The organism is Collinsella aerofaciens, assembly GCF_002736145.1.
In the GTDB taxonomy this organism is placed as follows: Bacteria; Actinomycetota; Coriobacteriia; order Coriobacteriales; family Coriobacteriaceae; genus Collinsella; species Collinsella aerofaciens_A.
Genome location: NZ_CP024160.1, coordinates 1,325,591 through 1,383,261 on the forward strand (window position 1 = coordinate 1,325,591; position 57,671 = coordinate 1,383,261).

Below are 57,671 nucleotides of genomic sequence, written 5' to 3' on the forward strand. Positions count from 1 at the left end.
ATGATCGACCCTACGACCCCACCCTCTGCTGCGAGATCCGCGATAGTTTTGAGTTTAAGCTGGTCGACGAGGTACTCCGCGTCAAAAAGCCGCTCTTTACCACCTGCCGCGGCACGCAGCTGCTCAACGTCGCTACCGGCGGCACCCTGTGCATGGACGTGCCGAGCCTGGGCGCGCGCGAGGGCCGCACGCAGTGGCGCCACACCCACGTGCTCAACGACCCCGTGCACCCTGTCGAGGTCATGCCGGGCTCGCTGCTGGAGCGCGCGGTTGGCGGGCACAGGCTGATCCAGACCAACTCGGCACATCACTGCTGCGTCGACCGTCTGGGTAAAAGCACGCGCTTGGTCGCCAAGGCAACCGACGGCGTTCCCGAGTGCATCGAAGTCGAAGGCCAGCCGTTCTGCCTGGGCGTGCAATGGCACCCTGAGTATACGTGGAAGACGCTCGAGACCGACTTTAACCTGTGGAAGTCGTTTGTCGAGGCGGCGGCCAAGGTAAAGCAGGCCCGCTAGCTCGCGAACCGCACAGGCTTAAACCTTCCATGTCAGGGGGGGCGGACACCAGCCACGGTGCCCGCCCCCCTGTATTTGGTATGCTCGGTATGATCATCCCTCACAAACAATCAAAGAAATCTCGACCGCAATCGGTCTACGGTAAAGCAGATGGTAAAGACGCTTGCTACGTTTATTAGGCAGTCAATTAAAATCGAAACGCATTGACCGTCCCTCAACGGGGTCACGCCGCAAATCCACATGAGCATCGAGGACGGAAGCGGAAGCATGGAATTGGCCCCGAGCTGTATGTAAATCGCTACGACGTTGACAAGCAGCAGCATGCCAATCGGACCGAAGCCGGACTCAAAATAGGAAACAACGATTACGCAAGAGACCACGTATGCAAGGCAGACAGCGGCGGCAAGAACAAGTCGATAGCAAAAAATATTCAGGTTGAAATACTGCTGAGCATCCAAAACGATCGCGCAGTTAAGACAGTACAAAACGACACTCGTCAGGATAAACGCGCCCAAAAGGACAAAAGAAGACAGCACCACTCGCGCAACGATAGCGCACACACGCTTCCCTCCCCGAGCCTCCGACAACCCCCACGGTTCCTCGACAAAGCCTGAGCTGACAAAGCGCGGCACGATACAAGCCGCGATGAACGGAAAGAACAATGCATGAGCCAACGGGGCTACGTTGAACAGCAGACCGCGAAAAACCTCTGCATTACGAAATAGAAGGACATCCTCCGCCGATAACCGAAGCGTCGGATCTGGGAAAAAGCCCAAGAAACTGTTCTCACGGAGGCTACAGAACCACATCGGGAAAGAATTAAGCTGCAATACCACCATGCACGTATAAATTATCAGGATTAAGGCATACGTCCATTTACTCACATGCTTCCATTCTGAATGGAGGAATCTTTTAGTCTGACGAGCCATTGAGCACACCCCCAGCGCGAAAGCTCAAGAGAGCGTAAATCAATACCGATAGACAGCTGGCTGCCACGCCATATCCCAGAAGCGTCAGCTGCCCCATATCGCTATACCCAAGGGCACATCCGACTCCAAGGTACGGCCCCGGAAGAAAGAAGATCCATTGCAAGGACGGTATGGGCGTCTGAAGGTAAGTTCCGTAGAGCGTCAAGCTCATGACAAATCCGATTATTACCACAGCCCCGCTAAATACGGCGCTGCTTGTAATCCGATAGATGCTCACCGTCTCCAGCGCAATCGATATCACCAATACGGCGTTAATCATCATTGCGGGCAAAAATGCAGTCAGCATGCTATGCGCATAGTTTTGCCCTCCACGTGTTATCGCTATTGCAAAAAGAAGAAGGCAAAGCGCGCTATATGCTGCGCCAATTATCGAAGCAGACGAAAATGCATGGGCTAGAGCCCCATAAAAGCGGTTGAGACCTCTTGCCAAAGAAATTCGGCAGCCCTCTTCATAGCCACGCTCCTGTAGAATTACCAGGCAAACGATGAGCGGCACAAACAGAGATGTGCCGGCAAAGGCGCTACGCACAAGGGACTCATCAGGCGCAGTAGGATCGATTACATTCCAGATGAAACCAATATCCTCCCCGCAAACGCTATTGCCAAAGGCGAGCAACGTTGTTCCGCTTTTTAGAAAGACACCGAAGAGAAGGCCGAACGCCAGCATAAGCGCAAGACCAAACTTCGCCGGAAACATCCTGTGCAAACGCATCATATCTGCCTTTATGGGATGAATCGCCCGCTTCATAGCGAGACCGCCTTCATCAAGCGCCTGTAATACTCTTTTAGGGATGGCGCCTCATCCCTTATGACGTCCATCGATTCCTTTTTCAGCAGTTCGCCGTCATGAATAAACACGCAACTTGTTGCAACCGATGCCAGCTCATCCAAATCATGACTAGAGATGAGCATGGTCTTACCCTGCTCTCGATTCAATCGGCCGATAAGGGTCCATATGCTCTCAATGCCCAACGGATCCAATCCATTTGCCGGCTCATCGAAAATCAGCAAGTCGGTGTCGCCCAACAAAGCCGTAGCTATATCCAATCGCCGTTTCATTCCCAGAGAAAAACTGCTCACGCTCTTTTTCTCATCGGCATCCAGCCCGACTAGGCTCAAAACGCGAGGAATCTCACGCTTCTCATCGAGCCCCCATTCCGCACATCGGATTTGAAGATTCTCAACCGCACTGAGAGATTGATATGCTCCACTGGAATCTGGTACATAGCCGACACGCGTCCGCATCAGGCTCAGCTCTCTTTTTGACTTGCCTCCGAAGAGTTCCACGCTTCCCGACGATGGCTCACAGATGCCCAAGACGATTTTAATTAGCGTGCTTTTGCCCGCACCGTTTGCACCGACAAGGGCACAGAGCTCAGACTGATGCACCTCGAAGGAAACGTCATGCAAAACGCGCCGTTTCCCGTAGCGCTTTGATACTTTTGATAGCTTTATCGCTGATGTGTTCATTGGCCTCCCGTTCTGCTTGATAGCAAAACCGCTCATATCGCTCCTTCTTTCCTTTATCGTTTTCCATAGTTGTTATTGTTTTTCGATAACTCGTATTTGTCAAGATAATCTAAAAGAAAGAACACGTGTTAGACACGAGTCCCTTCACGCTGATATTTCGTTTTAGTTGTTCGCCTTAAGCTACTCGTCACTCAAATCGACAGCAAAGACTGATGTCGGAAGCGACGCCTCGTTGCCTCCGCCATCCCGCATCTGTCTCACAACATTTTTTGCGCGCTCAACAATAAGCTCCTCAAGCTCTTTCTCGCTCACGCGCTGAATAATATCTCCCGGTTGACAATCAAGCTCATCACAGATATCGAGGAGCGTCTTTAGGCGAATAGCTTTTATCTTTCCGTTTCTAAGCTTTGAAATATTAGCCGGAGTATGCCCCGTCGCCCGAATCAGATCAGCGCTGGTCTTTCCGGTCTTAAGCAGCTGCGTCTCAAGCTCGATGATGAGATAGCTCATGTTTCCTCCTACACAAGCTCGTCAGACTGCTCTTGGAGCAGCGAGGCATAACTCCAGATCGCCGAGATAAACAAACAGACAACTGCGCCGATAAACGACCCCGCATCAAAGGTAGCGCCTTGGCAAATCTCAATAACGAAGGAATGAGGCACGATGTAAAGCTCCAGTCCGCCAATGGTGAGATTGACCGATCCATAGGCACCAACAAGCGAAACCGCGGCGTTAACAGCAAAGGCAAGCGCGAGAACACGGATAAGCCGCACATGCGTCTTGGTAAAGGGCGAGACGCCCCGAGAGATATTACGGCTGATCCCGCACAAAACGACAAGCGAAATACCCACGACGAGTGCCAGGCACAGTCCGCTTGGGATAACGACGCACCCGCCATTGAGAAACGTCACGACACCGAAAGAATCGACAGAAGCAACGTTTGTAACCGCATACCAGATCACGTAAACAACCAACGCGGCAAAAGCGACGAGCATCCCTGCAAAAACGGCTGCCATGCAAAAACCAAGCTTCCTGATATTTTCGCCCGCCTTGGCCATACGCTGAACGCTGTTGGACATACACTCACCCTCATCGACTCTATCGTTATTCGAACAGTTTATCGAACAACGATATGGATTGCATGCGGAAAGCCCCGCCAGTGCGCATAGGCCATTCACTAATCAGAAGGGGTGAGAGTGGATTTTTGGACACGTATCGAACGAGAGTGGATAATCTCCCACTTTGAGGCCGCCACCGGGCCTAAAACGGGAGATTATCCACTCTCATAGTCATCAAAGCTCGCAAGCTCTTATTCGGCCGCCTCGCGCAGAGCCGACATCGTTGCCGCATATTGCTGCTGCAGCGCATGCATTCCCTCGCGGGCGCCGTCAACGGCATCGGCGCCGCGCAACGTTTCGGTCACCACGACCGCCGGCTTGTACAGGTTATCAAATCCCAGGTTCTGGCTCACGCCCTTGAGCGTATGCACCGCCATAAACGCTTCCTCGGCGTCTCCTGCCGCCATGGCAGCCTCCAGCTTGTCCATGCTCTCGTCATCCAAAAACTTGAGGGCAAAGCGGGCAAGCATTTCCTCGCCCATCAGCCGAGCGCACGCGTCATCATAATTAGCGCCGATCTTCTCATACGCCTCACGCATGGAAATCATGGGTTAAAAACTCCTTTGTTCAAACTAAATCGTGGGAAACGCGACGACGTCAGCGGGGCGTGCCAACGTCTCGGCAATTTGGTCTTGCACCTCGAGCAGGCAATCAAGCAGCAGCGGGTTAAAGGTGCCGCACTTACCGTCCAGGATCATCTGGATCGCCTCCTCGTGCGGGATAGCGTCCTTGTACACGCGCACGCTCGTCAGTGCATCGTACACGTCAGCCACCGAAACCACCTGCGCGGCGATGGGAATTTCGTCGCCCTTAAGGCCATCGGGATAACCCTTGCCATCCCAGCGCTCGTGGTGCCAACGCGCAATCTGGTACGCATATTCCATAAGCGCATTGCCGGCGTGATGGCTACCCAGCTCAAGCAGCATGTCGGCGCCGATCGTGGTATGCGTCTTCATAATCTCGAACTCCTCGGGCGTAAGGCGTCCGGGCTTGTTGAGGATCGCATCGTCAATCGACATCTTGCCGATATCGTGCAGCGCCGAAGCCAGGGCGATCGTGGAGCGTTCCTCATTGTCGAGGGAGATCGTGCCGCTACGCTGGACCAGACAGCCAAGCAGCAGCTCGGTCAGCTTTTCGATGTTCGTAACGTGCCTGCCGCTCTCGCCGTTGCGAAGCTCCATGACGCCGGCCATGATGTCGATGAGCATGCGACTGTTCTTGACGCGCTCGTTGTACTGCTGGGACAGCAGGTTCGTCAGGCGGCGCTGTTTGGCGTATAGGCGGATGGTGTTGCTTACACGGCGGCGCACGACACGGGAGTCAAACGGGCGGTTGATATAGTCCGAGGCTCCCAACTCGTACGTGCGCAGAACCATATCATCGGAATCTTCGCTCGAGATCATGATGACAGGCAGATTGTCGATACCCGTTCGGCGCGACAGATCGGCCAGCACCCCAAAGCCGCTCATGCCCGACATGACAATGTCCAGCAGCACGAGCGACAACTCATCGCCATAGCGGTCGACCATGTCGAGCGCCGCACGACCGTTATCGGCCTCGAGGATGCAATACTCGTCCTTGAGCATCTCGTTGAGAATGACTCGGTTCATCTCGGAGTCATCGACAATAAGCACCAAAGGCTTTTCGCTTTGGAAGGCCTCGATGGAATCGGCATCGGTCACGACCGTACCGGCTTTTGCCTTAGCACGGCTCAGTAACTGGACAGCGCGGCCAACGCCCTCATCGACCGTCTCGCCATGAATGCGAACGCCACCAACACATGCCGTCAAGCTCACGTACTCATGGCCCGGAATAATCGTGGAACGAACGGCATCGGACACCTGATGCAGGCGACGGGTGAAGTCATCGGAGGGAATATTGGGCATGACGACCACGAACTTGTCGCAGCCATAGCGTACAAGCTCGTCAGTCGAACGAATTCCGCTGCGTATGGCCGTCGCCACAGCACCGAGCGCAAGGTCGCCGGCATGACGGCCACACGTATCGTTGAAGACCCTAAAATCATCAAGGTCGATCATCGCAACGCCGGCATTCATACGGGCGCCACGAAGCTTTTCCTCGTAATATCGGCGATTGTGCACACTCGTCAGCACGTCGGTGTAGACAAGGTCCTCTTCTGCAGCCTCTTGCTCATCGATCGGACGCACCATCAGTAAGACATGAGGCTCGCCCTCGACCTTTAGAGGGCGCAGAAGGGCGCGGTACTCAACGCCATCGTTGAGCAGTTGCTCCGACACCTCATCGGAATCTGTCAAGGCCTCAAGACTCGACTGACGCAGACAAGGGCAGCGATCGCCGGCGAGCAAGCAGTTAGGCTCGCTCTTAATCTGATCGGCCGACAGCAAACGCACCACGGGGTAGGTCTTCGCGACGCGGGCGACCTCGGCGGCAGCCTCCTCGTCGGTTAGATTGGCCTCGTGATTATTGAGCATATGGGGCCCTTTCGATAGTTTCGCATGGTAGCGGTGGGTTCCAAATGCTACAAGGGTAACACCTTGTCGATGCAGGTAAGTACGTGAATGCTGCTACATTTTTATGAGTTGGCAGACGGCGCGATTGAAGCCGCAGACGTGAGGTTTTGAGCACATTTGTTAACACGGCCGAAACGTTTGCGGATGGAGCTTGCTTTGGCTATTGCGGGTGCTAGAACCCCAGGATGCCACGGACAGTCTGGGCAGCCGCTACCGGGCGATCGCGCAGGCCGTTGTGCGCGCCCGGGATCGTCACGAGCGGACAGTCCAAAAGCTCAGCCGCCATCCTCGTGCCCACCTCGCGGGGCGTGCCAATCGAAAGCTCGCCCAGGAGCACAGCGGCCACCGTTTTCGACGCGCGAACGCTATTCCAATCGGGAACGCAGGTCATAGTAATCCCGTATTCGTTTGCCATGAAACTGCGGCCGTTGCGCAGGGCATGCCTGGCTTCTGCCTCGGTTAACTTGGGGGCCTCGGGGTCCGAATCGCCGATGGCGCCCAGGAAGGCCCGTAATGCCCTGGAAACCTTTCCCGCGGCGATCATCTCGAGCAAAACCGGGGCCGCGCCCAGGCCGGTACCCTCATCCGTCACGGCGGGTTCATGCAGAATCGCACGCGAGATTATGGCGGGGTTTGCACGGAGAAGCTCCAGGGTCACCAGCGTACCGGCACTGTGCGCGAGCACGTTTGCCGGAGCGCCAATATGCTCGATAACGGCCTGCAGGTCGGCGGCCTGGGCGGCGAGGTCGTAGCGTCCGTCTACAGCGTCGCCGCTCTCGCCGCAACCGCGTCGGTCGTAGGCAATGACGCGGTAGTTACAGGCGAGCTCGCGGGCGATGGCGTCAAAAAAGACGCCGTCGACGCAGGCGCCGTGCACGCACACCAAGGCAGGAGCATCAGGCGACACATCCGGGCCGGCATATTCGCGACAGGCGATCGTGGTGCCCGCATTCTCGACCGTAAAATCCATACTGTGTTCCCATCGTCAATGCCCATCCAGTTGCACGTCAGTACGGTTGGATAGACCCGCATTGCCTTACGCCTTGTTAACAGATTAACTGTACCCGACCTGAGGCTTTTCATGGCACGGCATAATAAGCGACGTGAAAAAACGAAACTTGTAAAGCAAGAGCCCGCACCTTGCTTTGGAGCCGATGCTATGCTTAGGCACAATTGTCTTGAGGAGCATTTGCCTATGTCTACGTTTTTGAATGCCAGCCCCATCTTTGGGCCCGTTCGCAGCCGTCGCCTTGGTCTCTCGCTCGGCGTCAACATGATGCCGGCCAGCGGCAAAATCTGCACGTTCGACTGCATCTACTGCGAGAACGGCCTCAACGCCGAGCGCCCCTGCCATGAGCCGTATAACACGGCTGCCGTGGTACTCGACGCGCTCGAGGCAAAGCTGCGCGAGATGGCAGCCGAGGGCGAGCTCCCCGATGTGATCACGTTTGCCGGCAACGGCGAGCCCACCGCCGCGCCGGAGTTTCCGCAGGCCATCGCCGGTGCCGTCGCGCTGCGCGACGAGCTTGCCCCAAACACCAAGATTGCTGTGCTCTCCAACGGCACACGCGCCGACCGCCCCCAGGTACACGATGCGCTCATGATGGTCGACGACAACATTCTTAAGCTCGATACGGTCGACCCGGCGTTTATCCAGCTGCTCGACCAGCCTGTTGGCCCCTACGACGTCGAGCGCCAGATCGAGACGTTCGCAAGCTTTGACGGTCACGTTATTATCCAGACGATCTTTTTGACCGGCGAGTATCAGGGCAGGCCCATCGACAACACCGGCGAGGAGTACGTTGCCCCTTGGCTCGCGGCGCTCAAGCGCATTCGTCCGCAGGAAGCGACCATCTACACGGTGGCGCGCGAGACACCGGTCGCCGGCCTTGCTAAAGCGGCGCCCGAGGTGCTCGACGCCATTGCCGCGCGCGTCCAAGCCCTCGGCATTCCCTGCCAGGTGAGTTACTAGCAAAACCACGCAGCAGCTAGTGTCAGCCATCCCGCTCCATCAGTTGCGGTGATATAGTTCCTATTTGTGCTGTTAAACCGCTTAAATCGGAACTATATCACCGCAACTTTTATGGACACGTGGGTGGGCTATACTAGCTGCAAATGAAAGGAAGTTAGCCATGTTTGACAAAGGACCCGTGCCGGGCCGCAACGACGCTTGCTGGTGCGGCAGCGGCAAAAAATACAAGAAATGCCACAGTGCCTTCGACGAGCGCCTCGAGCGCCTGTGGGAGGAGGGCTGGGAGGTTCTGCCCCGCACGCTCTACAAGACGCCCGCCGACATCGAGGGCATCAAGCGCTCCGCCGCCATCAACGTGGGCGTGCTCGACTACGTAGGCGAGCACATCGCCGCGGGCATGACCACCAACCAGATCGACCAGATGATCTACGACTACACCGTCGAGCATGGCGGCACGCCAGCCGACCTCAACTACGAGGGCTACCCCAAGAGCGTGTGCACCTCGATCAACGACGTGGTCTGCCACGGTATCCCCTGTGATACGGACGTGCTGCACGAGGGCGACATCATCAACGTGGACTGCTCCACGATCTTGGACGGCTACTTTAGCGACTCGAGCCGCATGTTCTGCATCGGCGAGGTCTCGGCCGAGCGCCAGCGCCTGGTCGACGTCACCCGCGCCAGCGTGGAGGCGGGCCTTGCCGCCGTCAAGCCGTGGCTGCCGCTGTCCGTGATGGCCGAGGCCGTGCAAAAGACGGTCGAGGACGCCGGTTTTAGCGTGGTGCGCGAGTACGGCGGACACGGCATTGGCAAGGAGTTCCACGAGGACCCGTTTGTGGGCTTTACCACCGAGGCGCCCGATGTGGACACCATCATGGCTCCGGGCATGGTCTTTACCATCGAGCCTATGGTCAACGCCGGAGCGCCCGACATCAAGATTAGCAAGGGCGATGGCTGGTGCGTGCGCACCAAGGACGGCAGCGATTCGGCCCAGTGCGAGGTACAGCTCGTGGTGACCGAGGACGGTTACGAGCTGCTGAGCTGGTAGCCGTGGATGCGCCGGATGCTGACGGGCACGCTCGTCTTGCATCCGGCGTTTTTGTTTGAGCGTTTTGCCTGATAAAACCTGCCAAAATAAACCTGTCCTTTTTGGCGGGTCGAGCGGAGAGGACTGCTTGTGAACATCCTGGTTTTGTTGCCCGTCAACGATCGCCATCGCGCAATTCTTGAGTCGAGCGCTCCGGGCGAGGACTTTATCTACACGAGCGCCGACGCCATCACGCGTGAACAAGTCGCCAACGCCGACGTTATCTTGGGCAACATAGACCCTGCCCTGCTTACCGCATGCGAGCACCTCCAGCTGCTGCAACTGCAGACCGCGGGCTATGACGATTACTTGGCCGCCGGCACCGTGCCAGCCGACGCTAAGCTTTCCTGCTCGGTGGGCGCCTACGGCCAGGCCGTGAGCGAGCACATGTTTGCCATGGTCCTTTCCATGATGAAGCGCCTGCCCGGCTATCACGACTTGCAGCGTGAGCATCGCTGGGAGGATTTGGGACCGGTCACTTCGCTCAAAAATGCCAATGTGCTCGTGCTGGGCGCGGGCGATATCGGCGGCCACTTCGCCACGCTCTGCCGCAGCATGGGTGCACACGTCCGCGGCATCAAGCGCCATCCGCTCGTCTACCCCATCGTGTTTGAGGACATGGACGGTATGGACGCCCTGCCCGAGCGCCTGGCCGAGGCAGACGTCGTCGCATCCTTTATGCCCAGCACGTCCGAGACCCGCGGTCTGGCGAACGCCGAGTTCTTCGCCGCGATGAAGCCGGGCGCCTTCTTTGCCAACGGCGGCCGCGGCGATCTTGTGGTCGCCGACGACTTAGTTGCCGCCCTGGAGTCAGGACATCTCGCCGGCGCCGCGGTCGACGTCACCGACCCCGAGCCGCTGCCTGAGACAAGTCCCCTGTGGGATGCGCCCAACATGCTCATCACACCGCACGTCTCCGGCTGGTTCCATCTGGCCGCCACGCTCAACAATGTGGTCGACATCGCCGCGGAGAACCTGCGTCACCTGCAGGCCGGCGAGACGCTGCGCTGTTGGATCGAGCATTAGATTGTTCCGGCGTTTTACCAAACGCCGGAACCCCTCGACGCTGCGAGCCCGCCAGAGCGGCAATCTGACGTTCAATCGTCGGGCATGGCCAAAAGGCCTATGCCCTCCTCTTTCACGTCACCTTGCTCGCTCTGGCGGGCTCTCGCTGACTTTTGCTCTACCTGCGGAGTTTCACTGGCGTCGACTTCATCTGCAAGCCTTAGCAGCTCCGTCTTGCCGTTGGCGCTGTGGCATTTGCCCAGATAGAACCTGCCAAAATTGTCATCTCATTTTGGTCGATTTTAGAGCTCCACGCTTTCGGCGCCGTTGATGGTTAGGTTGCGCTCGTAGAAGGCGGTGAGGGCGCGGATGGCGTACATCACGTCGCGTACGCCGCCGGTCTCGTAGCTCGAGTGCATGGCCAGCTGCGGCAGGCCCACGTCCACGGCATGCATGCTCGCCTGCATATTGGACAGGTTACCGAGCGTGGAGCCGCCGGCCATATCGCTCTTGTTGGCGAAGGCCTGCGTGGGCACGTCGGCGTCATCGCAAATAGCCTGGAACACCGCGCGGCTAAAGGCATCGGTGCAGTAGTGCTGGTTGGCGGCCTCCTTGATGACGATGCCGCCGTTGAGCACAACCTGGTTGCGGGCGTCGCACTTCTCGGCGTGGTTGGGGTGCACGGCATGCGCGTTGTCGCAGCTCACGAGCATCGAAGCGGCAAGGGCGCGATGGTACGACTCGTCGTCAAAGCCCAGCGATCCGTTAATGCGGCGCAGCGCGTCGGCCAAGAACGTCGACATGGCGCCCTGCTTGGTCTCGGAGCCAACTTCCTCGTTATCAAAGCAGCAGAAGACCGAAACGTCGTGCGCGTTCTCGGCACCCAAAAATGCCTGCAGCGAGGTGTAGGCGCAGGCCAGGTCGTCGAGCTTGGGCGTCGAGATAAACTCGTCGGCCCAGCCCCAAATGCGCGCATCCTGACGATTGACCAGGAACAGATCGCGGCCCAAAATCTGCTCGGGCTCAACGTCCAGCTCGTCGGCGATCAGGGCGTCAAAGTCGCCCTGCTTAAGGTCACCAGCGCTGATGAGCGGGCACAGGTCAACGGCTCGGTTGGGAGCAAAGCCCTCGTTGACGCCACGGTTCATGTGGATGGCGAGGCTCGGGATGATGGCGACCTCGCGCTCGGTGGCAAGCAAGCGACTCTCAATGCGGTCACCCTCGCGCACCAACACGCGGCCCGCGAGCGCCAGCGGGCGATCGAACCAGGTGTAGTCGATCATGCCGCCGTAGGCCTCGGTGTTCAGGCGCAGCGTCTCGCCCGCGCCGTCAAGCTCAGGCACGGCCTTGACCTTAAACGTCGGCGAATCGCTGTGCGACGCCGTGAGCTGAAAATGATAGTCACCGGCAACGCCGTCCTCGCCCCACGTCGCGGCCAGGTCCTCGCCCACCTTAAAGGCGATAACGCTCGAGGTGTTGCGCTGCGTGTAATAACGCCCGCCCGGCTCGATATCCCACGCCGCGTTCTCGGGCAGGTAGGTAAAGCCCGCCTCGTCGAGCTCGGCCATAATGGTCGCCGCCGTATGGAACATGCTGGGGCATGCCTCGATAAAGTCGATAAGGTCGTTGGCGGCCTCGATATCGTCGGCCGTCACGTGCGCGCGCTCGGGCGTTTCCTGATCCGTCATGCTCTCCCCTTTCGCTGGGTTGATGGTCCCTTCCAGCATACCCCGCCACGCCAGCGCCGCACTCTTCATTCCGCGCTTAATTCCGCGCCACTCACCAAGTTGAGCCATCATGCCCGCGCTCCTTTTGCGACAATTGCGCTAACAGGACGAGAGGAGCCGTCATGAAGCCACGTAACATTGCCATCGCCTGCGGTGTCGCGGGAGCCGCCGTCGGCCTTGCCGCTGCCACCGGCATCGTTTATCACAAGCAAATCAAGTCCGTCGCGTCGCTCAAACGCTTGACCGACTATGCGGATGGCTATGACCTGTACGCAATCGACATTGCCTACGACTACGATCTTGATCGCGTCATCGCCGCTGGCGTGCGCGACGACCAGGCCTACATCGATGCCGTGGTGGCGCAGGTGTTGCCCGGCGTGCCGGCACATGTCCAGGCGCCCCAGTTTGCCTGCAGCGCTTTTGTCGCCGTAGATGCCGAAGGCCGCGTGCGCACCGGTCGCAATTACGACTTTAAGGACGACACCTCGGCGCTGCTGGTGCGCAATCACCCGCGCAATGGCTATGCCTCCATCGGCTTTGCGGCCCTCAATAACCTGGGCGCCAACACTCCGCTTGACTCCGTCGCCGGACGCGCCGCCGCACTCATGGGCCCGTTTGCCCAGCTCGACGGTGTTAACGAATACGGCGTGTCCATTGCCGTACTCACCCTGGATTCCAAGCCCTGTGACCAGGACACGCAACGCCCCGTCATCAACACCTCGCTCGCCATCCGCCTGGTGCTCGACCGCGCGGCTACCACGCAGGAGGCCGTAGACCTGCTTTCCGCCTACGACATGCACGCCATGGCCGGACGCGACTACCACTTCTTTATCAACGACGCCGCCGGTGACGCGCGGGTGGTGGAGTGGGATCCGCGCGATCCCAACCGTGCATGCAAGGCAACGCCCGTACGCCAGGTTACGAACTTCTACGCCTGCTATGGCAACGAAGTGCTGCCCAACCAAAAGAACGGCGAGCTGGGCCATGGCAAGGAACGCGCCATCGCCATCGCCGATGTCCTCGACGCCCATACCGGCGCCCAAGATGAGGCAGTCGCTTGGAAGGCCCTGCGCGCTGCGGCGCAAAAGCCCAATCCGGAAGACATCACCAGCAACACGCAGTGGTCGGTCGTCTTTGACAACACCGAGCCCGCTGCCGCCATCACGCTGCGCCGCCACTGGGGCGACGTCGACGCCTTCGCGCTGTAAGGAGCTGGCACCGTCGTCCTTACGCTCGCCTGACGTTGCTTACATTTCTATACGCTTGAGCTAACACGTTTTACCCCCGTATCAACAGTGTGCGGGGGTAAACTTATGCGCATGTTATAACTTGCCCGGAAGGATTCATCATGCTTAGGATCGGTCTTCTTACCAGTGGCGGCGACTGCCAGGCGCTCAACGCCACCATGCGCGGCATTGTCAAAACGCTTATGACCAATAGCGAAGAGCCTATCGAGATCTATGGTTTTGAGGACGGCTACCAGGGCCTTATCTACAGCAGATTCCGTGTTATGACGCCCGCCGATTTTAGCGGCATCCTCACCCGCGGCGGCACCATCCTGGGCACGAGCCGCACGCCGTTCAAGCGCTTGGACATTCCCGAGGCCGACGGCGTCGAGAAGGTGCCCGCAATGGTCCACACCTATCACAAGCTGCAGCTCGACTGCCTGTTTATGCTGGGCGGCAACGGCTCCACCAAGACCGCCAACCGCCTGCGCGAAGAGGGCCTCAACGTTATCGCCCTGCCCAAGACCATCGATAACGACACCTGGGGCACCGAGTTGACGTTTGGCTTTACGAGCGCCATCGACGTCGCCACCAAGTGCATCGACGACATCCACACTACCGCCTCGAGCCACGGCCGCGTGTTCGTCATCGAAATCATGGGCCACAAGGTCGGATGGATTCCGCTGTACGCCGGCGTCGCGGGCGGCGCGGACGTCATCCTGATTCCCGAGATCCCCTACGACATGGACAACGTCATCAAGACCATCGAGCATCGCATGGAGACCGGCAGCCGCTTTACCATCGTGGCCGTCGCCGAGGGCGCCATCTCTAAGGAGGACGCGGCGCTGCCCAAGAAGGAGTACAAGAAGAAGCTCGCCGAGCGTACGAGCCCGTCAATCGTGTACGACATCGCCAAGGAGATCGAGGCCAAGACCGGTCGCGAGACCCGCGTCGCCATCCCCGGCCACACGCAGCGCGGCGGCCAGCCCGACGCCCAGGACCGCATTTTTGCGACCCAGTGCGGCGTCGAGGCAGCGCTCGGTTGCCTACGCGGCGAGTTTGGCTACATGATTGCCCTGCGTGACGGCAAGATGTGCCACATGCCGCTCGAGGAGGTCGCCGGCAAGCTCAAATATGTCGACCCCCAGAGCGATCTGGTGCGCGAGGCCAAGGCGTTGGGCATCAGCTTCGGCGACGAATAGCCTCGGCCGAAATCCATCCCATCGGACCCTCCGACCCCGCCCGACGTATTTCGATTTGGCTCCTCCCTTGACTCCGTCAAAGGTCGCCAATCGAAATCGTCGGGCGGGGTCGGAGGGCCCTGCGTTTACATACTCGCCGAGGCTATTCGTCTTCTTGCTGCGGGTGCCTGATCTGAAATTAAGTTGCGGTGAAACAGTTCCTGCTTAGCCTGCAAATGGCTGAATCTAGAAACTATTCCACCGCAACTTTTGACCCGGGCTCTTAGCTGTTGCGCGCACTGACATTTGTCACATAATTGCTGGTCATGATGGTTGCTACCGGTAGTTGCGGTAGGGTTGGGGCAGATTCTAACTAGAAATGGTGGTCGCTACCGGTTGTTCTCGGCATACTCGGCTCATTCGATTACGGTCACTACATGAAAGGAACTGCTATGGATCTTGCAATGGCACAGCGGCTCGTTGACCGCCGCAAGGCTGCCGGGCTTTCTCAGGAGGCGCTTGCTGCCCAGCTGGGCGTAAGCCGCCAGGCTGTTAGTAAATGGGAGCGCAGTGAGTCCTCACCCGATACCGATAACCTCATTGCGCTCGCCGCGCTGTATGACGTGTCGTTGGACGAGCTGCTATATGGGGAGGCGGCCAACGATGCCGACGACCTGGAAGACGGTAGCGCCGACACCGAGACGGCGGATGTGGCTGACGAGGCTGAGGATTCTGCCGGGCACGCCGATTGCGGCGACAAACCACTTGTCGATATTTCCCTCGCGCGCGGTATCCACGTCATTGATCCCAATAAAGGCGAGGAAGTCCATGTTGGTTGGAGCGGCATCCATGTGACCAACGAGCGCAAGGGCGAAGAGGTGCATGTGGGGCCGGGCGGCGTGCATATCGATACGCTTGAGGACGACGGACATAGCGTGCGTACCAATGACGACGGCACCGTCACCATCGACGGCGAGACGTTTTCCAGCTGGAAGGAAGCACACGACAAGCTCGACCATCATGGCAAGCATTTCCACACCAAGGTCGGACGTGCATGGAACAAATTCCCCTTCCCCGCACTTGTCACTCTCGCCTATCTGGTGCTCGGCATTGTCTACGGCACATGGGGCATGGGGCTTTTCCTCGTCTTTCTGGTTCCCGTCTACTACGCGATTGGTGACTTCATCGATCGGCGCCACCTGTCTAAGCTGATCGAGGCCATCTACCCGGCAGCCGCCATCGCTTGGTTCCTCTACATGTGGCTCTGTTTGGGACAGCCCCATCCTGCATGGATCATCCTCATCACGATTCCCGTCATAAAGGCGCTCATGCGCTGGTGCCGCAAACAATGGAAGCACCGCAAACAGGCCTAACACGCTCCGACCCACCAGCACCCAACCACCCCCGCCCTTCTTCTAAGTTGCGGTGAAATAGGGACTGTTTTGAAGCTCCAAAGCGCCAAACAGTCCGTATATCACCGCAACTTACAAACAACTGGATCAGTTCCGGCACGGAGATTAGCATTGAGCTGACCGCGCGCCAAGAAAAGGGCCTATTTACTACGTTTAACTCGAGAGGGCCGACCATACCCGCCTTTTCCGAAAATTGGCAAGCCCTCTACCTGCGGTTTTAATTTCATAATCTTTGTCATGGTTGAGGGTGTGGTAGCAAACGTAGTAGATAGGCCCATTTTGTGGCATACGACCCATTCAAGCCCAATCTCGAAGGCTAAAGAGAGCCTCTCATCCACGCCTGTGAGCGAAAACCAAATAGAATGAAAGGCAAATGGAAAGCCCGTTTGACGAGCGGAGGACATATGCGCGACGTAGCCGAAAGCGACTGGAAGCTGTTTAAGAAAATGCTTCCTCAATGGCAAGAACGTTATATGGAAAAGCTCATCGGCCAGTACGTTGAGATACTGAACGGCGACAGTGAAGCGTCCAGTAGATTTTGGGCACTAGAAGAGCACCTCAATAGAGACAAGCTGTCCTCAGGCGTAATTGCAAACGACCTTCGCCGCAGCACAATGCACCGCGAGATAGCCAATTTGCTTATCGACAGCGTGATCACCCTTGACGACCTTGACGGTTTTACCGAGGACATTAAGAGCTATGCGCAACACTGGATTGGCCAGTAAGAGCACTGAACGGCAGACATCCCCAGCAAAACGGGGCAAACGCCGGGCCACCTAATGGTTGTCCGGCGTTTGCCCAGATAAAACCTGCCAAAATAAACCTGTCCCTTTTTGGCAGGTTACTCGGCGCTCTTGAGGGCGCCGACCATGTCGATCTTATTGAGGGTGCGATTGGTAGCGAGGTTGACGATAAACGTAAAGGCAAAGGCCAGCAGAACGGATAACACGTAGCTCAGCGGCTCGACCTCAACGTCAAAGTACAATGACGGCATCTGCAAGATGTACGTAAAGCTCTCGGCCAGCGCACCGCCCAGCGGTACGCCCAGCGCGGCTCCGATCGCCGTAAGAATCAACGTCTCCTTGTTGACATAATGGTGCACCTCGCCACGACGGAAGCCCAGCACCTTGATAGTCGCCAGCTCGCGTTCGCGCTCCGAGATGTTGGTGTTAGACAACGTAAATACCACCACAAACGACAGGCAGGCCGCCATAAAGGTCACAAGCACCACGACCGAATTGATAATCGTAAAGTTTGCCTCATAGTTTTCCCAATGCTCGGCGGTACTCGACAGCGTAATCCAACCATCGCTCTTAAGACGGTTGGTAAACGCAATCTGATCAGCCGACGAACCCTTAAGCAGCGCAAGGATGCCGTTGAGGCGCGCGCTTCGACCGAACGCGCGCTCATAGGTGCCCTGCGTCATGTAAAGCGTGTTGCCCAGATAGTTGAGCGAAATGTCGCTGACTTTGACCTTGGCAACATTGAGCGACGAATCCTGGACGTGAGCCGTGTCGCCCGGCTTGATCCCCAGCACCAGCTGAGAGCTCTTGCTCAAATACACATCCCCGTCACGCAGGGCGAGCGGTTCTTTGGACTCATCCTCCAGGCGCACGTAATCGCCCAAGTCACCCGTGCGGTCGTCGGGAATCACGATGAGCTGCACGGTCTCGCTCTTACCGCCAAATGTAAAGATGACGTTGTCTGTCATAATCGGCAGCGTCGAAGTCACGGTCACGTTGGAATCCTTGGCTGCACTGCGCTCATCCAACGCCGCGCACGTCTGCGAAAAATCATCGGGGTTGGCGACCGCCAGCAAATCGTAGCGTGTGATGTGGCCGTACTGCTTGGGCGACAGCGCGACCGACGTATCACGGATGCCCATGCCGCAAATCACAAGCGCCGTGCAGCCCGCAATGCCAAAGATGGTCATAAAGGCGCGCTTTTTGTAGCGGAACAGGTTACGCGCTGCCACCTTGTTCAAAAAGCCCATGCGGCGCCAGACAAAGCCGATGCGCTCAAGCAAGATGCGCGAGCCGGCGCGCGGGGCCTTGGGGCGCATGAGCGAGGCAGGGGTCTCGGCCATCTCGTGGCGGCAGGCGATAATCGTGGCTCCCACCACGCCCACGGCAAACAGCGCCACCGAGACGATTGAGGACACGATGTCGTACGAAAGTAGCATCTGGGGCAGCGAGTACATGTCGTCGAACACCGTAAACAAGAACAGCGGCAGACCCACAAATCCGATGATATTGCCGAGCACGCCACCGATCAGACACGCCCACAGCGAGTAGTCCACATATTTGGACAGGATACGCCCGCGTGAATAGCCGAGCGCCTTGTACAGGCCAATAAGCGTGCGCTCCTCCTCGACCATGCGGGTGGCGGTGGTGAGGCTGATAAGCACGGCGACGATAAAGAAGATGAACGGGAACACCGTGGCGATGGCCTCGATCGAAGAACTATCGCTCTCGACGCTCGAGTAGCTTGCGATATTGCCGCGGTCCTGGATGTACCAGGTGCATTCACCCAGGTCAGAGAGCTCGGCGCGGGCATCGGCAAACTGCTGGTCGGCGGCGGCACGGCGCTGGTCCAGGTCGGCTTGCGCCTGCGCACGCTCGTCGCTGCCCTCGGCCATGCGATTGATGTTGTCCTGCTCGATCCCAAAGACCATATTCGCCTGACGCTCAGCCGCGTCCAAGCTCGCCGGCGTGTCGACCGTCAGCTCCTGGGCGCGCGCCTTCTCATGCTCCTCGCGGATCTTCTCGATATTGCCCTTGACCTCATTGATCTTTGCCGAGTAGGCATCCGAATAGGAGTTGAGGCTCTTGGCTCCCTCGACGACCACATGGACAGCGGAGTAGGAAGAAGATGTCGCGGCATCCTCGCTCACGTAGAACTTGTAGTCCGCAGTCGAAGCAGCGCGAAAGGCGTTGACTGTCGAGTCGGAGCTCACATCAGTAGGATCGAGAACCTCGGCCGTAATGGTGTAATCGCCCGCGGCAAATTGATCCTTGGCACTTTGGTTGGACGAGCTCGCGTCATTGGCGGCAAAGCTCACCGTATCGCCGATTTTCTTGCCCGAAGCCTTCAAAAAACGTGAGGTCACTGCCACTTCGCCCGAAGTCTCGGGCAGCTCGCCGCGTACTAGCACCGGTTGGTCAATATTCTCTTTGGAGAGGCTCTGTACGACGACACGCTCGCGCGTCGTGCCCACGGCGGTATAGGCGGTCTCGGTATAGATGCCCTCGGCCGTCTCGACGCCATCGACCTCTTGGATCGCAGCAAGATCGTCATCGGTCAGACCATAGGTCGACTGCACGTTGATGTCATAAACATTCTGCTGGTCAAAGTAAGCGTCAACCGAATCGCACAAGTCCTCGCAGCCCGCTTTGAGGCCGCACATCACGCTCACACCGAGCGCGGTGATGACCACGATGGATAAGAAGCGCTTAAGACTGCCTCGGATTGTGCGGTAGATGCCACGGCGAAAAACCGTCGGCACCATATCGTTTGAGCTTTGGGCGGTGCGGTAGGTCGTAAAATCCTGCTCGCGCTCCGTGTTCTGCGCATCGCGGCGTTGGCTGTTTTGGCGGTCTTGGTCCATGGGCGCTACCACTCGATCGTCTCGATCGGCACGGGATTTTGCTGGACTGTCTCGCTCTCTACGCGACCGCTCTTAAAGCGAATCAGGCGATCGGCCATGGGCGCCAGCGCAGAGTTGTGGGTGATGATAATGACCGTAATGCCCTGCTTGCGGCAAGTGTCCTGTAGCAGCTGCAAGATCTGCTTGCCGGTTTTGTAGTCGAGTGCACCCGTAGGCTCGTCGCACAAAAGCAGCTTGGGGTTCTTGGCCAGCGCGCGGGCGATGGATACGCGCTGCTGCTCGCCGCCCGAAAGCTGCGCCGGAAAGTTGCCCAGGCGCTCGCCCAGGCCAACCTGACGAAGCGTTTGCTCGGCATCGAGCGAATCGGGGCAGATCTGCGCCGCGAGTTCGACGTTCTCAAGCGCCGTCAGGTTAGGAACCAGATTGTAGAACTGGAAGACAAAGCCGACGTCGGCGCGGCGGTATTCCACGAGTTGCGCCTCATTGGCGGAGCTCACGTCGCGCCCGTCCACCGTCACAGTGCCGGAGGTTACCGTATCCATGCCGCCCAGAATGTTGAGGGCCGTGGTCTTGCCGGCGCCCGAAGCGCCCAGAATGATGGCGAGCTCACCGCGCTCGACCGTAAAGCTCGCGCCGTCGAGCGCGTGGATGCGGGCGTCGCCCTCGCCGTATGCCTTGATGACGTCTTTGAATTCGATATAGGCCATCGATTAATTCCCATCTGGTCGGATAACTCTTTAGTATTACCCATTTCGCACCTACCAAAAAGGGACAGGTTTATTTTGGCAGGTTTTATATGGGGAAACGGCAGCTATAGATAGGGCGCCGGGGAGGCCGAGAAATCATCGACGGGGTCAGGCCGACCGCCAAACACAACGCACGCATCTCAATCTGTCAGCCAAATCATTCGAACAGCTGTTCGTTTCTATGATATGATTCGACTATCTAAGCGGGCCAATACGCAGAAAGGCGGCCAACATGGCGTTCGACTTTAAGAAGGAATGCAAGGAGCTCTATAAACCTGCAAGCAAGCCGAGTATCGTAACTGTCCCGCCTATGAGCTACGTTGCCGTTCGCGGAAAGGGCGACCCAAATACCGAAGGTGGCGAGTATCAAAACGCCCTGCCGCTACTTTACGGCATCGCCTATACCGTCAAGATGTCAAAGAAAGGCTCAAGGAGTATCGAGGGCTATTTCGACTTTGTGGTACCGCCGCTCGAGGGTTTCTGGTGGCAAGAGTCCCCGAGCGGCGACATCGATTATGCCCGCAAGGACAATTTCAACTTTATCTCGTGCATCCGCCTGCCCGATTTCGTCACCCGAGATGACTTTGACTGGGCAGTCGCGGAAGCCACGACCAAAAAGAAACTGGACTTTTCCGCCGTCGAACTGCTTAAAGTTGACGAGGGTCTCTGCGTTCAATGTATGCACACCGGGCCCTACGACAACGAACCGGCGACCGTAGACGCTATGCATGAATACACGACCGAGCTGGGCTATGTTCCCGACTTCTCAGACACCCGTTTACATCACGAAATCTATCTCTCCGATCCACGCAAATGCGCACCGGAGAAACTTAAGACCGTGGTTCGTCATCCTATCAAGCGCGCTGAATAGCGTGGGGCGTCATTTCACGCGCTGGGTTTTAAGCCAGCCAACCAGCCGCCTCCTAGGCCGTCCGGTAATTATCTTGACGCGGCCCATCGCATCTTATAAGTTTGTTTTGCTAAAGCTGGAAAGCCTCTCAACGATGCGCAACTCCAGCTCTTTTTCTATCAAGAGAGCAAGTGTCGGAAAGCAAAATGTCAGAAAGCAACGTATCGAGCAGGATTAAACGCCTGGTCAACACCTATAGCGGCCTCGTGCTTATGGGTGCCGTCGGAATCCCTATCGGCATCATCGTTGGCGCCATCTGTGCCCTTTTTGGTCGTGTGCTCCTGGCAATCGGCGCCTTCCGGGACGTGCACGTCGCGTTGCTGCTCCCCTTTCTCGCTCTTGCGGGCCTTGCCATCGTGTTTGCCTACCGCACCTGGGGCAAGGGCACCGACCGCGGCATGAGTCTGGTGTTCGACGTAGGCCACGGACGCGAGGACGCCATCTCCCCACGTTTGGTGCCGCTCATTATGCTGAGCACGTGGGCCACGCATCTCTTTGGCGGCAGTGCGGGACGCGAGGGCGTGGCCGTGCAGATCGGTGCAACCGTCTCGCATTGGATTGGCCGACGCCTGCCTTTCCGCGACCCCGGCAACACGTTTTTGCTCATTGGTATGGCCGCTGGCTTTGCCGGACTCTTTCGAACACCGCTCGCTGCTACGGTCTTTGCCGTCGAGGTGCTGGTCGCCGGACGCATGGAATACCGCGCGCTGTTTCCCGCGCTTACGGCTTCACTTGCCGCAAGCATGACCTCCGGCGCCCTGGGGCTCGAGAAGTTCGAGGTCGCCGTTACCGCCTCGTATGCGCTCGACCTCCCCGGTCTTGGATGGCTGGCGTTGTTGGGTATCGCGTTTGGTATGGTAGGTGGCGCTTTTGCCTGGTGCCTTGCCCACGCCAAGACCCTTGCGGCGCGGCTGTTCCCCAACCCTTATACGCGCATTGCCGTTATGGGCCTTGTGCTGTCGGCGATTTTGTTCGCGCTGTGGCAAGGGCGATACTGCGGACTTGGCACCAACCTGATATCGGCGGCACTCAACGGTGACGGCAAGGTCGCCATCATGCCTTGGGACTGGGCGCTCAAATTCACACTCACCATTGCCACGCTTGCCGCAGGATATCAGGGTGGCGAGGTAACGCCGCTGTTCTCCATCGGAGCCAGCTTGGGTGTCGTACTCGCCGGGATTCTCGGCATGCCCGCCGAGCTCTGCGCCGCGCTGGGCTACGCCGCCGTTTTTGGCAGCGCCACCAATACGCTGCTCGCGCCCATCTTTATTGGCTGCGAGGTCTTTGGCTTTAGCAGTCTGCCGACGTTCTTTATTGTCTGCGTCGTGGCCTACCTGTTCAACATGGATAAGTCGATCTATGCGCTGCAGGAGCACAGCCGAACCCGATAAACAGGGCGTTTGCCACCAAAAAACGCGCACGACAGGCCAGGCCCGCCGCGCGCGTCATCCTATACGCGATTAGTTATTGTTGTTGGTCATCGAAGCCACTGCTGCCGCAAGATTGGAAATGGGCATTGTCTGCAGCCAGATGCGCCCCGGACCGGTGAGCACAGTGTTAAACACGCCTTCACCGCCAAACATGATGTTTTTGACGCCCTTGACCATCTGCGCGTCGATGCTCACCGTCTCCTCAAAGCCGGCCACGTTGCCGGTATCTACAATCATTTGCTGGCCAGCAGCAAGCTCGTACTCAACTAGGTCGCCGTCGATCTCGGCAAAGGCAATACCCGAGCCCGTGAGCTTTTGCATGATAAAACCCTCGCCACCAAAGACGCCGGTCTTTGCCTTCTTGTTAAAGTGGATGCTCAGCTCAACACCACTTTCCGCGGCAAGGAACGAACGCTTCTGCAAAATCCAGCTCTTACCAGGGCCAATCTCGATCGGTATAATGCGGCCGGGGAAGCAAGAGCCAAACGCAATCATACCATCGCCGTGCGCGGTCCAAATGTTTTGGAACAACGCCTCACCCGAAAAAGCCTTAGAGAACATCTTGCCTATGCCACCGCCCGAGGTGGACATCTCCATGTTGGGGGTCATCCAGACCATGGCACCGCTTTCGGTGATCATGGATTCGCCGTCGCTAAGGTTGCACGTAACAACCGGGAAAGCCCCTCCGCCGATCTCGTACTGCATGACCGTCTCCTTTCCTTCGGGAGCCGAACAACGATGTCCATATTTTAGCAGTTAGAGGTGCGTTTATTTGGGTCGGTGGCGTTCATGGCACCGATCACCGCCAGCCTCCGCTGCCGTCTGCACAGATAAAACCTGCCAAAATAAACCTGTCCCTTTTTGGCAGGTTTTAGAGGCGGACGGTGAAGGCGATCTGATGATCGTGGCCGGACACGGTAGCGCAGCCGCCATGGGCCTCGGCGATGGCGCGCACGACGGATAGGCCCACACCCGAGCCGCCTGTCTTGGAGCTGCGCGACACGTCCGCACGATAGAAGCGGTCGAACAATCGGTCCAGGTCGCCTTCGGGCAGCTCGTCTACAGCGTTCGATACGACAAGCTCTGCCGAGCCTTTGCCCGCACCGCGCGAAACGGCGCGCAGGCTCAGCTCGATCACGCTGTCCTCGCTTGCGTAGCGTGTGGCGTTGTCCAGCAGCAGCTCAACAACCTGCGCCACTGCCGCGGCATCGGCATGGGCCCGCACACCGCTCGCGATCGACGTCGACAGCCGCTTTCCGCGCGAAACCGCCACCGATTCAAATGGCGTCGCAGCCGTGTCCACGGCCTCCGAAAGATCAATCGTCGCCATAGTAAAGCCGGCCGAACCCTCGTCCATACGCGCCAGGAACACCAGACGCTCCGTGAGCGCCGTCAGCCGCGCGACCTGCTCGTGAATGCTCTGCGTCCACTCGCTCTCGCCGCTCTCGATCTCTTGGACCTCGTTGGCGGCGTCAATCACGGCCAGCGGCGTTTTGATCTCGTGGCTTGCATCGGTAATGAAGCGCTTCTGTTTGCTATAACTCTCGACCATCGGCCGAATCACCGCACCCGAGGCGACCGTTACAATTGCCAGCACCGCCAGCCAGCCAATGCAGCTGATTGCCACACTCGCGCTCAAAAACGAATGGAAACTTGCAAGCTCGCGCGAACAGTCCACGAACACATAGGTTGTCTTGTCGCCCTGAACCGTAGCCGTATAACGGTAGTTGCCAGAAAAGCCCGAAGTCCAACCCTTGGAATATAGTCCTGCAGCGATGCGGGCGGCACGCTTGGCACCTACCGCGGCAATGCGGGCCGTGTTGACATCGGTCACCTGCCCGCCGGCAATCGACACCGTAAAGTAGCGCGTGTCGAAGGGAGACTCCGCCGTCATGCCTTCAAAATGCACATCGCGAACGGCCGCCCGGTTACCGGTAGCAACCTTGCCGGCAACCGCATCCTGACCGGGACCGGTCTTAGGCTCGTCCTCCCCATCAATGCCATCCTTGCCTGCCAGGATATAGTCCAGTCGTGCATCGGCCATCTTGCAAACATGCGAATAATTGACAATGTTGATGCCAGCGATGATGAGCGTGAGCACCACGGTCACAGCGCCCATGGCAACGAGGATGAACTTACGACGCAGGCGACGGCCCATTGCACTGGCAGCATCGGCGCGCTCCGGATTACCCGAGCCCACACCCATGCCGAGCTTCGCCGCCATGCGCTTGCACCACGTGCGCACGCTCACGCCCGTTCTCCTTCCTCGACAACCTCGAGCGAATATCCCTGGTTGCGCGACGCGCGGATGGCCACGTCGGCACCCAGCGCCGTCAGCTTTTTGCGCAGGTACGAGATATAGACCCACACTACATTGGCACCTTCGGGCGCGTCCTCGCCCCAAACCTCAAGCATTAGGCGCTCGGTGGGCATGCGCGTGCCGGCGTTGCGCATAAAGAGTTCCATAAGCTGAAACTCGCGATTGGCCAGGTGCTCCTCGCCCAAAGGTCCCACAAGCGTGCAAGCCGCCGTGTCGAGGCGCACGTTACCCACGCTGAGCGTCGTGGCGTCAATTGCCGTCGCGGCACGCGTCATGGCACGAATACGCGCAAGCAGTTCCTTGGCGGCAAACGGCTTGGTCAGGTAATCGTTGGCACCGGCATCCAGGCCCTCGACCTTATCGGACACCTCGCTTTTTGCCGTGAGCATGATGATGGGCAGTCGCTTTCCGGCGGCGCGTGTACGCTTGAGCACCTCGATGCCGTCCATGCCGGGCATCATGATGTCCAGGATTGCGGCGTCGTAATCGTTGGTGAGTAGATTCTCGAGCGCCGTCAAGCCGTCGAGGGCGGTGTCGACCTCGTAGTCGCTATGTTGAAGAATCGCGGTGAGGGCGCGGGAGAGACCAGGTTCGTCCTCGGCAAGCATCAGCTTCATAGTTGCTCCTTTGGCGCATGGCTCTACAGGTTTCGATACTGCCGATGATAGCGTACCGTCAACCGCCTTAGCGCAGCCTTAGCGGCTCAACCTGCGCGTTTTCAAATACGCAGGATGTGACTTAGCCAAACTTAAGCCGCCGATGCCGAGCGCCCGGACGCATACCGGCCGCGGAAGGACGGAGGCTCGTCCTTTTGCGGCGTCCTAGTTATGCAAAGCGTTCGAGCGTTATTCCTCGTACGCGCCCTCAAGCCGCAGTAGCCACTCCTTGCGATCAAGGCCGCCGGCATATCCGTTGAGCGAACCATCGGCGGCAACTACGCGATGACATGGCACGATAATCGAAATGGGGTTACGCGCAACCGCAGCCCCCACAGCACGGGGAGACACAGCGGGCGCTTCATTTCCTGGCACACGATGTCGAGCCGCAACACGCTGGGCGATCTCGCCATACGTAGCGACCTCGCCACGCGGGATAGAAAGCAGCTCAAACCAAACCTCGCGCTGAAACGCCGTGCCGATCAAATGCAACGGCGGCGTAAATCGAGGCTCCTGTCCCGCAAAATAGGCATTCAACCAAGCCCAAGAACGCTCAAGCACCGAAGAAGCCGCGCCATTTGCCGGACTCACCGAAGACATCCCACCGGTACCGGAAACCGCGTCGGCGCCTTCAACATGTTCGGGGTCTTCCCGGAGAAGCGTGGAACCAAAGTGCTCCTGCCCCTCAAACCAAAGCCCCGTCAGACCGCGGCCATCAGCGGCAAGCAAGATTTCGCCCAAAGGCGAGGCAAATGTCGTCGTGACCACCAGCGGCTCCTTTCAAAACTCCGCAACATAATACCGCGAATTGTGCAGACAACCCCAATCGACCCCAAAGTCACCCAAGGCAGCAGGCGCGACAGCGCCGCAGCTGCCGCACGACCCCAAAGTCCCCGCAGGCAGCAGGCGCAACGCGCCACAGCTGCCGGCCGCACCCCAAAGTCCCCCAAGGCGGCAGGCGCAAAGCGCCGAGGCCGCCGCCGGGACCAGGGCCCGCAACAACCACGTGCCCCCACATCAGCCCAGCGGCCCCAACCAACAACGGCCCCATCGCGGGCAGCTCGCAGCAACGTCACCGCAGGCGGGGGCCGGGCTTGGTTTTCAGAACACTCCGCAGACCAGTGTGGCGCCTTGTCCGCGGCTCCGAAGGAGCAGGACAAGGCGCCACACATGGTCGAGGACGTTCTGAAAACCAAGCCCGGCCCCCGCCGGACAGGTCAACCGCTACTCGCAGAGCAGCTTAGCGATCTGGACGGCGTTGGTTGCCGCGCCCTTACGGATTTGGTCACCGCAGCACCAGAAGGTGATGCCACGCGCGGCCTCGGGGTTCGAGATGTCGCGACGCACGCGGCCGACCCAAATCAGGTCCTGGTCGGACGTATCCATCGGCATGGGGAAGCGGTCGTGTGCATCCTCGGCGCTCATGTCGTCAACCAGCTTCACGCCGGGAGCGGCAGCCAGCGCGGCACGGGCCTCCTCGACCGTAATATCGCGCTCAAACTCGAGCGTAATGCTCTCGGAGTGCGAACGCAGCACGGGCACGCGCACGCAGGTGCAGTTCACGCGCAGCTCGGGCAGGTGCATAATCTTGCGGCCCTCGTTTTGCAGCTTCATTTCCTCGGAAGTAAAGCCTTCCTCCTTGACGCCGCCGATCTGCGGAATCAGGTTGCTCGCCAGCTGGGCGGCAAACGCGCGCGGCTCGGGAATCTCCTCGCCGCGGCCCAGGGCGGCCAGCTGAGCCTCAAGCTCGGCCATACCGGGAGCGCCGGCGCCCGAAGCTGCCTGATACGTGGACACGATCATACGCTTCACGCCAGCAAGCTGATGCAGCGGCCAGGTGGGAACCAGGCCGATGATGGTCGCGCAGTTGGGGTTGGCAATAAGGCCATGATGCCACTTGATGTCATCGGCATTGATCTCGGGCACGACCAGCGGCACCTCGGGATCCATGCGGAAGGCGTGGCTGTTGTCGACCACAACGGCGCCGCGCTTGACGGCCTCGGGCAGCAGTTCCTTGGCGATATCGTCGCCGGCAGCGCCGAGTACGATGTCGCAGCCCTCAAAGGCCTCGGGGCAAGCCTCCTCAATCACAACCTGCTCGCCGCGGAACTCGACGGTCTTGCCCGCAGAGCGTGCGCTCGCCAGCAGCTTGAGCTTACCGACCGGAAACTCCTGCTCGTTGAGGCACTCGAGCATCTGGGTGCCCACGGCTCCCGTCGCGCCCAAAATAGCAACCGTGTACTGTTTCATGCTTCCCCCTTTAAAGGTTGTGGCTATCGCCCGCACGCCAAGCAGGCCGGATATTCTTGCCCAGTTTATACAAGAACGGGGCGGGCACGAAACCCGCCCCGTCGAAACGAAACCGAAACGAAACGCCCCGCCGTAGTTTTTGAGGCAAGTCCCAAAAATCTACTGGGATAGCAGCTACTTGTGGAGCGCGGCCGGGGCGGGATCGACCGGCACGGGAGCCTCCAGGTCGGAGACCTTCACAATGCCGTTCTCGTCGGAGAAGGCGCGGTAAATGGTCCGAATCGCCAGGTCGAAGTCCTTCTCCTCGACACCGATAATGATGTTGATCTCGTCACAGCTCTGCGAAATCATGCGCACGCTCACGCCGGCCTGGCCGAGCATGCCAAACAGGTGGCCCGAGATACCTGCGCGGCCGCGCAGGTTACGACCGACGGTCGCGATGAGCGCCAAGCCCTCGACAACCTCGATCTCGAGCGGCTCGACCTCCTGCTGGATGTCACCCACGAGTGAGTACAGCGAATCGTGCACATCCTGCTCCTGCACCACGGCGCCAAAGCGGTCGACGCCGGTGGGCATATGCTCGACGGAAACGTCATAGCGTTCGAACACCGAAAGTGCACGGCGCATAAAGCCGACACGGGGCTTGGTGCGGTCGCGGGCAACGTTGATGGCGACAAAGCCGCGCTTGCCGGTCACGCCGGTAATGATAGGCTCCGCCTCACCCTCGTCAGCCGTCTCGCTAATGATGGTGCCGGGGTCCTGCGGCGCATTGGTGTTCTTGATGACCAGCGGAATGCCTGCCTCGCGCACGGGGAACACGGCCTCCTCGTGCAGGACGCTCGCGCCCATGTACGAAAGCTCGCGCAGCTCCTCGTAGGTAACGCGGGCGATGGGCTGAGCCTCGGGCACAATGCGAGGATCGGCAGAATAGAAGCCCGAAACGTCGGTCCAGTTCTCGTACAGGTCGGCACCAAGGCACTTGGCCAGAATCGAGCCGGAAATATCGCCGCCGCCACGGTCGAGCAGCTTGATCTGCCCCTCACGCGTCGCGCCGTAGAAACCGGGCATAACAAAGCCGCCCTGCTGGCCGTACTCCTGCACCAGCTCGGCGGTGCGGTTCATGCTGAGCGTACCGTCATGATGGAACGCCACGACCGTCGCGGCATCCAGGAACGGCAGGCCCAGGTACTCGGCCATCAGGCGAGCGGTAAAGTACTCGCCGCGGCTTACGAGCTCCTCAGTAGAGTAGCCACCGGAGCGAGCACGCTCGGCAAAGGCCGCAAACTCTTCGCGGATGGGATAGGTGAGCCCCAGCTCGTCAGCGATATCAAAATAGCGCTGGCCGATGTCCTCGAGCAGCTCCTCGCACGACACGTGGTACTTGACGTGCGCGTTGACCAAGTAGAGCAGATCGGTCACCTTGGTGTCGCCCTTAAAACGGCGACCGCAGGCAGAAACCACCACAAAACGGCGGGCCGGATCGGCATCGACGATGGCCTTGATCTTCTTAAAGTGTTCGGCGTCGGCGACCGACGAGCCGCCAAACTTGGCAATCTTAATCATGGGCTGGAGGTTACCTTTCTAAAAAGCCTCTGCGAACCTATTTTGCGCGCTCTGATACCATGGTTTCACCGATTGGGACCAAGGCATCCGAGGAGCAGTGTTATATGGGAACTTATCATAGTACACGAGGACGCACTTTATCGTGCTCAAGTAAGGTGGCAATCCGTACCGGCATCGCTCCCGACGGGGGTTTGTTTGTCTCGGACGAGCTCGGCACCCAGCAGGTCGATATCAGCTCGCTTGCAGATAAATCGTACTTTGAAATCGCTCAAGATGTGTTGGGAATGTTACTGAATGATTACACGACCGAAGAAATTTCGGCCTGTGTGAATGAGGCATACCGCGGCACGTTCGCGAGCGAAGAGGTCACGCCGCTCGTCAAACTCGACGCCGCACCGGGCGCCGACGCCCCGCAAACCTATGTGATGGAGCTCTTTGGCGGCCCCACGAGCGCCTTTAAGGACGTCGCCCTGCAGATGCTCCCCCGCCTGATGGCCCGCACCTCTGCCAAGGACGGCGGCGCCGAGCGCATCATGATCGTCACCGCCACGTCGGGCGACACCGGCAAGGCAGCACTCGCCGGCTTTGCCGACGCTCCGGGCACGGGCATCACTGTCTTTTATCCCGAGGGCAAGGTCAGCCGCGTCCAGAACCTGCAGATGTCCACTCAGGAGGGCGACAACGTCGCTGTCTGCGGCATCCGCGGCAACTTTGACGACGCCCAGAGCGCCGTCAAGCGCATCTTTGCCGATAAGGAGCTTGCCGAGCGCCTGGAGGCCGCTGGCACCGTGCTTTCGAGCGCCAACTCCATCAATGTCGGCCGCCTGGTGCCGCAGGTCGTCTACTACTTTGCCGCCTATGCGCAGCTGCTGCGCGCCGGCGCTATCGAGGCTGGCGACGCCGTAGAGTTCTGTGTGCCCACCGGCAACTTTGGCGATATCTTGGCCGGCTACTACGCCAAGCGCATGGGTCTGCCCGTCGCCAAGCTCGTCGTGGCGAGCGACAAGAACAACGTGCTGGCCGACTTCCTGACCACCGGCGTTTACGACCGTAACCGCCCGTTCTTCACGACCATCTCGCCGTCGATGGACATCCTCATCAGCTCCAACCTGGAGCGCATGCTCTACTTCCTGTCCGATGGCGACTGCGAGCTCGTTGCCGGCCTTATGGAGCAGCTCGCTCAGACCGGTCGTTACGAGGTGCCCGCCGAGCTGCTGGCAAAGATTCAGAGCGTCTTTGGCTGCGGCTGGGCCAGCGAGGACGAGGTCCGCGCTGCCATCAAGACCTGCTGGGATGCGAACGGCTACGTGATCGATCCGCATACCGCCTGCGGCTATCACGTCTTTGAGCAGGTCGCTCCCGCCGAGGGCGCCAAGGCCCGCGTGCTGCTTTCGACCGCCAGCCCTTACAAGTTCCCACGCGCCTGCTGCGACGCCCTGGGGCTCAACGTTCCCGAGGATGATTTTGAGGCCATGCGCGTGCTCGAGCAGGCCACCAACACGGTCGCCCCGACCCAGCTCGCCGAACTCGAATCCAAACCCGTCCGCTTCGAAGACGTCTGCGACGTCGATGAGATGGCCAGCTACGTCGAGTCCGTAGCAAAAAAGATGGCTTCCAACTAAGCCCCTCATTAAGCGCCGGCGAAAGCCGGCGCACCTTCTTTCATCAGATAACCCCCGGGATGATGACGAACGCGCACAGCGTGCCTGGCTGTTTAGTTCGTCGCGAGTTCCGCACGCAAAGGAAAGCACTTAATGTGCTTTCCGTCTTGCGCAGGACTGCCCGAGCAGCGAACTAAACAGCCAGGCACGCCAGGAGGACTCACATGATCAAGATCACCGTCCCAGCAACAAGCGCCAACTTGGGCATTGGCTACGACACCCTCGGCATGGCCGTCAGCCTTTACTCGCACTTCACCTTCGAGCGCGCCGACAAGCTCACCATCACGGGCTGCCCCGAGGAATTCCAAAACGAGAACAACCTGGTCTACGTGAGCTTTGTCGATGCGCTTGCCGCATGGGGCGAGCCGGCTTTTCCCGTTGCCATCGACATTCAAACCGATGTGCCCGTCGCTCGCGGCCTGGGCTCCAGCTCCACCTGCGTTGTCGCCGGCATTATGGCCGCCGCCGCGCTGACGGGCCACACCGTCGACCGCGCCGAGCTCGTCCGCATTGCCACCGAGGTCGAGGGCCATCCCGATAACGTCGCCCCCGCTATCCTGGGCGGCGCCGTCTGCTCCTTTACGCCGACCGATTCGCTCCCCCAGTGCCTGCGCTACGAGGTGAGCGATCGCCTGCGTTTTATTACCGTGATTCCGCCCTACGAGGTACACACGAGTGAGGCGCGCAAGGTCGTGCCGCAGGAGATTCCGCTTTCCACCGCCGTATGGCAGATGGGCCGCATCGCCGGCATGACGCGCGGTCTCGAGACCGGCGATCTGGACCTGATTGCCGCCGCCAATGACGACCGTATCCAGGAACCCTATCGTCGCCGTCTGATTCCCGACTACAACGCTGTGCGCGACACCTGCCTTAACGGCGGCGCCAAGACCATCTGGATCAGCGGCTCCGGCTCGACCCTTATGGCTGTGACCGACGATACCATCGTGGCAAAGTTCCTGCAGGTCAAGCTGCGTGAGCAGTTCCCCAAGTGCGACACGCATATTCTGACGTGCGACACCGAGGGCGCTCAAATCGAGTACCTGTAGACATCGCTGGTTAATCCCTTCGGGCCGCCCAAGGGTATCCCCTTAAAAACGTCCTCGCACTTGAGGCCCGCTTATCCTGCTCCTTCGGAGCTACGGATAAGCGGGCCTCGTGCTGCGGAATGTTTTTAAGGGGATACCCTTGGGCGGCCCTACAGCAACGTGGTCGACGATGTCTATAGGAACCCACGCTTTGAAGGGGCGCCGGACTGATGGTTTGGCTTTTTATTGGTGGGGGCCCTTACTAGGATGGGACCCTTACTAGAGGCAGGCCTCGGCGATGCGCTTTTTGAGTTCGTCGATGCCGGTGCCGGTCTGGGAGCTTGTGATGATCACGTTTTCGGCCGGGACGTTGAGCTGCTTTTTGATGGCTGCTGCCTGGCGGGCCTGCTGGGTACGGCTGAGTTTGTCGGCCTTGGTGAGACAGACGATAAAGTTGAATTCGTTGCCCTGTAGGTAGTCGATCATGTCGTGGTCGAGCTTGCTGGGATCGTGACGAATGTCCACCAGCGAGACGACCAAGTTAAAGCTGCGTTCGGAGTCGAAGAAGTCGCCGATAAGCTCGGCCCAGCGGTCACGCTCGGCCTTAGAACGACGGGCGAAACCATAGCCCGGCAGGTCGATGAAGTGCACGTCGTCGGCCTCGAAGAAATTGATGTTGCTCGTCTTGCCCGGTGTGCTCGAAACCTTGACCAGGTTCTTGCGGCCAAAGAGCTTGTTCATAATCGACGACTTGCCCACATTGGAGCGGCCGACAAAGCTCACTTCGGGGCAGGTGGACTCGGGAATCTGCGAAACCTTGCCGTAGCTGGCGACGAACTTGGCAAGCTGGTAGTTAATGGAATCGGCCATGGACACTCCTTGGTCGTAGGTTCTTACAAAAGAGCGCGCTATTGCGCAGCGGCAATGCGGCGGACGATATCGAGCGTGATGTTACTTGCGACACGCGCGTACTCGAACAGATCGAACTCTCGGTCGCAAATTGCATCGTACGCCTCGTCACAATTATCGCTGATAGCGCGCAACACCAGGCAATCGACACCATTTTTGGTTGCGACATGGGCAATTGCCGCGCCCTCCATGCCGACACAATCGGCATGCGTCGCCTCGATAGCGTCGTTGCGCATGGCGGCGCCCGTCACAAAGCGGTTACCCGTGGCAATCGTGCCGACCAGGAACTGCTTGGTGCCCTCGTTCGAAGCGACTGCATTTGTTGAAGCATCAACGAACCCACGCTCAGCAAGCACGTCGACGGCAATATCGACCAGCGCGGGTGTCGAGCCAAACTCCTCGAGCCCCGGTGCGGACTCGGCGATAAGCGCGGTATCGGTATCCAGATAGCGCAGGCGTTTGCCAATGACCACGTCGTCGATATGGAGCTTGGGGTTCAAACCGCCCGCAATGCCCGAAAACACAACAGCCTGCGGAGCATACTTGCTAATGAGGTGCTGTGTTGCAGCGGCGGCGTTCACCGTGCCCATGCCCGCCGTTGTGGCGACAACTGTCAGACCGTCGAGCTCACCGCTCACAACGGTCAAGCCTGCCTCCCGCGCCTCGCAAACGTCGCTCAGCTCTTCCTTAATCTGCATGATCTCTTTTTCGAGCGCACCGATAATCGCGATGGTAGCCATACCATTCCCCAAACCTATACGAAATTCTCAACCACGGTATGGTACCAGCATTTTGTTTGACCTCGCCAAACGAACACGCTAAGCCAGTGCAGCTCGCGTATCAAACAGCGCCTTTGCAATCGCGGCCGTAACCTCGCTCGAGCGGTCGCTCCACGGCATAGATGTCATGACGCTCATGACATAGGTACGGCCATCGATGTCGATAGCAGGCATTTCTTTCCAAAGATATTCAGTCGCGTTTAAGGTGTCTCTAAACAATAAACAGGCGTTTCTATGCAAAAACACCGATTCTGTTGCGTATCTTTGCCCAAAACGCAGTTGCGGTGAAATAGTTCCTGTTTGGGCTGCATAAGCCGAAAAACAAGAACTATTCCACCGCAACTTGACGGGGCTCTTTGGCAATCAACTTGGTGCCCAGGGGCACTCATTTAAGTCTGTCCCCAATGAGTGCCCTGCTAGCCGATGGCATTTTTGAGTTCGGCGCGGCGCTTTTAAGTCTGTCCCCAATGAGTGCCGCTAGCCGATGGCGTTTTTGAGTTCGGCACGGCGCTTTTTCATGCCGGCCATGACGGCGTTGCGCAGCTCGGGCATGCGCGCGGTATCCATCTGGGGCACGCCCTCGAGCTTATAGGGAATACCCAGTTGCTCGTACTTGACGACACCCATCGTGTGATACGGCAGCATCTCCAGGCCCACCACGTTATGCCACGGGGCAATCAGGCGGCCGAGCGCTTCGCACTCCTCCACCGTGTCGGTAATGCCCGGCACCACCACATGTCGAATAACGACCCTAATCTTGCGACGGGCAAGCTCATCGCCAAACGCCAGGATGCGCGCAGGATCGCAGCCGGTCAGCTTTTTATGCTCAACCGGATCGGCATGCTTGATGTCGAGCAGCACCATATCGGTCTCGTTGAGCACAGCATCGAACTTCTCCGGATGCTTGGGATCAAACGCATAGCCGCAGCTGTCTAGGCAGGTATGCACGCGGCCATCGGGGTTGTTGTGCATTGCACGGAACAGGTCGGCCAAAAACTCAGGCTGCAGGAGCGGCTCGCCGCCCGAAACCGTAATTCCGCCGCTACGGTAAAACTCATGGTTACTCTGGAACTCGTCCATCAGGTGCTCGACGGTCACCATCGTGCCGCCGTTAACAGACCAGGTATCGGGATTGTGACAATACGCACAGCGCATAGGACAGCCCTGGACAAACACCACAAAGCGAATGCCGGGACCATCGACCGTCCCCATCGTCTCGATCGAATGCACGCGACCCAGGGCATACGCAGAGTCCTCGGGATGAGCATCCACACCCTCAAGCGTCATCTCAGCCATTCCCGCAACCTTGCCTCTCTTTGGTTTTTGTCAATTAAAATGCCAGAGCCATTCTAGCCCATACGCCTGATGGCGAAACGGTTTAGCGGTCAATTAGATCGTCCTATTTGACTCCACGCAAAAGCGGCGGGAAGGTTGTCACAACCCGCTCGCCGCCGAAGCAATAGAAATCGATAGACGCCAGGCCCTACGCCTTAAGCGTAAGCACCGCGCCAAAGGCGGTCGGGCCGCAGTGGCTCGAGATGACGCCGCCGACCTGAGTCCAGGTGATGTCCTTAAAGCCCAGGTCGTGCGCATAGACTTCCATATCGTCCCGCAGCTCCTCGGAAAGGCCCACTGAATACGCCAAACCAATGTGCGAGTAATCAATATCGCCCTTCGCAACCATGTGGTCAATAAAGGCACGGGCGCATTTGAGCATAGAGCCGCGGAGCTTCTTGGTCGCCACGAACTTGCCGCCCGTTACCTCAATGCAGGGCTTAATCTTGAGCAGATGGGCACCGAGGAATGCCACGTTGGACAAACGACCGCCGGCCTTAAGGAAGGCGAGATCGGTGGGGACAAAGCCCAACAGCACGCGGTCCATAACGGAATTGGTAAAGGCGAAAATTTCGTCAACGGTGGCATCGGGATGAGCCTCGATGTATTTGGCAGTCTCGACGACAACGAGCGACTGGCCTACCGAGACAAAGCGCGTGTCCATGGAGAACACGTAGTCTCGACCCTTGGCGGCAATTTTCGAGGACTGATGCGAACAGGTCGTAACCTCGGAATAGGCAAGATGCAGAATAGTCGCGTCGGGTTGCTCAGCATGGATGCGGTCGTACACATGCGCAAAATCCGCTGGCGAACAGCCACTGGTCTTGGGCATCACGCCAAACTCGTTGCAGCGCGAGTAAATCTCAAGCGGGTCGATCGATCCGTCTTCGACGGTCTCGTCACCAATCGTGACATGCATGGGCACGCGCACGATGCCATAGCGCTCGCAGAGCTCCGGCGTCACATCCGAACCAGACTCAACCACGATTACGTACTTGCCCATTATCATCACAACCCATCTCGACGTTGGCTTTTGAATATGTGACGCACGTCCGCCGTCCTGCTGCAGAACGGCCTCCAAGCGCCAAAGAGACGCCGCCCCTTGCACACAACAAAGGACAGCGTCTCCCTGGAAAAATCCGTGCTTATCTGAGATTCTACACGGTTTATTAAGGAGTGTTACTTATTCCGCAAACGGTAGCTATACGCGATAAACGGTAGCAAGCAAGTATCCAGAACGCTCAACCCATTAGGAGAGTTCCGCCTAAAGGGTGACTACACAGGACCCCGCCGGGCCGCTTTGGGTTACTTTCCAAAACATTCCGCAGGACGCAAAGGGCTCCGCCGCGCGAAGCGCACAGCGGAGCCCTTTGCATGTCCGAGGACGTTTTGGAAAGTAACCCAAAGCGGCCCGGCAATCCTGCAGGAGTTAAACCCCTTTAGAACTTGTTGTGGAAGGTACGCGAAATGACCTCGTCCTGCTGCTCCTTGGTGAGCGTGTGGAAGTTCACGGCATAGCCGGAAACGCGAATGGTCAGCTGCGGGTACTTCTCGGGGTGAGCCTGAGCGTCGAGCAGCGTCTCACGGTTGAAGACGTTGATGTTCAGGTGGTGGCCACCCTTCTCGGCGTAAGCGTCGAGCATGTGGACCAGGTTATCGGCCTGAGTCTCGGAAACTTCAGAAACCTTCATAATGTGTCTCCTTCGATTGATAGGCGCCGGCCGAAACCGGCGCGCTAATCAGTAATCGTTATTGTTAGTATAGCACTAACAATAGTTACTCGCCCAGCTGATCAAGGTCGATATCGCCAAAGAACACCTGGTCCTCCTTGCCGAGCGCACTCGGGATGATGGAGAAGGTGTTAGAGATGCCGTCCTGAGCATCGCGGAACGGGAGCTTGGAAACCGAAGACAGCGAAGCGATGGCGCCGTGGCTATCGCGCTTGTGCATGGGGTTAGCACCCGGGGCGAACGGCTGGCCAGCCTTGCGGCCGTCGGGCGTGGAGCCGGTCTTCTTACCGTACACGACGTTGGAGGTGATAGTCAGAACCGAGGTCGTGGGCACGGAGTTGCGGTAGGTGTCGTTCATGCGGATGTACTCCATGAACTGGTGCACAACGTCGTGAGCGATCTGGTCGACGCGGTCGTCATCGTTACCGTACTTGGGGAACTCGCCCTCGGTCTCGAAGTCGACGATGATGCCGTTCTCGTCACGGACGGGGTGGACCTTGGCGTACTTGATGGCGGACAGGGAGTCGGCCACGACGGAAAGGCCAGCGATGCCCGTAGCGAACCAGCGATGCACGTGCTTGTCGTGCAGAGCCATCTGGATGCGCTCGTAGCAATACTTGTCGTGCATGTAGTGAATGATGTTCAGCGAGTTGACGTACACGCCAGCGAGCCACTTCATCATGTCGTTGTACTTGGCCACAACGTCGTCGTAATCAAGCGTGTCGCCCTCGACGGCGCGGTACTTGGGGCCGACCTGCTTCTTGGAGACCTCGTCAACACCGCCGTTGAGTGCATACAGCAGGCACTTGGCCAGGTTGGCACGGGCGCCGAAGAACTGCATCTCCTTGCCGATGCGCATGGAGGACACGCAGCAGGCGATGCCGTAGTCGTCGCCGTGATAGACGCGCATGAGGTCGTCGTTCTCGTACTGGATCGAGGAGCTGGCGACGGAAGTCTTGGCGCAGAACTTCTTGAAGTTCTTGGGCAGACGGGTCGACCACAGAACGGTCATGTTGGGCTCGGGGCTGGTGCCCATGTTCTCGAGCGTGTGCAGGTAGCGGTAGCTCATCTTGGTAACGAGCGTACGGCCGTCGACACCCATGCCGCCGATGGACTCGGTGACCCACTGCGGGTCGCCGGTGAACAGGGCCTGGTACTCGGGGGTACGGGCAAACTTGACCATGCGGAGCTTCATGATGAAGTGATCCACGAACTCCTGGATCTGCTCCTCGGTGAAGGTACCGTTGGCAAGGTCGCGCTCAGCGTAGATGTCGATGAACGTAGAGGTACGGCCGATGGACATAGCGGCGCCGTTCTGCTCCTTGACGGCAGCGAGGTAGGCGAAGTACATCCACTGGATGGCCTCCTGCGTGTTGGTAGCAGGGTTGGAAATATCGAAACCATAGGTCTCGGCCATCATCTTGAGCTCGCCGAGGGCGCGGATCTGCTCCTGCAGCTCCTCACGGTCGCGGATGTTGTCGGCGGTCATGACCGTCGGGGTGGAAGCCTTCTGGGCCTCCTTGTCCTTGATCAGGTAGTCGACACCGTACAGGGCGACACGACGGTAGTCGCCGATGATGCGGCCGCGGCCATAGCCATCGGGCAGACCGGTGATGATGTGGGCCGAACGGCAGGCGCGCATCTCGGGGGTGTAGACATCGAAGACGCCGGCGTTGTGGGTCTTGCGCTCGAAGGTGTAGCGCTCGACAACGTTCTCGTCGACCTTATAGCCGTGCTGGCTGGCAGCCTGGCAAGCGATGCGGATACCACCGTTGACGTGCAGCGCGCGCTTGAGCGGCTTGTCGGTCTGGAGGCCGACGATGGTCTCCTTGTCGCGATGGGCGTTATCGATGTAGCCAGCGGGGTGGCTCACGATACCCGTGACGGTCTTGGTGTCCATATCGAGGACGCCGCCCTGCTCGCGCTCCTTGAGCAGCAGGTCGAGAACCTCGCCCCACAGCTCCTTGGTACGCTCGGTCGGACCGGCGAGGAACGACTCGTCGCCCTCGTAGGGGGTGTAGTTCTTCTGGATGAAGTCTCGGACGTCAACTTCTCCCGTCCAGATGCCTTCCTTGAAGCCTTCCCATGCCTCCTGCATTGTGTAACCACGCTCCTAGTTACGTGTAATGCGGCGCTCTCTCACACCGCTGCTTATTGAATTCTTGAATTATCGGCTTGCACTACCGGCTTCTTCCGTTCTTCACCACACATTGGTACAGGGAAAAACGTATGTCCACCTTGGAACTGCAACCCAAAAACCCAAGATTTCACCCGTTTGAGAAGGATAACATAGCCACCCCCTTCATCAGGGCTGTTATATGTTTCTTTTTTTATACCATTAGTGCGTTTTTAACAAATCCGCAGGAAATGCGAGCGCGAACAACTACCGTTCACCGATTTGTTTGGTATTTTTCCTTGCCTTTGCACGACGTTCACTCTAGCTGTTATGCCAGTTTTAGCAGGGTAAAGTGTCCCCGAGACCCCGCAGAAACTGCAGGGCGGCCACGGGATTTCCCCCGGGACCGCCCTGTGGCATGGTTAGTTATTTAGCTTTGATTGCCGCTTGGCATTAGGCGGCTGCGGCGGCCTTGTCGGTCGTTGCCTTGCTGTGGCCCTGACCCTCAAAATGCTTGTAGCACCAGCTGGTGACCAGCGGGGTCAAAATAGCCGTAACGATTGCGCAGGCAGCGACCTGTGCCGTGGCCGTTGCGAGCACCGCACCGCCGTACATGGCCCCGTTGACGCTTGCCATGGCAGCAGGCGTGGCCACATTGGCTCCGGCGCAGCTCGAAATGGCCGCACCTGCGACACCTGTACCGCCCGTGAGCTTATCGACCGCGATGACGGGAATTGCAAAGACCACCGAGCAGATCACGCCGAGCAGAATACCGGGAAGACCGCCATTAATGAGCTGGCCAAAAGTCATGGTCGAGCCCATGGCAAAGAAGACGAGCACGATGACGGCGGAAAGTGCCGGTGCCATCATCTTCTTAAAGCTGGGGAAGAGGTTGCCCAGAATAATGCCGACGACGATCGGCAGGATGGCACCCACGAGCGACCAGCCGATCGGGGCCTGGCCGGCAGCGCCGAGCACGATCATCGTGACCGGAGGGCCGACAACCAGCGTGGTGATTGCGACGGCACCACGTTCAGCCTCATTGCCCATGGTGCCCATCAGTCCAGCGTACATAGCGTTGTTCGCACCCGTGCAAGCGGCCAGCATCACCATGGCCGAGATACCAAACAGGTTGTCGTTGAACACATAAAGGATGAGCAGCGACACGGCAACGACCACGATCTGCTTGACGGCGATGATGATGGCGCCGCGGGCAGCGGCGGCAGGAGCGCTCTTAAACGAAATCGTCGTACCGACGATGAGCAAAAAAGCGCCAACAAGCGGGCCTGCGCCCTGCTGGGTCATGCCGAGCGTAAAGCTGCCGAGCGTTTTGAACAGGTCGGGGAACAGCGTGTTGAGCAGGCAGCCCAACAAAAGCGGCACCAAAATATTGGCACCCGGGATGGAGGACATCTTAAAGAACGGCTCCTTTGCCGCCGGCGCCTCCACCGCAGTCGATTCACTCATATATATCTCCTTTGGATGCATGCGAATCGTAGCCGCACGCGCCTTTGTCAGAAAGAAGGCGACGGTCCCGAGTCGCAGGAGCCGTCGCCGAATTAACGTCGCGGGGTATTACCCGTCCAGAACGATGCCACCGTCGCAGTCACCGATCTCGCCGTTCACGAAGCTAGCGAGGTCGGAAGCGAAGAAGAGCACCATCTGCGCAGGCTCGCTGGCCTGGGCGGCGCGGCCCAGAGGAATACCGTTGATGATGCGCTGAGAGTTCTCGTCAGAGAGAATCGAGGTCATATCGGTAAGGGTGAGCGACGGGCACACGGCGTTGCAGCGGACGCCAAACTTGCCGCCTTCCTTGGCGACTGCCTTGGTTAGACCGTTAACACCGGCTTTGGAGCTGGCGTAGGCAGCGGTGCCGAGCAGGCCGCCGCCGATCTTGCCAGCAACAGAGCTCACGTTGACGATAGTGCCGGCATGGGCCGCCTTAAAGTGCGGGTACACGGCGTTCATCATGGTAAAGGTGCCGTTGAGGTTGATGTCGATGGTGCGACGCCACTCAGTGTCATCGATCTCGTCGAACTTCTTGGTGCTGATAACGCCAGCGCAGTTGATCAGGATGTTGGTTTGCGGCAGGTCCGTAAAAATCTGCTCGACGGTCTCACGCGCCTTGGGCGCATCGGCAACATCGAGCTGATAGAACTTGTTGCCCTCGCCAAGCTCGGCCACAGCGGCCTCGCCCTTAGCAGCGTTCCTTGCGATGAGCGCGACGTGTCCGCCGCCCGCGACGATGCCCTTGGCGATCTCGAGGCCAATGCCCTGAGTGCCACCCGTGACAATCGCGGTCTTGCCCGTGAAGTCAAATGCCATGACTCCATCCCCCTTTATATAAGGTGTCTCCTTGCGGGAAGTTGGAGCATCGCACGTGGCGATAAATGAGTCCCAGTCGTCATGGTGGTGACAACCCCTCGCCTAACCGCGTGCATGATAATTCTTTGAAACGCTACAATTATTGAATGATTTTAAGTCTTTATGCGCTCTTTATATTGACTGGCAGTCACGTAGATTTTTGGAACATGCCTCAAAATCTGCCGGTTAGGGCGTGCGTACGTGGGTATCATCTTTCACCGAAAATAGTTTCTAGTGTTAGGGGTTTTCGGTGGAAGATACCGATTTCCATGAGCTCGGGCGTCAGCTCTTAACTGAGTTTGGCAGCATGCATCAGCGCATTTCGCGCTTTGCGGACAAAGCTCTCGGCGGCGAGATGGCTGTCATGCGCGCTCTCATGCTCGCTGGCGGCTCGCTCACGCCGAGCGAACTCGCTGATCGCGCCTGGGTCTCGAACGCCCGCATCGCCAATATCCTACGCGCTCTCGAAGCCAAGGGCTGGGTTGAGCGTGAGCACTCAAAGACCGACCGTCGTCGCGTACACGTCACGGTGACCGACAAGGGATTCCATGATCTCGAAATCAAACGTCGGGAATTCGAGAACCGCACTGCGGCTTTCCTCGAGCAGCTCGGCGAAACAGATACCCAAGAGATGGTGCGTCTTCTAAGGCGTGCCAACGAAATTATCGACCGTAATCAAGAAAGGAGAGATGCCGAGTGAGGATTCTCAAGCTCTTTAAAAAGCATGTCCTGGCACTGTTCGCAGCTATCGTGCTTATCGTAATCAGCTGCAACGCCGATCTGGCGCTGCCTACCTACATGAGCGACATCGTCGACGTGGGCGTGCAGCAAGGCGGCATCGCCTCGCCCGTGCCCGACACCATCCGCGCCGAATCGCTCGACGACCTCGAACTCTTTATGAGCGCCAAGGACGCCAAGGCTGTGGAGGCCGTGTTTAGCAAGGCTGACAAAAACGACATTCGAACGTACAAGGGCACCGAGGAAGAGCGTGCCGATGGAGGCAAGATTGCCGACATTATGAGCCTGCCCGAGACTGTCGTTCTTTCGCTCAACCAGGGCATTGACGCCGACTCTATGGGCGACATGATGGGCTCGTCCAGCGAGAAAGACAGCAACGCTGCCCAGGCCATGCCCACCCCCGAGCAGATGGCGGCGATGACGCCCGAGCAGCTCGCCGAGATGCAGCAGAAGGCCGTAGCGGCGCAGAACATGCAAAAGCAGATTGATGCCGACGGCGGTAAGATCACCATGAAGAGCCTGCGCCTGGGTGTCGAGGGCGGTCTGGTAGACCAAAGCAAGCTCGTCGAGGGCGCCAACCAAATGGCGGACAAAATGGGCTCCATGTCGGGCTCCATCGTGACCCAGCGCGCCGTGAGCTATGTACAGGACGAGTACAAGGCGCAGGGCATCGACCCCGCTGACGTGCAGAACGCCTACCTGAGCCGCATAGCGACCACGATGTTTGGTCTGTGCCTGATCTCGCTTGTCGCCACCATCCTGACCGGCGCCGTGGCTTCGCGCACCGCCTGTTCCATCGCCCGCGACCTGCGCCGCGAGACCTTCAACAAGGTTATGCACTTCTCGCCGGCCGAAGTGGGCAAGTTTAGCCAGGCCTCGCTCATCACTCGCTGCACCAACGACATTCAGCAGATTCAGATGGCGGCAACCCTGTTTATCCGCATGTGCCTGATGGCCCCCGTCATGGGCGTCGTCGCCGTCATGCGCGTCCTGGCCAACCACACCGGCCTGGAGTGGACCATCGCCGTGGCCATCATCGCGGTGTCGGCCGTCGTCGGCGTGCTCATGGGCCTCACCATGCCCAAGTTCAAAATGATGCAGAGCTTTGTGGACCGCGTGAACCTTACCGCCCGCGAGCTGCTCGACGGTCTTATGCCCATCCGCTCGTTCAACCGCGAGGAGCATGAGCTCGAGCGCTTTGACCAGGCGTCCCTCGACCTGATGACCACGCAGCTCTACACCAACCGAGCCATGAGCTTTATGATGCCGCTCATGATGCTCGTCATGAACTGCATCACCGTGCTTATCGTCTGGTTTGGTGCGCAGGGCGTGTCCGACGGCGTGATGCAGGTCGGCAACATGATGGCGTTTATCTCCTACACCATGCAGATCGTCATGGCGTTTATGATCCTCACCATGGTGTCGGTCATCCTACCCCGTGCCGAGGTCGCAGCCGAGCGCGTGGAAGAGGTCATCACTTGCCCCACGAGCATCAACGACCCCGTCTCGCCTAAACTGCCCGCGGCCAGCGCTCCGCGCGGTGAGCTCACCTTCCGCGACGTGAGCTTCCAGTATCCCGATGCCCGCGCCGATGTCATCAGCGGCGTGAACTTCACCACGCATGCCGGTCAGATGCTCGGCATCATTGGCTCCACAGGCTCGGGCAAGTCCACGCTTGTGCAGCTCATCCCGCGCCTGTACGACGTCACCGGCGGCAGCATTACGCTCGACGGCGTCGATGTGCGCGATATGACCCTTTCCGAGCTACGCCGCCGCATTGGCTATATCCCGCAGCAGGGACGCCTGTTCTCGGGCACCGTCGAGAGCAACCTCAAGTTTGCCGGCGACATGGTGAGCGATGACGACATGCGCCAGGCGGCACACATCGCCCAGGCCGAGGACTTTATCGCCGAGCGTGAGGGCGGTTACAACTCCCCCATCAGCCAGGGCGGCTCCAATGTTTCGGGCGGTCAGCGCCAGCGTCTGGCCATCGCCCGCGCCCTGGCCAAAAAGCCCGAGGTCGTGGTGTTCGATGACTCGTTTAGCGCCCTCGACTACAAGACCGACGCGCGCCTGCGCGAGGAGCTGGCCAAAAACGTTACCGACGCCGCACTCGTGGTCGTGGCCCAGCGCATCGCGACCATCATGCACGCCGACCAGATCATCGTGCTCGACGACGGCCACGTAGTGGGCACCGGCACGCACGAGGAGCTGCTGCGCAGCTGTCCGGCGTACCTGGAGATTGCACAGTCGCAGCTTTCCGCCGAGGAGCTGGGGCTTACCCAAGAAGAAATTGCAGCCGTCATGGAAGGAGGCGAGCGCTAATGGCAGACGAGACCAAGACTCAGATTCCCAAGCCCACCCGTCAGCGTGGCCCCATGGGCCGCATGGGCGGCATGCGTCGCGGCGAAAAGGCCAAGGACTTTAAGGGCACCATGAGGCAGCTGCTCGGCTATATCGGCCAGCACAAGATTGCCGTGTTTGCCGCCGTCGCCTTTGCCGTGTGCTCGGTCATCTTTAACATTGTGGGGCCCAAGGTGCTCGGCCAGGTTACGACCAAACTGTTCGAGGGCCTGGTTGCCAAGGTCAACGGCACCGGCGATGTTGACTTTGATTGGATCGCCAAGACGCTCGGCTTTTTGCTCTGCCTGTATCTGGCAAGCTCTGTTTGCAGCCTCATCCAGGGTTGGCTCATGACCGGCGTCACACAAAAGATTTGCTACCGCATGCGCAAGGAGATTGCCGCCAAGATTGCCGTCGTGCCGATGAGCTACTTTAACGGCCACAGCAAGGGCGACGTGCTCAGCCGCATCACCAACGACGTCGATACGCTGGGTCAGTCGCTCAACCAGAGCGTGACGCAGCTTATCACGTCGGTGACGCAGATTATCGGCGTGCTCGTCATGATGCTGTCGATCAGTCTGCCGCTTACCGGCGTCACCGTGCTCACGCTGCCGGCTGCCGCGATTATCCTGACCGTGATGATTCACTTCTCGCAGCCGTACTTCCGCGAGCAACAGCAAGTCCTGGGCGCCGTCAACGGCATTATCGAGGAGGACTTTGCCGGCCAGAACGTTATTCAGGTGTTCGACCGCGCCGAAGCCTCAATCGAGGAGTTCGACCGTCAAAACGACCGCCTCTTTATTAGCGGCTGGCGCTCGCAGTTCCTGTCGGGCCTGATGATGCCGCTTATGAGTCTGGTGGGCAACATGGGCTACGTGGGCGTCGTCGTGGTAGGCGCGCAGCTCGCGCTGACCGGCAATGCCACGCCCGGCGACATCCAGAGCTTTATCCAGTACGTTCGCAACTTTACGCAGCCGGTGCAGCAGCTGGGCAACGTGAGCAACACGATGCAGTCGATGGCCGCCGCAACCGAACGCGTCTTTGAGTTCTTGGCTGCGCCCGAGGAGGAGCAGAAGGCCGACGCGCAGATTCCCGAGAAGCGCCCCGGCCACGTGGAGTTCGACCACGTCAAGTTTGGCTACACGCCCGACAAGACCATCATCCACGACTTTAGCTGCGAGGCGCAGCCCGGTCAGACCATCGCCATCGTCGGCCCCACCGGCGCCGGCAAGACCACGCTCATTAAGCTGCTGCAGCGCTTTTACGATGTGGACGGCGGTTCGCTGCGCGTCGAGGGCGTCGACGTGCGCGACTGGGACCGCGCGGCGCTACGCGGCGAGTTTGCCATGGTGCTGCAGGATACCTGGCTGTTTAATGGCACCATCCGCGAGAACATCCGCTACGGACGTCCCGATGCGAGTGATGCCGAGGTCGAAGCCGCTGCACGCGCCGCGCGCTGCGACCACTTTATCCATACGCTCGCCGGCGGTTACGACTTTATGATCAACGAGGAGGGCACCAACCTCTCACAGGGCCAGCGCCAACTCGTGACCATCGCCCGCGCCATTTTGGCCGACCGTCCGGCGCTGATTTTGGACGAGGCGACTTCCAACGTCGATACCCGCACCGAGGAGCTTATTCAGCGCGCCATGGATGCGCTGATGCAGGGCCGCACGAGCTTTGTCATCGCGCACCGCCTGTCCACAATCCGCAACGCCGACGTAATCTTGGTGATTCGCGACGGCGACATCGTCGAGAAGGGCACGCACGACGAGCTGCTCGCCCAAGGCGGCTTCTACGCCGACCTGTACAACTCGCAGTTCGACGAGGCGGCGTAAAACCGGCGGCAAACAACCGCAATACCCAAAAACGGGGGCGCAGAATGAACTGCGCCCCCGTTTTTTGTTCTGCGGCCCTCGAAACGCCTCCCCTGGGACCTGATTGACGCCCTCCCTCAAGGCCCCGTGGACAAAAAATGGCAAATATGAGTACTGTCACCTTTTTAATAACAGCCAAAACTGCCCCAAACGACCTCTTTGCGGCCTAGATATGCCTTCAAATTGATCAAAATGCCCGGTAGCATGCTTCTGTGTGCCAACGTTAATGAACATATTTACTGTTGTGTCTATTATCTTGTAAGATCGATATGATACTACGCTAGCAACAGTACTCATATTTGCCGTTTTTTGTCCACAGGGTATGCCGCAGAAGATCCAACTTGCTCCACCGTGCCGTACGCTGGCCCTCCCCTTCCGGCGAGCGCCGACATTTCCCCAGATAAAACCGACCAAAATAAACCTGTCCCTTTTCGGCAGGTTTCGCTTGCACTTTAGCGTGCGACAGCGGATAATGCCGAGCATTCGAGAATTCGCCAATTGTTGCCGTTAATTGATAAAGGAGGCCCCATATGGCCATGGAATTCAAGCGCAGGTTGCCGATCCCCATGGAGATCCGCGAGGAAATGCCGCTTTCCGCCGAGCTTACCGCCAAAAAGCAGGCATTCGACGCCGAGGTCGCCAAGGTCTTTACCGGCGAGGACGCACGCAAAGCGCTCATCATCGGCCCGTGCTCTGCCGACCGCGAGGACTCGGTGCTTGAGTACATGAACCGACTGGCCAAGGTCGCCGAAGAGGTCAAGGACAAACTCATCATCATTCCGCGCGTCTACACCAACAAGCCGCGCACCAAGGGCACTGGCTACAAAGGCCTGCTGCACAACCCCGACCCCGAGGCGCCCGATGACCTGCTTGAAGGCGTTAAGGCCATCCGCCACATGCACCTGCGCGTCATCGAGGAGACTGGCTTCTTTACCGCCGACGAGATGCTCTACCCGTCCAACTACCAGTACCTCGTCGACCTGCTGAGCTACGTTGCCGTGGGCGCGCGCTCGGTCGAAAACCAGGAGCATCGCCTGGTGTCGAGCGGCATTTCGGTGCCCGTCGGCATGAAAAACCCCACCGCCGGTTCCACCACCGTCATGCTTAACTCCATCTACGCCGCCCAGGCACATCAAAGCTTCATCTTCCGCAACTGGGAGGTTGAGTGCGACGGCAACCCGCTCGCACACGCCGTCATGCGTGGCTACATCGGTCTCGACGGTCGCACCTACCCCAACTACCACTACGAGCACCTGGAGCGCCTGGCCGAGCGCTATACCGAGCATGCCGGCTACGCCAACCCGGCGGCGGTCATCGACTGCAACCACGACAACTCGGGCAAGCGCCCGCTGGAGCAGTACCGCATTTGCAAGGAGGTGCTCGACAGCTGCCGCCGCAACGAGTCCATCTCCAAGCTGGTCAAGGGCTTTATGATCGAGTCCTACCTGGAGGATGGCAATCAGCCAGTCGATGGCGGCGTCTTTGGCAAGTCGATCACCGACCCGTGCCTGGGCTGGGAAAAGACCGACTACCTCATCCACGAGATCGCGGAGCGGGTGTAGGTTACGGCGTTTTACCAAACGCCGTAACCAGCCGACGCTGCAAACCCGCCAGAGCGGCAATCTGCCTTTCAGCTTCGACGGCATGACCAAAAGGTCAATGCCGCCTCGCTTCAAGGCACCTTGCTCGCTCTGACGGGTTTTCGCTGACGTTTTTATACCAGCATCGTTACCAAAGCTGGCACTTGGGGACGCTCCTTTTGGGGTAGTCGTTGGGGACGTTCTTTAATGACTGGTCGTTTAAGAACGTCCCCAACGACTACCCAGAATGAGAGTGGATAATCTCCCGTTTTTGGCCTATACCAGCGCCAAAAGTGGGAGATTATCCACTCTCATCGAGCAAGTGTCCGAAAATCCGCCCTCATTCCTTCTTAGGGCCCTCCGTCCCCGAGGTATCGTGGCTCGTCTGCCGAATGATTGATGCGGGCGCTCTGCGGCCATGTCACACTCAGAGGTGGCCTGACCCAACTTGGAAGGAGCCTCCATGAGCCTTGACAACGTAACCCTGCGCGCCGCCACGCTCGATGACCTGGCCGGCATCGCCGCCATCTACAACCAGCTGTGGTGCAACACGCTGCGCAACCGCGGCGACGTCGAAGCTGCCGATTTCTGCGCGCGCTTTAACATCGCCATGCAGCTGCAGCGCTCCCCCATCGCACTCGTCGCCGAGACCGAGGGCCGCATTATCGCCGCCTGCTGCATCGGCATCTTCGAGGACGGCAAGCCGCGCACCAATCCCACGTGGGAGCCCTGCTATAACGAGATGTTCGCCCAGGCAACCGAGATGGCAAAGACCGCCGATGCCAAGCTCGAGGGCTCGCTCTTTGGAGACAGCCGCGAAAAGGCCACAGCGGATCGCTTTGCCGCCACAGGCAACGAATATGCCCAGGGTCAGCTCAACTTGATTATCATTGTGCCTGAATGGCAGGGCAAGGGACTCGGCCGCGAGCTCATCGACCTTGCGCGCGCCGAGCTCGCCAAGGCAGGCTGCACCAAATTCTTTCTGATGAGCGACTGCAACTCCGACTGGCAGTTTTACGAGCACCTCAACATGAAGCGCATCCTAGAGGACCACAGCCAAGACACCGGTGACGGATTTATCGTCTATATGTACGGAGGCACGCTCTAAGTACCCCTTCAATCAAGGTGCGCCGGGCACCCGGCCCTTGGCCTCTGCCCAGGAATAACCCAGGGGGCCGGACCGCCCGTCCCTAAACCTGCCCGACAGCGCGATATCTCGTCGCCCGAGCGCGCCCCTCTTTAACGAGTGCGCCTTCCTCAAGCAAACCGTTGATAACCCGCAGCGTCACGTCGCGCCCAGTTCCCAGAGCGTCCGAAGCATCCTGGCGCGTAAAACCGCGGGGCCGCTCAAGGGCAAAGCGAATCAAGGCGCGAGCGTATCCACCACGTCGCTCGTCCGAGACATCCTGTAGCATCGCGGACGCCTTGCACGCAACATCAAAGCCAAGCTCCTCCACGAGCTTGGCACGCACCTCGTGGCCGCAGTCGCCATTCATCGACACGTGCCCCTCTCGCTGCGCTCGCACGGATGCAAACGCCTGCGAAACATCGGGCGGCAGCGCCCCTTCCCGCTCGAGCTGCTCATAATCGCTGTAATCCCCACGCAAGTTGGGACCGCTATTGCCACGAGGCGTCAGATAGGAATTGCGCACGGCGTTGACGTTGGGCAGCGACAACCTAAACATTGCAGGGTAGGCGCAGACTTCGGGTTCCAACCCTTCCGCCTCATAGAGCGCACGGATCCCCTTGAGGCCCGTTCCAAACGCCTCAACCATCCCCAGACGCAAAAAGAGCAGTTGCAGCTTTGGATTCCGAGCGTCCGAGCCGCCCGCAAGCGCCTCCTCGACGCTGATGTGCTGCGGCCCTCCCGCATTGGTAAATTCAAGCGCCGTACGGCTCATCTTGATAAGAGACGCCACCGAAGATTCGTAGTCGCGATGGATAAACAGGTTCAGAATTCCCTCTCGAACAGCCTCGCGGGGATAGTCGTCCTTATCTATGCGATCGAGCCTTCCCGGCACAAAGTACATACGCGTTGCGTTCGATATATTGAGGAACCGTTCGATATCCTCTATCTGCCTGAAGATCGAGCCCTCGCCATCCTGACGGTCGATAAACTCGGTATACGCATCGTCGTTGAAGAGGCCAGCGCGGACTGCAAAGGGGTTTTGGTCAGAGACCAGCAGTGCCAAATTGGTGTAAAAGCCCAGCTCATCGATAAGGCCGAGATTCTTTTGAGAGGTTTGGTCAAACGTAATCTCCGCGCGCCTAAAGGCCCGCTCGGCTTCAAAAAACGTCAAGCTCTGTTCATGAGAGCGCGCGGTCTCAAAATAATCGCCGTCGGTGCGCTTGATCATCGAGCGGATCTGGGCCATCTCGATGGGCACGTTGGCAGGACCCAGGCGCCGATATACCCCGGCGGGAACAAATCCCTTCGAGCACAGGCAGTACGGCTTGTGAGGACCCGCTTCAACCTCGATTTTCACCAACGCCGCGCCATCGATGTCCAATGCGGAGACCGTCGTGATTTCAGAAACGTCGGGATACACGCCATCGGTTATTGCATTAGAGCATTGAAGCATGGTGGCATCGATATCGTCCACGCCGATGATGCTGCCAAAATCGTCGATTCCGATATACAAGGTACCACCATTTGAATTGGCAAACGCCACCACAGCTTTGAGCAGCTTAGGGGTAAATGTGCACTTGAACTCCACGGTCTCACTTTCAACAAGCTGCATGCTACCCCCTATCATCGACTATCGACGATTCTAGACCAACTATCGACGATAAACAAGGCCCCTGGTACCCTCGCTTAGACCCGAGTGCCAGCGTGCAACGCTGCCCGCCGCACGCAAAAGGGCCCGCCAGCGTGTGCGCCAGCGGGCCCCAGGTCATATCGACACTACCCCGTGTGCCTGCAACCGCCTCTACTTGCAGCGCGCCTTGGGCTGCTGCTGGGTGATGCAGTGGATGTTGCCGCCACCATAGATGACCTCGCGCGTCATGATGCCGATGACCTCGCGATTCGGATAGGCGGCTTGGATATCCTTGAGTGCCTGGGCATCGTTGGGGTCGCCAAACTGTGGCACCAGCACCGCCCCGTTGATGGGCAAGAAGTTGAGGTAGCTGGGCTCAAAGGCGTCCTCGGGAGTACGCGGCAGCACACCCTCGACCGGATCGATGGTCGATGCCTCCTCCTCGGTCATATATACCGAGGTCGCAGGCATAATCACCTTGTGGATCTTGAGCTTGCGGCCACGGGCATCCGTCGTCTCGGAAAGCGTCTTATACGCCTCTTGGCACTCCTTGTAGAACTTATGGTTGGGATCGTCGGTCCACATGCAGCAGACCTCGCCGGGCGCACTAAAGCATGCAACATCGTCCACGTGCCCGTTGGTCTCAAACGGGTCGATGCCGTCCTTGATCCAAATGACCTTCTCGATGCCCAAGTACTCGGCAAGCTTCTCCTCGATCTGCTCCTTGGTGTACTGGGGGTTGCGGTCCTCATTGAGCAGGCACATCTCGGTGGTCACCACGGTGCCCTGGCCGTCGCAGTTAAACGAGCCGCCCTCGAGGATGTAGTCCTCGGGACGATAGCGGTTGACCTGCTCGAGCTGCGCCACCTGCAAGCCGATGCTCGCATCCTTGTCCCACGGGAAATACAGACCGTCGATAAAGCCGCCATACGCGTTAAAGTGGAAGTGCGAGAGTGCCACGTCGCCCTTGTCGTTGACAAGAAACGCCGGGCCGGGGTCGCGGATCCAGGAGTCGTTGTACTCCATGTGGATAACGCGCACGTTTTCAACGCCGTCGAAGATCTCACACACCGCGGGGAAGTCTTCGGTGTTGACGCCCACAGTGATGGGCTGAAAACGTGCAATGGTCTTGATGATCTCGGTAAAGACCTTTTGCGCCGGCTTGGCACCGCAGCGCCACACATCCGAACGATGCGGCCACAAAATCCAGGTGCGCTCCTGCTCCTCGTACTCGCCGGGCATGTAGAATCCGTCCTTCTTTGGCGTAGACTCGCTCTCGTAAATGGTCTTCATGTTGGCTCCTAACGATATGGACGACCCTTTGTGATGACGGCCCCATTGTGCGGCTCCGGAAGCCCACTCTCAATGGGCCTAGGGGACCCTTTCGCCACCCAAAAGGACACCGTTCACTGACCTAAAGTTCTAGTGGCGCGCGAGACGTGTCATACTGACAAAGCCGCATGAAAGGACATCCATGACCAATACCACGCATACCCGCTTTAACCCCGATGAGATCCACGGGAGCCGCTGGTCCGCCCTCAACAAATGCGCCTTATGGATTCATGGCTGCGGCGACTTCGCCACGCTTCAAGCCGGGCTTCTTGATAGAGTTAATCAGGTGATATCGCACCGGGCCTCGATGTTTGATATCGCACGCGCCGGCACACACGGACAGACAGAATTCGTAAGCCCCGTTGCCCGTGGCATGGCAGAAGACCAGCTCGAGAGCTACTACGAACGCTATGCCGCCTTTGACTACACCCTTTGGAGCTTTGACGTTCACAACGTGCATGTTTATCGCGACCTGGACCTCGTGGATGTCGAGCGCCGCAACGCAACGCCCATCTATCAGGAGTGGATGAAGCCGCTCGGCATCTACTATGGCTGCACTGCCACGCTCGCGCACGGGGGCACATCCCTGGGGTCGCTCACGCTGTTTCGCGCACGAGAAGCGGGGGATTTTTCGGACGAAGAGCTCGAAGCCCTACGCCAGCTCGCGCGGCACCTGAGCCTGCGCCTGTACGGGATCCTTGCGCAGAGCACCGCACAGCAAGCTTGCGAGAACCCCTTAGAGGCGCTCATCAGCGAGCTCGAAGTCCTCCCCCGCGAGGCAGAGGTGCTCAAGATGATGCTTGCCGGCAAGACCAACCGCGAAATGGCCGAGGAGCTCTATATCTCGGAGTCGACCGTAAAAAAGCATGTCAACGCCCTCTATCACAAGCTCGGCGTCAAAAACCGCCTGGGCCTCATGGCATTGGTTCGAGAACAATCATAAGCCGGCCTTTAATTTGAAAGTAGCGCTGGTAGATTGCCTATTTGAACCTCGTTGCAAAGAACCGCCGCAGACGCCTTGGGAGCATCTGCGGCGGCTTGCATTAAACAGTCGCTGTCATGTGTCGCAAGCGCGCGTTGGCTACGCGGGAAGCCCGCTCAGGCGCTTGGACTCGTGCGCGGCGAGCGCAATGGAGATGATGCCGGTAATGGCGTCGGCCACCACCAGGGCGATCCACACGCCCTCAACACCCATCATGTTGCCGAGGAGGTACATAAGCGGCACCGAGCAGATCACATAGCGAAGCAGGCCGGTAAACGTGGCGACACCAACCTTCTCGACCGCCTGGAAATATATCGACATGGTCATGGCAAGATAGCCCAGGGCAACAGCCAGGATGACGGTACGCGTGGCGTTGGCGGCAACCTCAACGAGCGCAGGATCGCTGCCGGCAAAGAAGGCGCACACCGGCGTGGCGGCAAGCCAGAGCGCGACGGTGACCAGCGCCAGCGTCACAACCTGGTACTTAAGCGTGCAGGAGAGCGTCTCCTTAAGGCGTGCCCAAGCCTTTGCACCGGCGTTGAAGGCAGCGATGGGCTGCAGGCCATAGGAGAAGCACTGGGCAACCATCATGGTGATGTAGAGGATGTAGCCGTTGATCACGCCAAAGGCTGCGATGTAGAGCGAGCCCATGTCGCCGCCGAGCGAGCCCAAAAGCGAGTTGGCAACTGTGTTAAAGATAAAGGTCGCGCCCTGGACCAGGAAGAACGGGAAGCCGATCTTGAGGATCTGGCCGCAGACGGCGAGGTCGAGCTTAAGGTCGGCCAGGCTAATCTGGAGCTGGGACTTTTTGCCCCCGATGAACCAGAAGATACCGATGGCCCAGATACCGATGGAAAGCCCGTAGTACACGCCGGCGCCCATAACGCCAAACTTGAGCACAAACGTGGAAAGCGCGAGCCAGCAGATGGCGACGATGGCCGAAACGGTCATGAGGTTGGCCTGAATCTGTACTTTCTCGTCCACACGCATCACAGCGGTGACCATCTGGCCAATGACCGTGAGCGGCAGCAGCACGGCGAAGGTGCGCACGCCGGCAACGGTATCGGCCATGATGTCGGGCGTGGCGCCAAAGAATGCGCAGATGGGCTCGGTAAACACGGCCATCACCACAGCAAGCAGCACACTCACAATCGTGGTGAGCCAAAAGCCCTGGCTAAAAGCCTTGCTTGCGCCCTTAATGTCGCCGGCACCCAAAAGGTTGCCCACCACGGCGGGCACGCCGGTGCCAAACAGGTTGCCAAAGGCCAGGTTGATGTACTCGACCGACATGATGATCGAGACGCAGGCCAGGCCGTGGGCACCCAGGCCCCAACCCATCACGAGGCCCTCGAGGACCACCATGATGATCTGGGCGAGCATGCCCTGGCCGGTGACGATGGTGTACTTACGCACCAGGCCGGGAATCGGTTGGGAGGCGAGCTCGCGCTCCTCCTCCACGGCAGCGGTTACTTCTTCTGCCATTGTTCTCCCCTTTCCTTGAGAGAGTAGTGCTGAATGGATGTCAGGCGGCTGACAACTGGCGCCAAGCCGCCCGGCCAAGCGATGGCGCTATGCCTCAAAGACCACCTTGCCGGCGATCATCGTGAGGGCTGCGGTAGCCTCGAGCACCTCTGCCGGCTCGCAGGTAAAGAGATTGCGGTCGAGTACGCAGATGTCGGCTTGCTTGCCGCAGGCGAGTGTGCCGATGCGGTCCTCAGCATGCATAGCGTAGGCAGCGCCGTAGGTGTATGCGCGCAGGGCCTCGGCCATGGTGATTCGCTCCTCGGGGAACCAACCCTCAGGATTAGATCCATCCTCGAGCATGCGGTAGACCGCTCCATAGACTTCCTCCATAGGCTCAAGCCCCACGACCGGAAAGTCGGAGCCCAGATGCACGCAGGCACCGCTCGCGAGCAGGCTATGAATTGGCCACGAGAGCGCCGCGCGCTCGGGACCAACGGCGTCGTCCTTTGCCAAGTCGGCCATATCAAGCAGCATATGCCACGGCTGCATGGCCGGACAGACGCCGAGCTCCGCATAGCGCGGCAAATCCTCAGGTTGAACAGTCTCGTTGTGCTCCATGGAGTGACGACAGCCCATAAGACCGTAACGCTTCTCACCCTCTTCGAAGCAGTCCAGGATAAAGCGTACGGAACGATCGCCTATGGCATGGATGCGCGTGTCGACACCCCACTCAAGCGCTTTAAGGATGGCTTTGCGCACACGCTCCGGTTCCTCAGCCGGCTCGCCACAGGTCTCGGGAGCATTAGCATAGGGCTCGAGCATCCAAGCAGTATGATCGGAACACACGCCGTCAATGAACTGCTTAAAGCCATGCCACTCAACTTGCGTGCCCGGGAAGTCGTATTTCGCCCGAATCTCCTCGAGCGTCATGGCCTCGTTCTCAAAAAGGTCTGTGTACATGAACACGCGCAACGGATGTTCGCCCTTGCGGTTGAGTTCCGCGAGGAATTTATAGGGGTTATCCATGCTCACAAAAGTGGGGTTAACCATGCCGACTGTCGTAATACCGAGAGCGTTGGCACGATGCGCGGTCTTGGCAAAGGAAGCACTAGCCACCTCGGGGGCAGGATTGTATACCTCATCCAAGAAAAGGGCTCCCGCGTTATTCGAGAAGACCCCAGTGGGGTTGCCAGCTTCATCCCTAAGAATCTTGCCGCCTGATGGGTCTGGCGTTTCAGCAGTAATGCCGATTTTCTCGATTGCGCAGGTGTTGGCACTAAACGTGTGCACGTCAACCTGCTGCAAAAAGACCGGACGGTCCGAAATGTACTCATCGATCATTGCTGCCGTAGGCATCTCGGGCACGTCCCACTGGAACTGAATAACCTGATAGCCCACGATCCACTCGTTGTTCGGGTGGTCTTCGGCAAACGCCTGCACGCGTTCCATACACTGCTCAAAGCTTGTGCAATCGATGAGATTGACGGCGAAATCGGGATCGGACACAAAGGCGCCCTGGGCATAGTGAGTGTGTGAGTCGATGATGCCAGGCATGACGAGCTTATCGCCATAGTCGCGCACCTCGGTATCGGGCCCGATAAAAGCGTCGAGGTACTTATCCTCGCCGCACGCAACAATCCTGTCACCTGCGACGGCAACGCCGCCCTTGAACGGGGCCAGCCCGTCACCAGTGAACACAGCATTACTTTTGATGACTAAATCCGCTTTGTCCATATGAGCCTCCTCAGACGTTACAGGACAATGGATGAGCGCCACGATACGACGCGCCCAATCGGTGAGGGAGCATTTGTCGCTCCCTACATGACACGTGCCTACGAGCGGTCGGGAGTCTGTCCAGCGCCCTACGCCCCGTGTCAACACCCATTGACGCACCTCCTGCACAAGCTGCCAAGATGGAAGCGAGCGAACGGACGGGTTAAGCAGGTTTACACGTCTGAGCAGGTATTTTATTGTCAAAGTTTATTGTCGCTTCATTACGCCAAGTGGTCTGCGATACGCTGTCAGCCGAACCACTCCAGCCTTACGAGCGCCAGAATGTCTCAATCAAGTCGTCACGCGCCTTGACTTCGCTCTTTACATAGATGCGATGCAGGTGAGCCTTGACGGTACCCGGACTAATCACAAGTTCGTTAGCAATATTTTGGACATCGAGTCCACGCAATACGAGTGTAAGCACTTCCTGTTCACGCTTTGAAAGCCCATGCTCGTCCGAGAAAATCACAACACGCGAGACAAGGTCCTCCCGTGCATCACGGCGCTCTGTCGCTACCTCTTCATCGGCACGAGGGTGACGCGAGAACACACGTAAGATATGGCTGAACTGTTTAAATAGCTGAACGGCTGCAGCCACAAACAATAAATTCTCTGAGATATTCCGCTCGCCCAGATACCATAAAAAGGCGCTCACCATCACGTTGTCAACGTCAGGCGTGCAGAATAGGATCATATAGGTATCTTCGATAACCACCATCACGGTAAGCACGCAGGCTATGCGAAAGAACGTCCGAGAGCGCTCAAGATCGAGCCGCTCAGCCCTATTCTCCGTCTTGCGATAGCAGGCGTAAGCATATACCAAGCAGAATGCCATTCCCAAATCGCGCGAAAGCCAAAAAAGATATTGCTGAACCTGGCCCGCAAAGCCAGTACGAGGCACCAGAGCAAGCTGAAGCACGGCGATCGGTACGACATATGCGGCAACGCGCTTAACGGTCACCTCATCGTGTAAGCGAAACGTTACCCAAAGCCATACGCACGCAAGAATCGCCACGCCCAGCGCGCAGCGCAGTAACGGATGTTGAAGCGGCTCATTAAACGTCACCACATAGTCATATTTGAGCCGGTTGTACTCATCAAAGAAGATCACCGACATATCGAAGATATAGAGAAGGAAGCCCGCGGCCGCCACCAAACAATCGCGTCGACGAGTCATGAGCCATATTACGAGCGCAGTAGATGCCGTCACCAATCCAACGCCCATGAC

General features: G+C 58.7%; 49 protein-coding genes (2 of these 49 running past the window's edge). 18 read left to right on the forward strand and 31 right to left on the reverse strand.

Annotated features, from left to right (window positions below; all coding sequences use genetic code 11):
* Positions 1-515: the 3' portion of a gamma-glutamyl-gamma-aminobutyrate hydrolase family protein gene (locus CSV91_RS05845; protein ID WP_099432146.1), read on the forward strand. It extends 295 nt beyond the left edge of the window; only the last 515 of its 810 coding nucleotides appear in the window; the start codon falls outside the window, past its left edge; it ends in the stop codon at positions 513-515.
* A 110-nt stretch (positions 516-625) separates the two neighbouring features.
* On the opposite strand, the gene CSV91_RS05850 is transcribed toward CSV91_RS05845, so the two are convergent.
* The 8 genes from CSV91_RS05850 to CSV91_RS05885 all read right to left on the reverse strand — a co-directional run bounded on the left by CSV91_RS05850 (position 626) and on the right by CSV91_RS05885 (position 7,554).
* Positions 626-1,399, reverse strand: a complete 774-nt coding sequence (locus CSV91_RS05850) for a hypothetical protein (protein ID WP_099432147.1) — start codon at positions 1,397-1,399, stop codon at positions 626-628.
* 28 nt (positions 1,400-1,427) lie between these two features.
* A complete protein-coding gene (locus tag CSV91_RS05855) occupies positions 1,428-2,252 on the reverse strand; it encodes a hypothetical protein (RefSeq protein ID WP_099432148.1) in 825 nt (274 codons plus the stop codon).
* Complete coding sequence (locus CSV91_RS05860) at positions 2,249-3,010, reverse strand: ABC transporter ATP-binding protein (RefSeq protein WP_099432149.1); 762 nt, start codon at positions 3,008-3,010, stop codon at positions 2,249-2,251. The genes CSV91_RS05855 and CSV91_RS05860 overlap by 4 nt, the downstream gene beginning before the upstream one ends.
* Positions 3,011-3,154: 144 nt before the next feature.
* The gene (locus CSV91_RS05865; RefSeq protein WP_089572320.1) at positions 3,155-3,484 is read right to left on the reverse strand and encodes a helix-turn-helix domain-containing protein; all 330 of its coding nucleotides are present in this window, start codon (positions 3,482-3,484) and stop codon (positions 3,155-3,157) included.
* A gap of 8 nt (positions 3,485-3,492) precedes the next feature.
* Entirely contained in the window at positions 3,493-4,032 is a 540-nt protein-coding gene (locus CSV91_RS05870; protein WP_147579393.1) for a hypothetical protein, read from the reverse strand.
* Positions 4,033-4,283: 251 nt separating this feature from the next.
* Positions 4,284-4,640 carry an Hpt domain-containing protein gene (locus CSV91_RS05875; RefSeq protein WP_099432151.1) on the reverse strand — a complete coding sequence of 119 codons (357 nt, stop codon included), beginning with the start codon at positions 4,638-4,640 and terminating at the stop codon, positions 4,284-4,286.
* Positions 4,641-4,664: 24 nt separating this feature from the next.
* Complete coding sequence (locus CSV91_RS05880) at positions 4,665-6,545, reverse strand: HD domain-containing phosphohydrolase (protein ID WP_099432152.1); 1,881 nt, start codon at positions 6,543-6,545, stop codon at positions 4,665-4,667.
* Between the two features lie 211 nt (positions 6,546-6,756).
* On the reverse strand, positions 6,757-7,554 hold the full coding sequence (locus CSV91_RS05885; RefSeq protein ID WP_099432153.1) for an alpha/beta fold hydrolase: 798 nt from the start codon (positions 7,552-7,554) through the stop codon (positions 6,757-6,759).
* A gap of 225 nt (positions 7,555-7,779) precedes the next feature.
* Between CSV91_RS05885 and CSV91_RS05890 the strand changes: the two genes are divergently transcribed.
* The 3 genes from CSV91_RS05890 to CSV91_RS05900 all read left to right on the forward strand — a co-directional run bounded on the left by CSV91_RS05890 (position 7,780) and on the right by CSV91_RS05900 (position 10,669).
* Positions 7,780-8,556: a radical SAM protein gene (locus tag CSV91_RS05890; RefSeq protein WP_099432154.1), complete on the forward strand. Its 777-nt coding sequence runs from the start codon at positions 7,780-7,782 to the stop codon at positions 8,554-8,556.
* A gap of 160 nt (positions 8,557-8,716) precedes the next feature.
* Positions 8,717-9,604 carry a type I methionyl aminopeptidase gene (gene map, locus CSV91_RS05895; RefSeq protein ID WP_099432155.1) on the forward strand — a complete coding sequence of 296 codons (888 nt, stop codon included), beginning with the start codon at positions 8,717-8,719 and terminating at the stop codon, positions 9,602-9,604.
* A gap of 129 nt (positions 9,605-9,733) precedes the next feature.
* A complete protein-coding gene (locus CSV91_RS05900; RefSeq protein ID WP_099432156.1) occupies positions 9,734-10,669 on the forward strand; it encodes a D-2-hydroxyacid dehydrogenase in 936 nt (311 codons plus the stop codon).
* Positions 10,670-10,950: 281 nt separating this feature from the next.
* Here CSV91_RS05900 and CSV91_RS05905 read toward each other — a convergent pair whose 3' ends face one another.
* Positions 10,951-12,336 carry a M18 family aminopeptidase gene (locus CSV91_RS05905; RefSeq protein WP_172622456.1) on the reverse strand — a complete coding sequence of 462 codons (1,386 nt, stop codon included), beginning with the start codon at positions 12,334-12,336 and terminating at the stop codon, positions 10,951-10,953.
* Positions 12,337-12,497: 161 nt separating this feature from the next.
* Between CSV91_RS05905 and CSV91_RS05910 the strand changes: the two genes are divergently transcribed.
* From CSV91_RS05910 to CSV91_RS05925, 4 genes are all read left to right on the forward strand, one after another.
* Positions 12,498-13,583, forward strand: coding sequence for a carcinine hydrolase/isopenicillin-N N-acyltransferase family protein (locus CSV91_RS05910; RefSeq protein ID WP_099432157.1), 1,086 nt, complete (start codon positions 12,498-12,500; stop codon positions 13,581-13,583).
* A gap of 140 nt (positions 13,584-13,723) precedes the next feature.
* On the forward strand, positions 13,724-14,803 hold the full coding sequence (locus tag CSV91_RS05915; protein WP_099432158.1) for a 6-phosphofructokinase: 1,080 nt from the start codon (positions 13,724-13,726) through the stop codon (positions 14,801-14,803).
* A gap of 431 nt (positions 14,804-15,234) precedes the next feature.
* Positions 15,235-16,155 carry a helix-turn-helix domain-containing protein gene (locus CSV91_RS05920; protein ID WP_099432159.1) on the forward strand — a complete coding sequence of 307 codons (921 nt, stop codon included), beginning with the start codon at positions 15,235-15,237 and terminating at the stop codon, positions 16,153-16,155.
* 443 nt (positions 16,156-16,598) lie between these two features.
* Positions 16,599-16,919 carry a multidrug transporter gene (locus CSV91_RS05925; RefSeq protein ID WP_099432160.1) on the forward strand — a complete coding sequence of 107 codons (321 nt, stop codon included), beginning with the start codon at positions 16,599-16,601 and terminating at the stop codon, positions 16,917-16,919.
* Positions 16,920-17,035: 116 nt separating this feature from the next.
* Here the strand turns inward: CSV91_RS05925 and CSV91_RS05930 are convergent, their stop codons facing one another.
* Positions 17,036-19,801 carry an FtsX-like permease family protein gene (locus CSV91_RS05930; protein ID WP_232049571.1) on the reverse strand — a complete coding sequence of 922 codons (2,766 nt, stop codon included), beginning with the start codon at positions 19,799-19,801 and terminating at the stop codon, positions 17,036-17,038.
* Between the two features lie 5 nt (positions 19,802-19,806).
* Entirely contained in the window at positions 19,807-20,508 is a 702-nt protein-coding gene (locus CSV91_RS05935) for an ABC transporter ATP-binding protein (RefSeq protein ID WP_099432161.1), read from the reverse strand.
* A 271-nt stretch (positions 20,509-20,779) separates the two neighbouring features.
* Here CSV91_RS05935 and CSV91_RS05940 point away from each other — a divergent pair, with 271 nt between their 5' ends.
* On the forward strand, positions 20,780-21,418 hold the full coding sequence (locus CSV91_RS05940; protein ID WP_099432162.1) for a GyrI-like domain-containing protein: 639 nt from the start codon (positions 20,780-20,782) through the stop codon (positions 21,416-21,418).
* A 185-nt stretch (positions 21,419-21,603) separates the two neighbouring features.
* Positions 21,604-22,848: a chloride channel protein gene (locus CSV91_RS05945; RefSeq protein WP_099432163.1), complete on the forward strand. Its 1,245-nt coding sequence runs from the start codon at positions 21,604-21,606 to the stop codon at positions 22,846-22,848.
* A gap of 69 nt (positions 22,849-22,917) precedes the next feature.
* Here the strand turns inward: CSV91_RS05945 and CSV91_RS05950 are convergent, their stop codons facing one another.
* From CSV91_RS05950 to CSV91_RS05975, 6 genes are all read right to left on the reverse strand, one after another.
* Positions 22,918-23,592: a TIGR00266 family protein gene (locus CSV91_RS05950; protein WP_089572342.1), complete on the reverse strand. Its 675-nt coding sequence runs from the start codon at positions 23,590-23,592 to the stop codon at positions 22,918-22,920.
* Positions 23,593-23,758: 166 nt separating this feature from the next.
* Entirely contained in the window at positions 23,759-25,138 is a 1,380-nt protein-coding gene (locus CSV91_RS05955; RefSeq protein ID WP_099432164.1) for a sensor histidine kinase, read from the reverse strand.
* Positions 25,135-25,824: a response regulator transcription factor gene (locus CSV91_RS05960; protein WP_089572344.1), complete on the reverse strand. Its 690-nt coding sequence runs from the start codon at positions 25,822-25,824 to the stop codon at positions 25,135-25,137. Before CSV91_RS05960 ends, CSV91_RS05955 begins: the two co-directional genes overlap by 4 nt.
* Before the next feature lie 228 nt (positions 25,825-26,052).
* A complete protein-coding gene (locus CSV91_RS05965) occupies positions 26,053-26,631 on the reverse strand; it encodes a methylated-DNA--[protein]-cysteine S-methyltransferase (protein ID WP_232049572.1) in 579 nt (192 codons plus the stop codon).
* 456 nt (positions 26,632-27,087) lie between these two features.
* Positions 27,088-28,113 (reverse strand): aspartate-semialdehyde dehydrogenase, encoded by a 1,026-nt coding sequence (locus CSV91_RS05970; RefSeq protein WP_089572346.1) that lies wholly within the window; start codon positions 28,111-28,113, stop codon positions 27,088-27,090.
* Positions 28,114-28,287: 174 nt separating this feature from the next.
* Positions 28,288-29,676, reverse strand: coding sequence for an aspartate kinase (locus CSV91_RS05975; protein ID WP_099432166.1), 1,389 nt, complete (start codon positions 29,674-29,676; stop codon positions 28,288-28,290).
* A gap of 104 nt (positions 29,677-29,780) precedes the next feature.
* Between CSV91_RS05975 and thrC the strand changes: the two genes are divergently transcribed.
* Both thrC and thrB read left to right on the forward strand, forming a co-directional pair.
* Positions 29,781-31,298 carry a threonine synthase gene (gene thrC, locus CSV91_RS05980; protein WP_099432167.1) on the forward strand — a complete coding sequence of 506 codons (1,518 nt, stop codon included), beginning with the start codon at positions 29,781-29,783 and terminating at the stop codon, positions 31,296-31,298.
* Positions 31,299-31,501: 203 nt separating this feature from the next.
* On the forward strand, positions 31,502-32,383 hold the full coding sequence (gene thrB / locus CSV91_RS05985) for a homoserine kinase (protein ID WP_006234874.1): 882 nt from the start codon (positions 31,502-31,504) through the stop codon (positions 32,381-32,383).
* Between the two features lie 258 nt (positions 32,384-32,641).
* Here thrB and yihA read toward each other — a convergent pair whose 3' ends face one another.
* From yihA to CSV91_RS06025, 9 genes are all read right to left on the reverse strand, one after another.
* Positions 32,642-33,232: a ribosome biogenesis GTP-binding protein YihA/YsxC gene (gene yihA, locus CSV91_RS05990; protein ID WP_099432168.1), complete on the reverse strand. Its 591-nt coding sequence runs from the start codon at positions 33,230-33,232 to the stop codon at positions 32,642-32,644.
* A gap of 38 nt (positions 33,233-33,270) precedes the next feature.
* A complete protein-coding gene (gene mtnN, locus CSV91_RS05995) occupies positions 33,271-34,011 on the reverse strand; it encodes a 5'-methylthioadenosine/S-adenosylhomocysteine nucleosidase (RefSeq protein WP_099432169.1) in 741 nt (246 codons plus the stop codon).
* 78 nt (positions 34,012-34,089) lie between these two features.
* Positions 34,090-34,224: a hypothetical protein gene (locus CSV91_RS10220; RefSeq protein WP_255413212.1), complete on the reverse strand. Its 135-nt coding sequence runs from the start codon at positions 34,222-34,224 to the stop codon at positions 34,090-34,092.
* 303 nt (positions 34,225-34,527) lie between these two features.
* A complete protein-coding gene (pflA, locus tag CSV91_RS06000) occupies positions 34,528-35,346 on the reverse strand; it encodes a pyruvate formate-lyase-activating protein (RefSeq protein WP_099432170.1) in 819 nt (272 codons plus the stop codon).
* A gap of 187 nt (positions 35,347-35,533) precedes the next feature.
* A complete protein-coding gene (locus CSV91_RS06005; RefSeq protein ID WP_099432171.1) occupies positions 35,534-36,388 on the reverse strand; it encodes a DegV family protein in 855 nt (284 codons plus the stop codon).
* Between the two features lie 436 nt (positions 36,389-36,824).
* Positions 36,825-37,076: an autonomous glycyl radical cofactor GrcA3 gene (gene grcA3, locus CSV91_RS06010; RefSeq protein WP_055252439.1), complete on the reverse strand. Its 252-nt coding sequence runs from the start codon at positions 37,074-37,076 to the stop codon at positions 36,825-36,827.
* Between the two features lie 85 nt (positions 37,077-37,161).
* Positions 37,162-39,213, reverse strand: coding sequence for a formate C-acetyltransferase (pflB, locus tag CSV91_RS06015; protein ID WP_099432172.1), 2,052 nt, complete (start codon positions 39,211-39,213; stop codon positions 37,162-37,164).
* A 471-nt stretch (positions 39,214-39,684) separates the two neighbouring features.
* Entirely contained in the window at positions 39,685-40,698 is a 1,014-nt protein-coding gene (locus tag CSV91_RS06020; RefSeq protein ID WP_232049573.1) for a 2-keto-3-deoxygluconate permease, read from the reverse strand.
* A gap of 108 nt (positions 40,699-40,806) precedes the next feature.
* Positions 40,807-41,556: an SDR family NAD(P)-dependent oxidoreductase gene (locus tag CSV91_RS06025; RefSeq protein WP_006234857.1), complete on the reverse strand. Its 750-nt coding sequence runs from the start codon at positions 41,554-41,556 to the stop codon at positions 40,807-40,809.
* A gap of 289 nt (positions 41,557-41,845) precedes the next feature.
* On the opposite strand from CSV91_RS06025, the gene CSV91_RS06030 reads away from it, so the two are divergent.
* The 5 genes from CSV91_RS06030 (at position 41,846) to CSV91_RS06050 (ending at position 49,241) form a co-directional block, all read left to right on the forward strand.
* Positions 41,846-42,295 (forward strand): MarR family winged helix-turn-helix transcriptional regulator, encoded by a 450-nt coding sequence (locus CSV91_RS06030; RefSeq protein ID WP_099432174.1) that lies wholly within the window; start codon positions 41,846-41,848, stop codon positions 42,293-42,295.
* Positions 42,292-44,658 (forward strand): ABC transporter ATP-binding protein, encoded by a 2,367-nt coding sequence (locus CSV91_RS06035; protein WP_099432175.1) that lies wholly within the window; start codon positions 42,292-42,294, stop codon positions 44,656-44,658. Before CSV91_RS06030 ends, CSV91_RS06035 begins: the two co-directional genes overlap by 4 nt.
* Positions 44,658-46,514 carry an ABC transporter ATP-binding protein gene (locus tag CSV91_RS06040; RefSeq protein ID WP_099432176.1) on the forward strand — a complete coding sequence of 619 codons (1,857 nt, stop codon included), beginning with the start codon at positions 44,658-44,660 and terminating at the stop codon, positions 46,512-46,514. Before CSV91_RS06035 ends, CSV91_RS06040 begins: the two co-directional genes overlap by 1 nt.
* A gap of 569 nt (positions 46,515-47,083) precedes the next feature.
* Positions 47,084-48,115 carry a 3-deoxy-7-phosphoheptulonate synthase gene (locus CSV91_RS06045; protein WP_099432177.1) on the forward strand — a complete coding sequence of 344 codons (1,032 nt, stop codon included), beginning with the start codon at positions 47,084-47,086 and terminating at the stop codon, positions 48,113-48,115.
* Positions 48,116-48,596: 481 nt separating this feature from the next.
* A complete protein-coding gene (locus CSV91_RS06050) occupies positions 48,597-49,241 on the forward strand; it encodes a GNAT family N-acetyltransferase (RefSeq protein WP_099432178.1) in 645 nt (214 codons plus the stop codon).
* Positions 49,242-49,323: 82 nt separating this feature from the next.
* Here the strand turns inward: CSV91_RS06050 and CSV91_RS06055 are convergent, their stop codons facing one another.
* Both CSV91_RS06055 and aguA read right to left on the reverse strand, forming a co-directional pair.
* Positions 49,324-50,874, reverse strand: a complete 1,551-nt coding sequence (locus CSV91_RS06055) for an RNA-binding domain-containing protein (protein ID WP_172622457.1) — start codon at positions 50,872-50,874, stop codon at positions 49,324-49,326.
* A gap of 189 nt (positions 50,875-51,063) precedes the next feature.
* Positions 51,064-52,185 carry an agmatine deiminase gene (gene aguA / locus CSV91_RS06060; RefSeq protein WP_099432180.1) on the reverse strand — a complete coding sequence of 374 codons (1,122 nt, stop codon included), beginning with the start codon at positions 52,183-52,185 and terminating at the stop codon, positions 51,064-51,066.
* Between the two features lie 346 nt (positions 52,186-52,531).
* Here aguA and CSV91_RS06065 point away from each other — a divergent pair, with 346 nt between their 5' ends.
* Positions 52,532-53,167, forward strand: coding sequence for a helix-turn-helix transcriptional regulator (locus CSV91_RS06065; protein ID WP_157758002.1), 636 nt, complete (start codon positions 52,532-52,534; stop codon positions 53,165-53,167).
* 138 nt (positions 53,168-53,305) lie between these two features.
* Here the strand turns inward: CSV91_RS06065 and CSV91_RS06070 are convergent, their stop codons facing one another.
* The 3 genes from CSV91_RS06070 to CSV91_RS06080 form a co-directional block, all read right to left on the reverse strand.
* Positions 53,306-54,688: an MATE family efflux transporter gene (locus tag CSV91_RS06070; protein WP_099432182.1), complete on the reverse strand. Its 1,383-nt coding sequence runs from the start codon at positions 54,686-54,688 to the stop codon at positions 53,306-53,308.
* Between the two features lie 87 nt (positions 54,689-54,775).
* Positions 54,776-56,404: an amidohydrolase gene (locus CSV91_RS06075; RefSeq protein WP_099432183.1), complete on the reverse strand. Its 1,629-nt coding sequence runs from the start codon at positions 56,402-56,404 to the stop codon at positions 54,776-54,778.
* Positions 56,405-56,711: 307 nt separating this feature from the next.
* Positions 56,712-57,671 carry the 3' portion of a LuxR C-terminal-related transcriptional regulator gene (locus tag CSV91_RS06080; protein ID WP_157758003.1) on the reverse strand. It continues 33 nt past the right edge of the window, so 960 of the gene's 993 nt are visible here — the last part of the coding sequence; its start codon lies off the right edge, out of view; the stop codon is at positions 56,712-56,714.

What these genes read in the sequence shown, in the direction of transcription:
- CSV91_RS05855 (WP_099432148.1), bottom strand. Translation starts at nt 2,252, where the DNA reads ATGAAGCGGGCGATTCATCCCATAAAGGCAGATATGATGCGTTTGCAC.
- CSV91_RS05860 (WP_099432149.1), bottom strand. Translation starts at nt 3,010, where the DNA reads ATGAGCGGTTTTGCTATCAAGCAGAACGGGAGGCCAATGAACACATCA.
- CSV91_RS05865 (WP_089572320.1), bottom strand. Translation starts at nt 3,484, where the DNA reads ATGAGCTATCTCATCATCGAGCTTGAGACGCAGCTGCTTAAGACCGGA.
- CSV91_RS05870 (WP_147579393.1), bottom strand. Translation starts at nt 4,032, where the DNA reads ATGGCCAAGGCGGGCGAAAATATCAGGAAGCTTGGTTTTTGCATGGCA.
- CSV91_RS05875 (WP_099432151.1), bottom strand. Translation starts at nt 4,640, where the DNA reads ATGATTTCCATGCGTGAGGCGTATGAGAAGATCGGCGCTAATTATGAT.
- CSV91_RS05880 (WP_099432152.1), bottom strand. Translation starts at nt 6,545, where the DNA reads ATGCTCAATAATCACGAGGCCAATCTAACCGACGAGGAGGCTGCCGCC.
- CSV91_RS05885 (WP_099432153.1), bottom strand. Translation starts at nt 7,554, where the DNA reads ATGGATTTTACGGTCGAGAATGCGGGCACCACGATCGCCTGTCGCGAA.
- CSV91_RS05890 (WP_099432154.1), top strand. Translation starts at nt 7,780, where the DNA reads ATGTCTACGTTTTTGAATGCCAGCCCCATCTTTGGGCCCGTTCGCAGC.
- map (WP_099432155.1), top strand. Translation starts at nt 8,717, where the DNA reads ATGTTTGACAAAGGACCCGTGCCGGGCCGCAACGACGCTTGCTGGTGC.
- CSV91_RS05905 (WP_172622456.1), bottom strand. Translation starts at nt 12,336, where the DNA reads ATGACGGATCAGGAAACGCCCGAGCGCGCGCACGTGACGGCCGACGAT.
- CSV91_RS05910 (WP_099432157.1), top strand. Translation starts at nt 12,498, where the DNA reads ATGAAGCCACGTAACATTGCCATCGCCTGCGGTGTCGCGGGAGCCGCC.
- CSV91_RS05915 (WP_099432158.1), top strand. Translation starts at nt 13,724, where the DNA reads ATGCTTAGGATCGGTCTTCTTACCAGTGGCGGCGACTGCCAGGCGCTC.
- CSV91_RS05920 (WP_099432159.1), top strand. Translation starts at nt 15,235, where the DNA reads ATGGATCTTGCAATGGCACAGCGGCTCGTTGACCGCCGCAAGGCTGCC.
- CSV91_RS05925 (WP_099432160.1), top strand. Translation starts at nt 16,599, where the DNA reads ATGCGCGACGTAGCCGAAAGCGACTGGAAGCTGTTTAAGAAAATGCTT.
- CSV91_RS05930 (WP_232049571.1), bottom strand. Translation starts at nt 19,801, where the DNA reads ATGGACCAAGACCGCCAAAACAGCCAACGCCGCGATGCGCAGAACACG.
- CSV91_RS05935 (WP_099432161.1), bottom strand. Translation starts at nt 20,508, where the DNA reads ATGGCCTATATCGAATTCAAAGACGTCATCAAGGCATACGGCGAGGGC.
- CSV91_RS05940 (WP_099432162.1), top strand. Translation starts at nt 20,780, where the DNA reads ATGGCGTTCGACTTTAAGAAGGAATGCAAGGAGCTCTATAAACCTGCA.
- CSV91_RS05945 (WP_099432163.1), top strand. Translation starts at nt 21,604, where the DNA reads ATGTCAGAAAGCAACGTATCGAGCAGGATTAAACGCCTGGTCAACACC.
- CSV91_RS05950 (WP_089572342.1), bottom strand. Translation starts at nt 23,592, where the DNA reads ATGCAGTACGAGATCGGCGGAGGGGCTTTCCCGGTTGTTACGTGCAAC.
- CSV91_RS05960 (WP_089572344.1), bottom strand. Translation starts at nt 25,824, where the DNA reads ATGAAGCTGATGCTTGCCGAGGACGAACCTGGTCTCTCCCGCGCCCTC.
- CSV91_RS05970 (WP_089572346.1), bottom strand. Translation starts at nt 28,113, where the DNA reads ATGAAACAGTACACGGTTGCTATTTTGGGCGCGACGGGAGCCGTGGGC.
- CSV91_RS05975 (WP_099432166.1), bottom strand. Translation starts at nt 29,676, where the DNA reads ATGATTAAGATTGCCAAGTTTGGCGGCTCGTCGGTCGCCGACGCCGAA.
- thrC (WP_099432167.1), top strand. Translation starts at nt 29,781, where the DNA reads ATGGGAACTTATCATAGTACACGAGGACGCACTTTATCGTGCTCAAGT.
- thrB (WP_006234874.1), top strand. Translation starts at nt 31,502, where the DNA reads ATGATCAAGATCACCGTCCCAGCAACAAGCGCCAACTTGGGCATTGGC.
- yihA (WP_099432168.1), bottom strand. Translation starts at nt 33,232, where the DNA reads ATGGCCGATTCCATTAACTACCAGCTTGCCAAGTTCGTCGCCAGCTAC.
- mtnN (WP_099432169.1), bottom strand. Translation starts at nt 34,011, where the DNA reads ATGGCTACCATCGCGATTATCGGTGCGCTCGAAAAAGAGATCATGCAG.
- CSV91_RS10220 (WP_255413212.1), bottom strand. Translation starts at nt 34,224, where the DNA reads ATGCCTGCTATCGACATCGATGGCCGTACCTATGTCATGAGCGTCATG.
- pflA (WP_099432170.1), bottom strand. Translation starts at nt 35,346, where the DNA reads ATGGCTGAGATGACGCTTGAGGGTGTGGATGCTCATCCCGAGGACTCT.
- CSV91_RS06005 (WP_099432171.1), bottom strand. Translation starts at nt 36,388, where the DNA reads ATGGGCAAGTACGTAATCGTGGTTGAGTCTGGTTCGGATGTGACGCCG.
- grcA3 (WP_055252439.1), bottom strand. Translation starts at nt 37,076, where the DNA reads ATGAAGGTTTCTGAAGTTTCCGAGACTCAGGCCGATAACCTGGTCCAC.
- pflB (WP_099432172.1), bottom strand. Translation starts at nt 39,213, where the DNA reads ATGCAGGAGGCATGGGAAGGCTTCAAGGAAGGCATCTGGACGGGAGAA.
- CSV91_RS06020 (WP_232049573.1), bottom strand. Translation starts at nt 40,698, where the DNA reads ATGAGTGAATCGACTGCGGTGGAGGCGCCGGCGGCAAAGGAGCCGTTC.
- CSV91_RS06025 (WP_006234857.1), bottom strand. Translation starts at nt 41,556, where the DNA reads ATGGCATTTGACTTCACGGGCAAGACCGCGATTGTCACGGGTGGCACT.
- CSV91_RS06040 (WP_099432176.1), top strand. Translation starts at nt 44,658, where the DNA reads ATGGCAGACGAGACCAAGACTCAGATTCCCAAGCCCACCCGTCAGCGT.
- CSV91_RS06045 (WP_099432177.1), top strand. Translation starts at nt 47,084, where the DNA reads ATGGCCATGGAATTCAAGCGCAGGTTGCCGATCCCCATGGAGATCCGC.
- CSV91_RS06050 (WP_099432178.1), top strand. Translation starts at nt 48,597, where the DNA reads ATGAGCCTTGACAACGTAACCCTGCGCGCCGCCACGCTCGATGACCTG.
- CSV91_RS06055 (WP_172622457.1), bottom strand. Translation starts at nt 50,874, where the DNA reads ATGCAGCTTGTTGAAAGTGAGACCGTGGAGTTCAAGTGCACATTTACC.
- aguA (WP_099432180.1), bottom strand. Translation starts at nt 52,185, where the DNA reads ATGAAGACCATTTACGAGAGCGAGTCTACGCCAAAGAAGGACGGATTC.
- CSV91_RS06065 (WP_157758002.1), top strand. Translation starts at nt 52,532, where the DNA reads ATGTTTGATATCGCACGCGCCGGCACACACGGACAGACAGAATTCGTA.
- CSV91_RS06070 (WP_099432182.1), bottom strand. Translation starts at nt 54,688, where the DNA reads ATGGCAGAAGAAGTAACCGCTGCCGTGGAGGAGGAGCGCGAGCTCGCC.
- CSV91_RS06075 (WP_099432183.1), bottom strand. Translation starts at nt 56,404, where the DNA reads ATGGACAAAGCGGATTTAGTCATCAAAAGTAATGCTGTGTTCACTGGT.